Here is a 57437-nt window from a genome sequence, read left to right as displayed (position 1 = left end):
TTCAGCCCATAGAGGAGTTGACCATCCCACACCTGAGCGAACAGATCCCCGCCGATGTCGTTGGACCCGGGCTGGACCACCGTCAGGGTGATCGCGGCGGCTAAGGCCGCGTCGACGGCGGAACCGCCTTCTCGCAGGATCGCCAGCCCGGCCTGGGCGGCTAATGGCTGACTCGTCGCGACTACCCCATGGCGGGCGTAAACGGGAGGACGCACGCTCTTCACCCTAAGCCAGTTCGCCCGAGCGCGGGTGCCCCGCTTTGCTTCACCGGGCGAGCGGTGGGATTCGGGCGCTAGTGTCGGTATATGGCACTCGTTGACTGGGACCTGGCCACCTCGACCGCCGCCCATCTGGGCCCGACCGGCCCGTCAGTCTCGCTGTCCGAGGCCACCTCCGTGGTGCGGCAGCTGCGCCAGCTCGCTGACGAGGCCACCGATCACGTCACCGCCTTCACCGGGCTCTCGCCGCAGATCACGGACAGTCCGGTCCGGGTCGTCGACCGCAAGACGTGGGCTGCCGTCAATGTCACGGGTTTGCGTGACATCGTCTCGCCACTGTCTGAGAAAGCGGGAGTCCTCAACAACCCCGTGACCGCCAAGGTCGCCGGAGTTCAAGCTGGTGCCTTGCTCGCTTACCTGTCTGGCAAAGTGCTCGGACAATACGACGTGTTTGTCCCACCAGGACAGTTGCTTCTAGTCGCCCCCAACATCGTCGCGTTCGAGCGGAAGCTAAGGGCTGATCCGCACGACTTCCGGCTGTGGGTGTGCATTCACGAAGCCACGCACCGCGCCCAGTTCACCGGCGTTCCTTGGCTACGGGACCACTTCATCAAAGAGGTTAAGTCCTATGTGGCCGCATCGGAGACGCCTCGTGCGCTCGGCCAGCAGATCGGCAAGCTCTTGCGGGCGGCACAGGGCAAAGATGACGTCAGCCTGCTCGAAGCGATGCAGACTCCAGAGCAGCGCAAGATCCTCGACCGGCTGACCGCCTTGCTGACCTTGCTCGAAGGTCACGCCGAAGTGGTCATGGACGGGGTCGGTCCTCAGGTCATCCCGACCGTCAGCGATATCCGTGCCGCTTTCGACCGCCGCCGCACCGGTGGCAGCCCGATCGAGCAGTACCTTCGGCGGCTTCTCGGTATGGACGTCAAACTCAAGCAGTACCTCGAAGGCCGCAAGTTCGTCGCCGCGGTCATCGCCCGCGTTGGCATGCAGGACTTCAATCGCGTGTTCACGTCACCGGAAACGCTGCCACGGCTGCCGGAGCTGACCGACCCGGACGCTTGGGTCTCCCGTGTCGTCACTGTCTGAGCCTCACGCCGCCTCGGTGGCGTCTTGGCGAGCAGGGTCACAGGGAGGGCTGAGTCCGGCGGTCGCCGATACACGTAACGCTGTGCGTGCGGTTTCGCCCACGGGACTGGTCTTCGTCGCGTGCTCGGGCGGGGCCGACTCGATGGCGCTGGCCGCCGCGGCGCGCTTTGTCGCCTCGCGCGACGGGTGGCGAGCCGGTCTGATCACGGTGGATCACCAGCTCCAGCACGACTCTGCCGCCGTGGCGGCCTCGGTCGCCGCGTTGCCTGGGTTTGACCCCGCGATCGTGGTCGCCGTTTCGGTTGGGACACAAGGCGGACCGGAAGCGGCGGCACGTGAGGCTCGCTATGAAGCCTTGGCACGGGTGGCGCTGGAGCACGGGGCGAGCAGTGTCCTGTTAGGACATACGGAGGACGATCAAGCCGAAACAGTCTTACTCGCGTTGACCCGCGGAGCCGGGCCCCGCGGGCTGTCCGGGATGCCACAAACCCAAGTGCGGCACGGGATGACGTTTGTCCGTCCGTTCCTTGGCCTGTCCCGGGCCACGTTGCGCGAGGCCTGTTACGCACAAGGACTGTCCATTTGGGACGATCCGCATAACAGCGATCCGGCTTTCACCAGGTCCCGGTTGCGGCTGTCGAAACTGACCGAAACGTTGGGCGATGACGTGGTGCCCAACCTCGCGCGGTCGGCCGCCCTGATCGCGGCCGACTCCTCCTACCTGGATGAGCTGGCCGTTACCGAGCTGGAAAAGCTCGGCGACGGACCGCTCGACGTCACTGTGCTGAGCACTTTGCCCACCCCGATCCGCACCCGGGTGCTGCACCTGTGGGCGGCGGCGCTGGGCGCTCCCCGTGCCTCGCTATCGCACCGGCACGTCGCCGCCCTCGACGCGTTGGTCACGCGCTGGCACGGTCAGGGCGCGGTCGCCTTACCTGGCCGCGTTTTCGTCGAACGACGCGACGGCTACTTAACGCGCATCTGATTGTTGCGGGCCTCGTGGGTCACTTCCGCTAATCCGAGTGCTTCCAAAAGCGGCGGCAGGTAGACACCGAACCGCCCACGGTAGCCCTTCCTCAAGCCGTACCAACCTTTGACGGGATTGTCCTCGGAACGGCCCCAAGCCTCGACGCTCCCCTCAGGAGCTGGCTTCTGCTCATCGGCACCACCGAGCGGCATCCAGTCCCCGTGCTTCTTCAGCATCGCGTGCAAGTCTTCGATCGCCCGCAACCGATAGCGCAGTTGCGTGCTGCCAACCTGGCACACCAGCTCGGGCGGATTCGCCGACTCGTCCTTCCACATTTGGTACTCGCCTTTGCCCGGCGGCGTCACTAGCTGCCACGGGTCGTCAGGCGTTCCTTTGCCCTTCGCCATGCCTTCAACGTAGCCCCGCGCCGCCTCACGCGGGACTCAGACGTCTGTAAAGGTCGATGAGGGGTCGGGTGATTGTTGCTGACGAGGAACCGTTGCCTTGGCGGCCTTGCGGCGTGTGAGGTAGCGGCCCAGGGGTTCGGCCGCACGAGCGGACAGCGGGCCGATCACCGCGAGGATAAGGACATAGGCGGCGGCTAGTGGGCCGAGTTCGGGGGTGATGCCCGCGGCGACAGCCAGTCCGGCGATGACGATGTTGAACTCGCCTCGCGGAACCAGTGCCGCACCGGCGCGCAGCCGACCCGATGGGCCGATTCCAGCCCGGCGGGCGGCCCACCAACCGGTCGCCATTTTGGTGCCGACGCCAGCGAGTGCCATGAGGCCAGCGACCCACGCGACGGGAAGCAGCAAGGCGGGATCGGTGTGAAGTCCAAAGAAGACAAAGAACACCGCGGCGAACAGGTCGCGCAGTGGGCTGAGCAGTTGCCGTGCGGTGTGCGCGAGCGGGCCGGAAAGCGCGATGCCGACGAGGAAAGCGCCCACGGCCGCCGACACCTGAAGGTACTGCGCGACTCCAGCGACGAGAACGGTGAGTCCCAAAACCTTGAGCAGCAACACTTCTTCGCTAGGCGACGAGACCGCCTTCTCGACGAGATGCCCAAAGCGCAGCGCTATCACCAGAATCACGGTGATCGTGACCGCGGCGATGGCGAGCGTGATCGATCCGGCGAGCAGGCCAGCACCGGCTAGCAGCGCGGTCAGGATCGGCAGGTAGATCGCCATCGTGAGGTCTTCGAACACCAATAGCGACAACACGACTGGCACTTCACGGTTGCCCAGCCAGCCCAGGTCGGCCATCACCTTCGCGGTGATGCCCGAAGACGTGACGTAGGTGATGCCACCGAGCGCCACGGCGGCAACCGGTCCCCAGCCCAGAAACAGTGCGACCGCGACCCCGGGGGCAGCGTTGAGCACGAGGTCGAGAAGTCCGGCCGGGGCGTTATTGCGCAACGTGCCGACCAGTTCCGGTGCGGTGTATTCCAGGCCCAGCGTGAACAGCAGCAGGATCACGCCGATCTCGGCGCCCGTCGCGGTGAACTCCTCGCTCGTCGCCAGCGGCAGCACGCCACCGTGTCCAAAAGCCAAGCCAGCCAGCAGATAGAGCGGAATCGGAGAGATGCTCCAGCGAACGGATAGCGCGCCAAGCAATCCCAGGCCTAGGACGATGGCACCGATTTCAATGAGGACAACGGCACTGTGCATAGGCCGGCCCCTCGTCAGCCGTTGGTGAGCAGATCGGCGACGGCGGTAGTGCCGTCACTGGTCCCCACCACGACAACGATGTCGCCCGAATGAAACACGAAATCAGGCCGTGGTGACGCGATCACCTCGGGTCCACGCACGACAGCCACGATCGACGCACCGGTCCTGGTGCGTGCCTGGGTGTCGCCCAGGGTCTGGCCGTCGAATGGTGAACCGGAAGCGATGGGAATCTGTGAAGTGACCAGACCGGTCACCTGCTTTTGCAGCCGTGCCAGCCGCTCGACGATCCGCGCTGTGCCAAGCAACTCCGCGAGCCCGTTGGCCTCGTCGGGGGTCAGCGTCAGCGTCGCGATCGCCGTGTCGGGATCGTGCCGGTCATACACGACGAGATCGCGGCGGCCGGTGTGGTGCGAGATGACGGCTGCCTGCTGACCACGGCCCGTGCGAAAGTCATGTCGAAACCCGATCCCGGGAAGATCTGTAAGTTCAACATCCATCGCCGGATTCTAGTCAGCCGCAGCCGCAAGCAGCGATCCGGGCGACAATCCGATCAAGAGCTTCTTGCGCTGGGTACTGCCCGACGGGCACCTGATTAGCCAGCACAGAGAAGGCGTAAAGCCCGCCGTCCATCGTTTGCACGACCCCGGAAATCGCGTTGATGCCGTTCAGGGTTCCGCTCTTGGCACGCACCACGCCACGGCCGTTGAGCGCGTCGCTTTCGGCGAAACGGGTCGCCATCGAGCCGGACCACCCCGCGACCGGCAGCGCGTTGATGACGTCACCGATCTTCGGGTGCTTGCCATCGGCCGCGAGGCGCAACAGCCCCGTGAACACAGCCGGGCTCACCTGGTTTTGCCGGGAGTAGCCGGCGCCATCGACCAGATGTGCCTGGTCAGCGGGCAAACCCAACTCCACCAGCACCTCTTGGGTCGCGGCGGCTCCGCCTTCGAATGACGCGGGTTTGTTGCGGGCCAACGCGACCTGACGGGCTAGCGCCTCGGCCAGGGTGTTGTCGCTTTCGGCCAGCATTTGCTCCAGCTGACGCAACATGGGTGCGGACTGGACGGCGCCTAGCTCGGCGGCTCCTGTCACGACGGTGCCCTTGGTGACGGCTTCCTCTGGTACCCCTAAAAGGCGCGCCAGCGCACGGCCCGCGGCCAGATCGGGCTCGGCGTAGCGCGTGAACGGCATGATCTTCTGGCGCAAGTCACTGCGGCCGCCGTCGATCATGATTGGCAGGATCTTCGAGGTGTAGCCCTGCTCGTGCTCGTCTGGGTCCCAGCCCGGGCCGAGCAACTGTCCGGTGTAGAGGCTCGTGTCGAGGATGACCTTCGTCGGTGCGACGCCCCCGAGGTTCTTCTTGATCTGATCGGCGAGGTCGCTTAAACGGCCGGCCCCGGCGTAGTAGCCCTCGTTGCCGCCGGCCAGCGTCACATCTCCGGCCGCGACAAGCACGACCTCGCCAGGCGTCGCGCCGGCGTAAGCCTTGGTGGTGATGCGGTAACCCGCACCTCGGGTCGCGAGGACAGCGGCGGCCGTGATGATCTTCGCGTTGGAGGCCGGGGTGCGCACGGCGTTGCCCCGGTGGTCATAGACAACAGTGCCGGTCCGCAGATCGACCACGGAAGCGTTGACGTTCTGGCCCAGCTCCGAGCCGTTGATAAGAGGGTCGAGTGCCTCGCGCATCCGGGTCGCGGCCGCACTTCCGCCCAGGCCAATCGGGGCGAGCACGGGAACCGCGCTGCGCTCCGGGCTAGGCGACGCCTCGGGCGCGGCGAACTCCGGTTTGCCGATGGTCAGCCAATAGCCCGTCACGCCACCACCGGCTAGCAGCGCCACGATGATGATCACGATTAGCGGCCAGCGGCGCCGACGCTTTTCCACAGCGGGGGCCGGCTGGTTGTGCACAGCCTGTGGATAAACCCCACCCCACGGCGGTCCATCCTGTGGATAACTAGGTGGAAAAGCAGATATCCCCTGCTGGGAAGCCTGTGGATAACCACTACCTGACGAACCCGCCCCGCCGGCAGGGCCCGGCCCGTAGTGTGAAGCTGGCCTCCCCAATGGAGCCTCCTTCGAGATTTGCGGTCGAGCTAGGAGACACTGACGTCGTTGAACATACAGGCTTAGCGGAGAGTGAAATGGACTTCGACGTTACCGTGGAGATCCCTCGCGGGCAGCGCAACAAGTACGAGGTGGATCACGAGACTGGCCGCATCCGGCTAGACCGAACCCTTTTCACCTCTACGCAGTATCCAGCCGACTACGGCTTCATCGAGAACACGCTCGGTGAGGATGGTGACCCGCTCGACGCCCTCGTGCTCGTGCAGTCGCCGACCTTCCCCGGCTGCCTCATCAAGTGCCGCGCCATCGGCATGTTCCGCATGCGGGACGAAAAAGGCGGCGACGACAAGGTTCTTTGCGTTCCCGCATATGACCCGCGCCTAGAGCACCTGCGCGACATCTTCCACGTGCCGGAGTTCGACCGGCTCGAGATCCAGCACTTCTTCGAGGTCTATAAGGACCTTGAGCCCGGCAAGAGCGTCGAGGGCGCGACCTGGGTCGGCCGCGTCGAGGCCGAAGCCGAGATCGAGCGCTCCTTCCAGCGTCTTAAGGACGCCGGCGGTCTCCCCAAGCACTGACCGTCTGCAAGCCTGCAAAAGAGATCCACATCCCAGCCCGGGATGTGGATCTCTTGTTGTCTGTAGCGCGAGCGTCAGGCTGCGGGGAGATCGGCTAGTTGGATGAGGCGCTGGTCTCGGCGGGTGACGAGACGGCCGCGGCCAGCGGTCATCCGCTCGTAGCGCGGCGCTCCACTGAACGGGGTGGACTGGCTGCGATCTGCCGACATCAGCAGGTACGGCGCACCCGCCGACCTGATCTGCGAGATCGCCGCGTCGGAGCCGCCTCTGGTCCAGCTGGCGTTAGCCACCGTGATCAGGTGCAGACCAACGTCGCGTGCCTCGAACAGGTAGGGCACGAGCGCTGACATCTGACTGCCAGACGAATTGACGATGTCATAGTCGTCGATGATCAGGAAGAACTCACCGCGGCCTTCCAGCCACGGCCGCTCCCGCATTTGCTGCGGGGTGACGTCAGCTGGTGGCCGCCGCTCTTCCATCTTCTGTGCGATGCCAGCCATGTAGGTCGCGACCTGGCTCAGGCTCGTGATGTTGGCGACGACGTGCGGTGTGTTCACGGCACCGAGGAGACTGCGGCGCGGATCCACGATCAGGATCTTCGCTTCCTCCGGTGTGTACCGAGTCGTGATGGACCGCGCGATCTGGCGCAGCATCGTCGACTTGCCACACTCGCTCTCGCCAAACGCCACCAAGTGCACGTCGGACATGAAGTCGATCGTGGCCGGAGTGAGGTCGTCGGCGACACCGATCGGCAGGCTCCACTGCGGCAGCCCGTCGAAGGTCATGCGGTCGTAGGCGTAGACGGTGGGCAGCATGCGCACCCGTGGTGCCGGAGCACCCGTCCAGTGCTTCGTGATCTCACGGATGAGCTGCTCCGACGAACCGACCGCATCGACCTCGGGCCGAATAGCGAGCGTGAACAAGCCCTCGGGCGTGATGCCGAAGCCGGGCCGGGCCGGAACGTTGGGCGCCAGCTTGCGGTTGCGGCACAGCGAATCGCTCGGGTCACCGAGCTTGAGCTCGATCTTGCTGCCGAACTGGTCGGCGATAGCCGGACGGAAGTCCCGCCACCGCAGAGTCGACGCGACAATGTGGACACCGTAAGCCAAGCCTCGGGTGGCGATCTCGGTGAGCAGACCTTCGAGATCGTCGAACGTATCGCGGATGGTGTTCCACCCGTCCACGACCAAGAACACGTCCCCAAACGGATCGTCACTGAACCGGCCCGCGGCGCGCAGTTTGCGGTAAGCCGCCATCGATTCGATGCCGTGCTGGGCAAACCTGGCTTCGCGGTTGTTCAGGACCTCCAGCACTTCGCTGACGGTCCGGCGAACCTGGAGGCCTTCCAAACGCCCGGCGACTCCACCGACGTGTGGCAAATCCCTAAGCGCACCAAGCGAACCGCCACCGAAGTCCAGACAGTAGACCTGAACCTCTTGCGGCGTATGGGTTAGCGCCAGCCCCAGGATCATCGTGCGCAGCAGTTGCGACTTTCCGCTCTGCCCACCACCCGCGATCGCGACGTGACCGGCGGCGCCTTCGGCCAGGCGCAGCCAGTGGGCGTCACGCGCCTGCTGGGCTGGCTTGTCGATGATCAGCACCGGAACCCTCAGCGCCCCACGCAATTCGGGGTTAGCGACCGTCAAGCCACGGCCCTCGACCAAGCCAACCTGGCCGAACGGAAGGTCCAGCGGATCGGAGATGTCCAGCGGCGGCAGCCACACCTGGTGCGCTGGCGGACCCTGGCCGATCATGCGCTCGATCATGACGTCCATCAGGCTCTCGCCGGGCTTGACGTCCCAGTTGACTTCTGGCTCAGCGTTTTTCGGCTTCGCTGGCACGGGCACGAAACGCGTCGAGAAGTCGTAAATCAGATCGATATCCGGGTTTCGGCGGCGTTCCTGAGTACCAGATGATTTCTTGAAGGATCCTGAAACGTAAGCGGCCTTGAAGCGTTGCAGCGGCTCGGAACCGAACTTGAGATAGCCGTGTCCCGGGGCCTTGGGAAGGTCGTAAGCGTCGCCAACCCCAAGCACCGCACGCGATTCCATGGCGGAGAAGGTGCGCAGACCGATGCGGTAGGACAGGTGCGTGTCCAGACCACGCAACCGGCCTTCCTCTAGCCGCTGGCTCGCCAGCAGCAGGTGGATGCCGATCGACCGGCCGACGCGTCCAATTTGGACGAAGATCTCGATGAACTCCGGGTTAGCGGTAAGCATTTCGGAGAACTCGTCACAGACGATGAACAGTGATGGCAACGGAGCCAGCGCCGCACCACCGGCACGCGCCTTCTCATAGTCCTTGAGGTTGGCGAAGTTTCCGGCCTTGGCCAGCAACTCCTGGCGCCGCATGACTTCACCGACGATGGCGTCACCCATGCGGTCGACCATGCCAGCCTGACCCTCAAGGTTGGTGATAACCGCGCTGGTGTGTGGCAAGCGATCCAGCGAGGCGAAGGTCGCGCCACCCTTGAAGTCGACGAGCACGAAGTTGAGCAACTCCGAGGAGTGCGTGGCCGCGAGCCCGAGCACGAGTGTGCGCAGGAACTCCGACTTACCGGAACCGGTGGCACCGATCAGCAGACCGTGTGGGCCCATGCCGTCTTGAGCCGATTCCTTGATGTCCATCTCGACCGCGGTGCCATCTGGGCCGACACCAATGGGGGTACGGAGGCGGTTGCGGTTGGATCGCGGCGCCCAGCCGTAGGCGACGTCGAAGCGTTCCGGGTCAGGGATGCCAAGCAGATCGGCGAGACCCTTCTCCGTTGTCATCGCGCTGTCAGAGGCGACGGCGGCCGCGCTCAGCCGCATCGGGGACAGACGGCGGGCGACCGCTTCAGCTTCAGCGACCGTCAGCGAGTCGGCGACGCCAACCTCGTTGGCAGACATGGCTGTTGTCGTGTGCAGCGCCCGGGTCCGGCCAACGACTTCCAGCGTCAGCATGCTCCGGTCGAGCATGCGGGGCGGCGTGCCGTCCATGTCGATGATGGTGACCCCGGCGATCCCTTCGGGGACGCTCAGGTGACCAGCATTGTTCATGTCAGCGCCGTCAAGCACGACCACCACGTGCGGATGGCCTTCGCCGTTGCCGAAGCGCGGGCGGCTCGCGAGCACATCACCGAGCATCTTTTCCAGCTCGGCAGCCGAAGTCGCGTAGAGCCGGGCCGGTCCCAGAGCGTCCACAAGCGACGGATGCTGGTTGTGCGGCAACCACTTCACCCAGTCCCAGGCTTCGCGCCGGTACGGCGAGGAGCAGACCGCGACGAGGAGGTCATCGGGCGCGTGGAACGTCGCGAGCTGGGTGATCATCGCGCGGGCGAGGCCCTGAGCGTCGGTGCCTTCGTCGTCATTGGACATATAGCCGCCACGGTACGTTCCGCTGGCGGCCTCGTTGCGCAAGAAGATCCGGCCGAAGCCCTTGATCGACAAAGCGACGGGCAGATCGTCGACCACCGAATAGGCGTCCAGGAACCGCCTTAGGGCACCCGCCGTCATGGGCTCAAGCTCTTCGAGCGGACGGGTCTCCGGTGGCACAAGCGGTGTGGCCAGCGACTGCGGGCCGATGCCCACGCGCACGATGCCAAAGTCGGGGTCGTGCAGACGCCGCTCCCACAAGCGGAAACTGTCCACAGTGGACCAAAGACGCTGCGGGTCAGGGTGCCGGTAGTAGAGGCCGTGCCGCTGCTGCTGAACGGTCCGCCTGGCGTTACGCCGCAGGCCTGCCAAGTGCCGCAGGTATTCGCGGCGGGCGGCCATCATCTCGTGCTTCTTGGGGCCACCAGAGTTGGAGAAACTGGCTGCAATCATGCCAAGACTGGACAAGCCCATCAAACCGCCGGCCACGTAAGTCATGGGCCCACGGGTGCCGCTGCCCATGCCGTACATCATGCCCATCGACACAACGCCGCCAAGGGTCGGCAAAATCATCATGGCCTGCTGCCACTTTTGCCCCGATGCCTGTGGAATCTCTGGTGGAGCGTCGATAACCAGCTCACCACTAGGGATTTCGGGCGCGGGCCTCCTCGGCAACCGCTTCATGATGACTGTTCCCACGTCGCCCTCCTCCCCATTTCGCACGGACTGCGTGCCGCGAACGGCACTATGTTATGGCAGTCTTAGCGTCGTGACCCACCCCGCTACCCTCACCTCTGGCACCGGGCTGACCCGAGTTACGTTGCATACGCCGCAACGCCGGGTAGATGTGGCTTTGCCGGCCTCGGTGGTCCTCGCTGAACTCCTGCCTGAATTGTTGCGCCATGCCGGAATTGGCCTCGCCGACGATGGTGAGAATCACGGCGGCTGGATCGCCCGGCGTGCCGACGGCACCCCGCTGGACGAAGCGAAGTCCTTGGCACAGCTCAACATCCGCGACGGCGAAGTTCTGCACTTGGTGCCCGCCCGGGAACAGTGGCCCGAGCTGGAGTACGACGACGTAGTTGAGGCGATCGCGGCCGGTGCCCGCAAACGCGGTGCGGCCTGGACTCCTGCGGCCACTCGAGTGTCCACATTGGCCGGTGCCGGGATTCTCCTGCTCGCCGGAGTCATGGCGATGCTCGCTGGCGGACCGGCCTGGGCACCAGGCGGCTACCTGGCCCTGACCGTCGCCGTACTTTTGCTGGTCGGTGGAGTGCTCGCGTCACGCGCCTATGGCGATGGCATCGCGGGCAGCGCCCTGGCCGGATTCGCCCTGCCTTACGCCTTCGCCGGTGGCGCGCTGCTCATCGGCGACACCGCGGTTTTGAACGGCGTCGTGCCGACCATGCTGTGGCTGGGCTCGCCTCAGCTGCTCGTCGGCTGCGTCGCCATCCTGCTGTTCGCCGCCCTTGGGGCTGCCGGTGTGGGACACGGCATGCGCATCTTCATGGCTGGCGGCATGGTTGGCCTGCTTGGCGCGGCGACCTCACTGCTGGCTTTCTTTGGTGCTCCCGGTGCGGCCGCGATTCTGATGGCCACACTGGTTTGTGGCATCGGCCTGCTGCCCGTGCTCGCGATCAGGTTCGGCAAAGTGCCCGTGCCGTCGGTGGCGCTGCCGCGCGATTCGGAGTCGTTCTCCGTGTCGGCTCCCGGCCGCGACCGGTCCACGCTTGACCTGCCCGACCGCAGCCGGGTCTTCGCCGCTGTGAGCCGGTCTGAGGAACTACTGACAGGCATGCTGCTCGGCTACACCGCATTGGTTGCCTTCGCCAGCCTCGTGCTCGCGATCGCCGGTGGCGTCGCTGGCCGGGTTCTTATAGCGGTGGCTGCTACGGCGTTGCTGCTGCGGTCACGGCTCTTCGTGACCATCCGCCAGCGCGGGCCTTTGATCGCGGCGGGACTGCTGGGTCACATGCTGCTCCTGGGCGGCATCGTGTTCTCGGCTAGCTCGACAAGCCGGGCTTTCTTCGCTGTGGGCGCGGTTTTGCTGGCGCTGATCGTCGTGCTCGCTGGGCAGACCTGGAGCCGTCAGGCACCATCGCCCTACGTGGGACGGGCCGCCGACTTGTTCGACCTCCTGGTCGTCATCAGCGTCGTGCCGGTCGCGGCCTGGGTGCTCGACATCTACGGCATCATCCAGGGCCTGACTTCCTGACCCTGCCTCGCTTTAACTGCCCGGCCGTTCCCGAATGGCCGGGCTTTCTTTCTGCGCGGTTTCTGTTCGGACGCCGCATACGGTTGCGGCCTCCCCCGCGACGACGCTCGGGTCCGCGCTTCCCGGGCTCGCGGTGCTGTCGCTAGTCACGCCTTTACCACGGCTCGAACTTGCGCCGCTTCACCGTAAGGAAGCTTCCGGCAGGCCGAGTTCCACCAGGCGAGGAAACACCAGCTACCGTCTACTTAGTCGTGATCCACAGCCCAATCTGAGATCCACAGCCCTTCAGGCGTGATCAACAGGCCGTTCGATCACGTCCCACCGGATGTGGATCTCGACCCGCAAAGGAAGGATGCGCGCAATCGGGGGTGCGCCCAGAGAAGCGGTCAGAGCTTGCGCAGGAGGGTGAGGCCGCTGCCGACGAGGACGGCGAAGCCGGCGAGTGCGGCTGCCAGGCCACCGACGCGGCTGCTGGTGCTCTCCTGCACGGTGGCGGCGACGGCGTTGACGGCCGGGGTGACGGTTTCCACAAGGGACGAACCAAAGCCGGCCTTGCCGGGAGGCGGTGCCGTGTCGAGCGGGTTGGCGACGACGGAAGGCACGTCAGCGGTCAGCGCGGCACGGGGGTCGACGGCACCAAACCCGTACTGGTCGTCCCGCCCCGGAACACCTTCGTCACGAGCCGTCATGATCAGACGCTGCACCACGTTGGCGGCGCTCATCTCCGGCCACTTGCTCCGGATCAGCGCGGCGGTGGCGGCGACCAGTGGCGCGGCGAAGCTCGTGCCCTGAACCCGCTGATAGCCACCAGGTTTCGCCCCAACGAGGTCCGAGCCCGGTGCCGCGAGCACCGTGGACGGTCCGCTCAGGGAACCCTTCCACAGATCACCGCGCGGGTTGAGTGCGGTTACCGCGACGACCCCCGGCTCGCGAGCGGGATACCAAGTCGTGCCCGGACCGTCAGCCAGCACATTGCCAACACAGGCCACGACAACGACATCGTGGGCGAAGGCGTAATCGATCGCGTCGGCGAGCAGGGAGTTGACGGCGCCACCGCCCAGCGACAGGTTGATCACCTTGGCGCCGTGATCGACGGCCCAGATGATGGCGTCGGCCACGACACTCGCGTCGTCGTATTCGTTCTTCGCGTCCAGTACCCGAATAGGAAGGATCTTGGAATCTGGGGCTAAGCCAGCCGCTCCGTGCCCATCGGAACTGCGCCCGGCGATCAGGGCCGCGACTGTCGTGCCATGCCCGACCTCGTCAGCCGTGCCATCTCCACCCGGCGCAACAAGATCGAGGCCAGGCAAAACCTGCCCGGCCAAGTCTGGATGGTCGCCCGCGACACCGGAATCAATGACCGCGACGGTCACCCCGGCGCCCCTGGACTGACGCCACACCTTGTCGGCTTGCAGCAGGTTGAGCTGCCACTGGTCGTCTCGGACGTGGTCACGGGAAACGGCTGAGACGGCGAGATCGCGATCGTGGACAAGGTCAGCGGGACCGCCGCGGTCCAGTGGTGCGGCCGCGATGAGCAGGCCCACCAACGTCATCACTGCGAGCACACGAAGGAGCGCGACCGCATAACGCGCGCGCGATGTCGGGGGTATCGGCGGGGGAACGATGCCGCCATTCTGCCCGAATCACCTAGCAGCTGCCACCGCGGACTTCAGGCACATGATCCCGTCGAAACCGCGGACGTAGCCGACCTGCCCTGCGCGGCGATGTTCTCCGCCGCTTCTGCTGTCACCGCGTACCCGACCTGCTGGTTGTCTGCCGCGGCGGCGAAGATGATCCCGAGAACTTCACCTTTGGGGGTGATCAGCGGGCCGCCCGAGTTTCCACTTCGGACTAATCCTTTGATCGTGTAAACCTCGCGGGTAACCGTGCCGTTCTCGTAGATATCCGGCCCCGTGATGTTGCCCACTTCGCGAATTCTGGCTTCCTGTGCGTTGTAGGGGCCATCGAGCGGGAAGCCGAGAACGATCGCGTCGTCGCCTGAGCCGGCTTCCTTTGGCGCGAAAGGCATGACGGGAGCGTCCAGACCCGGCACATGCAACACGGCGATGTCCAGCTTGGCGTCGTAGGCGACGACCTTGGCGGACAGCGTGTTCTTCTTGACGACGACCTTGACGGTCTTCGTGCCCGCGACCACGTGCGCGTTGGTCATCACGTGGTCGTCGGCGTAGACGAAACCTGAGCCTTCGATGCGGCGGCTGCAGCTGGGCGCCGTCCCCAGCACCTTGACGACGGACTCTTCGGCTTTGACCACCACGGGAAGCTTCGCCAAGCGGCCGTCTGGCGGCGGAACTTCCTTGACCTGGGTCGGCACCAGGCTGCCGAAGACTTCGGGGAAGCCATTGGTGTCAACCGTTTGCTGCAGCGCTTCGGTCAGCTCGGTGGCCTGCGCGGGCATGATCCCGTTGATCGCCCTGATCATGAAGCTATTGCGGACCGCACTAGACAGCCACGGTTCTGACGCGTTGCTCAGTGGCACGGCCACCAGCCAGGCCACGATCGACACCGCCATCAGCGAGACGAAAGCACCGCCGATGTCGTCGATGACCTGCCCGCTGCGTCCCGTGATGCCTCGGCGCAGCTTGCTGCCCAGCCAGCCGGCGAGCGCCTGCCCGAGCACGGCGAGGCCAAACACGACGGTCAACGACACGATCAGCTTGATGCCGGGCGACTCGGTCAACCCGGCCAGCAACGGGCCAAGCTGCAGCCCAATCAGCGCCCCGCCGAAGAAACCGGCGAACGACAGCACCCCGATGACAAACCCCTGGCGGTAGCCACTGATCGCGAAGAGGACCAGGAGCAAGATCAGTATTACGTCGATTGCCGACATCGGCTCAGCCTACGGACTCAGAGCGAAAACTGGGAACGGGGCAGCATCTCCACCCGGCTCGTGTCCCACGGTTGGGTCCATCCACCGAGATCAAGCAACGCGGAAATAACACCTGCGGTAAATCCCCAAACCAGCATTCCCTTAACCTGAAAAGCCGGGCCAATAAAACCGCTGGGATGCTTGACGCGTAAGCGATTTGCCGGATCTGCTAGCTCTTGGACTGGTAACCGGGCCACGTGCGCCACCTCGTCCGGCGAGGTCGTGTCGACCGGATGCGGCTTGTGCCACCAGGCCAGCACCGGGGTCACGAGGAAGTCGCTGACCGGGATCCATAGCTGCGGCAACGCCGTTAGGACCGTCACACTCGACGGGTCCAGCCCGACTTCTTCTTCGGCTTCCCGTAACGCGGTCGCGGTCGCATCGGCGTCTTCCGGATCGGCCGCTCCTCCAGGGAACGCGACTTGCCCGGCGTGCGTACGCATCCGCGCGTCCCGTTGCAGCACCAGCAGATCCGGGCCTTGCTCTGGCTCCTCACCAAACAAGACGAGCACCGCGGCCGGACGCCCTTGGCTGGGCGTCTCCAGGCGAGTGAAGTCCTGGCGCTCACTGTCCCGGGCCCGGGACAGAAGCGGCTCAAACCACACTGGAAGTCCTTCGGTCACGCGGTCATCTCAGCGATCTCGGCGACGCGAGGCCCTTTCAGCAGTTTGATGGCCTGCTCACGATCGGTGGGGCCGATGCCGTAGGACGGGCACTGACTCGCTAGTGGACACGCCCCGCACGCCGGTTTCTTCGCGTGGCAGACGCGCCGCCCGTGGAAGATCACCCGGTGCGACAGCATCGTCCAGTCCTTCTTCTCGACCAGTGCCCCGATCGCGAACTCGATCTTCACGGGGTCGGTCTCGGTGGTCCACTCCCATCGCTGCACTAGCCGGGAGAAGTGGGTGTCGACCGTGATGCCGGGGACGTCGAAGGCGTTGCCCAGGATGACGTTGGCGGTCTTGCGGCCCATGCCGGGCAGGGTTACCAGCTCATCGAGTGTGCGGGGCAGATCTCCCCCCCGCTCTACGAGAGCGGCACCGAGGTTGATCAGTGAGTTGGTCTTGTTACGGAAGAATCCGGTCGGCCGGATCATCTCTTCCATCTCCGCCCGGTCGGCGGCGGCATAGTCGGCGGCGGTCTGGTACTTGACGAACAGCTTCGGGGTGACCTCGTTGACCTTCGCGTCGGTGCATTGTGCCGACAGGATCGTGGCGACCGCGAGTTGCAGCGGCGTTTCGTGGTCGAGCTCGCAGTGTGCGTCTGGGTGGATCTCGGCGAGCTCGCGTGCCATCTTGCGCACGCGGCGCTTGAGCGCCAGTTCGGTCTCGTTCTTCGGCACGTTCTACAGCGTACTTATCGAGCCGTCAGCGCCGAAACGAGCGCCACTCGAGGGAAAGTCTTGCTGCGTCATATCGCGCAGGCGTTTGAGCGCGTTCTGCTGTGGGTCGGGCCTTGGCACACCGGGGGTGCTATCGAAGATCGTCGAAGCGAAGGTTCCCGAGACGAACGCGCCATCCGCTGTGAGCGTGGCCTTGAGCACGCCGCCCCAGCCAACGACCTCGCCGCCCTTCAGGCCCGTACCCCCGGAGAAGTTGCCAAGGCTGTGAACGATGAGCCGGCCCCTATATAGCTCTGCCCCGCGCATGGTGTGCGGCCCGTGGCCGAAGATGATGTCAGCGCCCGCGTCGATGACCGCGCGTGAGAAGGCGATGGGGTCGCCCCGGTTCTCCCCGAGGAAGTATTCGGTGCCTGGCTTCACATGGCTCTTGTCAGCGCCTTCGGCACCCCAGTGCACTTGGATCGCCACGATGTCAGCCATCCCGGAGGCCTTCTGGACGATCTCTTTCGCGGTGGCAAGGTTGGTGAGGCTGTTGTCCCGTGCGTACGAGGAAAAGCCGAGCACGGCGACCTTGAGGCCCTTGACGTCCATGACGGTGATCCGTCCCTTGGCGCCGGTGTGGTGCAGGCCGGCCGCCTCAAGCGCCTTTTGCGTATTCAGGTAGCCCTGTGAGCCGAAGTCGGCGCCGTGATTGTTGGCCTGGTTCAGCAAGTGGAACCCGGCGTCGCGCAGACGTTCGGCATATCGCGGCGGGGTGCGAAACGTCCGGCAGTTCTCCGAAGGCGTTGGGCCGCATTTGTTGGATCCGGTGTCGTCGGTGAGCACCTGCTCAAGGTTGCCCATGACGAGGTCAGCGGGGAACAAGTGCTTTACCTGATCGAAAAAATTCCTGCCGTCGTTGGCTGGCAAACGGTCGGGGGCGACGCCCATGACGATGTCGCCAACCGACGACATCGTGATCGTTTTTGACGACTCCAGCGAGGGCGCCGGTGACGGAGTGGAATTGGCCACAGGATCGGGGAATCCCGTCGCGTCACGCCACAGCGGCTGACTGCTGGCACTTGATCGCACCGCAGCCCAGCCCAGTCCGACGGCCAACACAAGAATGACCACCGTCGATATGATGGCGGGCATCCGGTAGCGCAGCAAGATTTCCTTCATGACGCGTGCAGGTTACCCTGCCGTCAAACCTTTGCGTGGCCCACAGGTCTGTGCGGCCACTGCGTCAGGCATGGCTCGCTATGCGGCCATGGCTGACAAGGTGGTCTGATTCTGGGGGTTGGCGTCCGGTTGTGGCCTGCCTGTGCCTAGACTGGCCTCGCGGGGCTTATGCGCTGCATTAGTGGAGGTAGCAATGGACGAGGTGCTTGCCCGCAGCGGTATCTTCCAGGGCGTCGACCCGGAAGCCGCCGAGGCGCTGGCTCGTGAAATGGAGACGATCGAGATTCGCAAAGGCGAAGTCGTCTTCAACGAAGGCGAGCCGGGCGACAGCCTCTATATCGTACTTTCCGGCAAGATTAAGCTCGGACGGCGCGCCGCCGACGGCCGGCAGAATCTAGTGTCCGTCATGGGCCCGTCCGACATGCTCGGTGAGCTGTCGCTCTTCGACCCGGGACCACGCACGGCCACCGCGACCGCGGTCACTGACTGCCGTCTTGCCCGCCTGCGCAAGCAAGCCCTGCGGCCCTGGCTCAACAACCGCCCGGAGATCGCCGAGCAGCTGCTGCGGGTGCTCGCCCGCCGTCTGCGCCGCACCAATGACGCGCTCGCCGACCTCATCTTCACCGACGTGCCTGGCCGTGTCGCGAAGAACCTCCTACAGATGGCAGGCCGGTTCGGCACGCGTGATGGTGGCGTTTTGCGGGTGACCCACGACCTCACCCAGGAAGAGCTCGCTCAGCTCGTTGGCGCCTCGCGAGAGACCGTCAACAAGGCGCTGGCCGACTTCGCTTCGCGCGGCTGGCTTCGCCTCGACGGCAAGAGCGTGATCATCCTGGACCCCGAGCGTCTGGCTCGCCGCGCCCGCGTCTAAGCCGTGTCCAGTGCCGCCATATCATGCCATAAACGGACATATCGCCTAACATCACTGTCGCGAACCTGACTTCCGCACGTCAGCAGTTCGCAAGACCTCGTTGACCCGATCGTACGTGTCCACAGTGACCGATCACTCGCGAACAGTTGCGTCCCCTCGCGATCGGTTGCGTCGGTACTCATCCGACGATCGAAAGAGGTCCCTTCCACTATGAACGCGTGGGTTCGACGCTCACTTCAGGCAGGCGCCCTGACCGCTGGTGCGGTCATGTCCGCCGGCACAGCTGCGTACGCCGCCGACACCACCTTGATCAGCGCGGATAACACCGGCCTGCTTAACGGCACGCAGGTCTTCGCACCGATCCAGGCTCCGATCAACCTGTGTGGCATCGCCGCTGCTGTCGGTGGCGGCGCGTCCGCCGGCTGCGAGGGCGGCAGCACCGCCATCCAGGGTTTGCATGACGTCAAGATGATCAGCGCCGGCAACACGGGCATCCTCAACGGAACCCAGGTCTACGCGCCGATCCAGGCCCCGATCAACCTGTGCGGCGTGGCCGTGTCAGTGCTCGGGGAAGCCACCGCCGGTTGCGAAGGCGGCTCCAAGGCTGTCATCGGGAAAGACAAGCACCACAAGAAGCAGCACCGCGCCGAGTCCGCGCCGAAGGCCGAAGTTCTCGGCACCGTCACGGGTCTCACCCAGAACCTTCCCTTGGTGGGCGGCCTTACCCAGAACTTGCCGCTGGTCGGTGGCCTCACCCAGGGCGGCGGCCTGCCGGTCGTCGGCCCACTGCTGAGCGGACTGCTCGGCGGCGGTGGCGTCGCCAATGTCGTTGATGGCGTTGACATCGACGCGCTCGACTCGGTGGGCACCATGCGCCACACCGAGAGCAACCGCACCGAGAGCGAGGGCGGACAGCACAGCGACGGTGGCCAAGGTGGTGGCTGCGGCTCGACGTGCCCGCCCGTCACGCCGCCGACGACGCCTCCCACCACGCCCAAGCCGCCGCACCACGAGCCGTGCGAGCACGGCCACGGCAAGGACGTGAAGCTGATCAGCAGCGGCAACGTCGGCATCCTCAACGGAACTCAGGTCTACGCGCCGATCCAGATCCCGATCGACGTCAGCGGCATCGCCGTTGGCGTGCTGGGTGAGGCTACGGCGTGGAGCCACGGCGGTGCGACCGCCCGCTAAACGCTTAACCCTTTCGCTGAAACAGCCTCTGTCCACTATGGACAGAGGCTGTTTCTATTGGATGATCGCGAGCAAGGCGCCCGTGTCCACGAGAGCGCCGGGGCGCACTTTGACCACAGACACCACACCATCGGCGGGTGCGTGCACGGGATGTTCCAGCTTCATGGCTTCGAGCGTAAGGAGCAGCTCTCCCGCTCCGACGCGCTGGCCTGGCGCGACGAGCACGCGACCAACGGCGCCAGGCAACGGTGCGGTCAGCGAGCCCTCTTCCAACTCCGCTGAGGGCAACGGAAAGCGCGGGAGTTCGTGCAGAGCGACCGATCCTTCGACACTGTCCAAATAGGACACGTCGCCGACTCTATGTACATCAACCGTCAGGCGTACGCCTGCTACGTCTAGTACCACCTCGTGTGGGGCGGCGGACACGACCGCGACCGGCGGGTGATCGTCGATGACGCCGACTTGCCCCAGCCCAGCCAGGTCAAGCTCTTCGGGATCGACGGCACGGACCCACCACTGGGCCAGCGCGCCAGACGCGTCGAGCCGGTAGCCGACCTCGACCGGGCCGGCCGGACCGTCGTAAACGATGGTTTGCGCCGTCGAAGCAACGTTGCGCCAGCCCGACGGGAGACTCGTGCCAGCGTTCGCGTGCCGGGCCGCGGCGCCTGCTAGTGCGGCAGCCAGACAGCTCAGCCGGACCGCCTCCACAGAGGACAGCAAGGGCGCGAACACTTCCGGCTGCCGGTCGAGCAGGCCGGCATCGATCTGCCCGGACAGGAACGCGGGATGCCGCAACACCCGCACGAGAAGGTCGCGGTTCGTCAGCAGGCCATGGACTTTCGTGCGGGCGAGCGTGGCCGCGAGCATGCGAGCGGCCTCGTAGCGGGTCGGCGCCCACGCCACCACCTTGGCCAGCATCGAGTCGTAGTGCACGCCCACAACGGATCCGGCTTCCACGCCAGAGTCGAGGCGTACCCCCGGTTGCATGAGCGGGCGGAAATTGCCTGCCACATTGGGCACTTCAAACCGGCTGAGCTTTCCCGTCGCGGGAAGCCAGTTCGAGGCCGGGTCCTCGGCGCACAGCCGTGCTTCGATCGCGTGGCCACGCATCGGTGGCGCGGAGACGAAAGGCAGCCGTCCGCCCTCGGCGAGAAACAGCTGCAGCCGCACGAGATCGATCCCGGTCACGCACTCGGTCACGGTGTGCTCGGCCTGCAGGCGGGTGTTCATTTCGAGGAAGAAGAACTCGCCCTCGGGAGTGAGCAGGAATTCCACCGTGCCGATCCCGGAATAGCCGACCGCCTGCGCCACGGCCACCGCCGCTGAGCACAGGTTTTCCCGCAGCTCTGGCGTCACCGCTGGCGACGGCGTCTCCTCGATGAACTTCTGATGCCGACGCTGAATCGAGCACTCGCGCTCGCCGAACGTGACCGTGTTGCCGTGCTGGTCGGCGATGATCTGCACCTCGATGTGGCGCGCCTTGTCGACGTAACGCTCACAGAACACGGTGTTGTCGCCGTAGGCCGAGAACGCTTCGCGGCGTGCGGACGAGACGGCTTCGCCCAGTGATTCCGCGTTGTGCACGATGCGCATGCCGCGACCGCCACCGCCGACGGCCGCCTTCACCAGCACGGGGAATTCGTCCACCGTGGACACATCCGTCCACGAGGGAAGGACCGGCACATCCGCCTCGGCGAGCAAAGTTTTCGCATCGATCTTGGAGGCCATCACCGAGATGACGTTGGCGGGCGGGCCGACCCAGGTGAGGCCGGCTTCCGTTACGGCAGCGGCGAATTCAGCGTTCTCGGCGAGGAACCCGTACCCGGGATGGATAGCGTCGGCACCGGTTTTGCGTGCCGCCGCGATGATCAGGTCGCCGCGCAGATAGGTCGCGCTCGGCGCGTTTCCCGGCAGCTGAACGGCGTAGTCGGCTTCGCGGGCGAACGGCGCATCCGTGTCCGCGGTGGAATGCACGGCGACCGTCTCGATGCCAACCGCGCGGCAGGTAGCGAAGATCCGGCGGGCCACCTCGCCCCGGTTCGCGACCAGGAGTCTTCTGATCATGGCGAGGCCTCCAGCACCGCAAGGCAAATGCCCAGCACCGTCCGGGTATCCCGGGGATCGATCACGCCGTCAAAGCAACTGACGCCAAGGCTGGGCCAGGTGAAGCGGAACCCGTTGTGCGCCAACGCGAAATCGGGTGGTTCTGGCCCGAGCAAAATGGTCACCTGCGGTTTCCCTAAAAGTGCGCGGGAAAGCGCCGGCTGCGCGGCAGCACCAGGCCCACCAAAAACCAGTGAGGGTACGCCGGCGAGCGTCGCCTGGCGGATAAGTTCGAGTCCTTTCTGTACAGCCGCACCGTCAAGGTGTGCCGAGGTGTTGCCGAGCACCGCGACGCGATGACCGTGCACCGTGCCGAATCCCGTGATCAAAGCGGGTGACTTGTGGGCACGGAACTCGTCGAAGACGGAGTCATCGAGCACCCGCGCCAGCACTTCGTGGATCTCGTCGCGGCCAACCGCGAGCATGTCCTCTAGCTCGTGGCGCGGTGGCGGGCCAAAGCGGTGCAGCCGCGGCCCACCGGCGGGCACGAGACGCCGCACGGCTTGGCGCATCAAGCGCAGGGCGTCGCGCTCGTCATCGGCGACGGCGTCGGCATCAAGCGGATCGCCGTGCCCACGCACCATGATCGTGTGATCGGCGACGGGTGGTTCCGTGAACGCTCCGAAGACGACACAGAACCCGGGCGCGGAAACTTGCCGCGCCTCGGCGGAGGTTTCCCACAGGAAGATCAGCGGCAGGCCGAACTGCCGGGCGAGTTCGGCGGCCCGCAGGGCTTTGGGCAGCCCGTCGACGGTCAGGCCGACCTCCTGAACGGTCGGGTCATTCCCGACAATCATGCAAAGCGCCTGTTCAACAACACCAATCGCGGTCACGACCCCGGCTCCGGCGGGCTGGCCGTGCGTCGCGGACAGTTCCAGCAGCGCGCTGTCGCGGTCGATCAGCAGCTCAATGCGTTCCCGGGGCAGCAGTTTGCCCCGCGCGTGATGCCTCGTGACCTCCCGTTCGCCGCCGCCTTCGCGAGCCTGTGTGTGGGCAGCATCCAGCGCCGACAGCGCGGCAAGCGCCGTGCTGCGATTGTCCAGAAAGGACGGCGCGCGGGGGTCGAGCGCGGTGTCAAGAAACGTCATCCGAACCTGATCTGAAGTCATGCACCGCCGCGACGGTGATTCCTCACCGTCGTATGACATCTGTGGCAACGAGTGGTTCAGGCCCGGCGACACGCCGCCATCGGCGCGTCGTCTTAAAGTCCTTCTACCGCCGCTTGAACAAGTGATCCAGGAAGGTCAACACCGGGCCTCGCTGCTTGATGTGCTGCGTGGGTGGACCGTCGTCGGGCACCGGTCCGTGGACCGGGCGGCCACCGCCGTTGAGGTCGACGTTGACGAGCAGTTCCTCGAGGGCACGAGCGGTAGGACGTTTTGCCGGATCGTTGGTCATACCGAGCCGCAGGACCGCGATCAGTTCCTCGGGGCACCCGTCAACTTCAGGGATCGGCTCGGTGAATAACTCGATCAAGGCCAGCAGTCCGGGCGGCTGATTCTTCTGCCAGCGCGGTGGCGCGCCCGTGAGCAGGGCATAGAGCGTCGCGCACAGACCGTAGACGTCACCGGGCGGCGCTGGCTCGGCCCGGCGGAACGCCTCTGGTGGCGCGTAGGCCGGGGTCATCACGTCGAGGGTGATGTGCGGGTCGCGTTGTTCGGCCAGGATCGCCAGACCGAAGTCGGCCAGGGCTGGTTCACCGAAAAGGCTGACCAGGATGTTGGCCGGCTTCACGTCCCGGTGCACGATGCCGCGCTCGTGAGCGTCAGCCAGTGCGTCAGCGATCTTCACCCCAATGTCGCGGACTACTTGCGGGCGTAGCGGCATCAAGTCCTGATAGGACCCCGCGCACAACTCCATGACCAAATACGGGTGGTTGTCCGCGGTCACCCCGGCGTCGAAGAGATCCACGACGTGCGGGTGAGACGACATCTTGCCGGTGGCGTGAGCTTCCCGGACGAACCGGGCACGATCCCGCTCGCTTTCCAGCTTGAAGTTCTCCACCTTGATCGCGACCTCACGCCCCACGGCCGCCTGGCGTGCCCGGAAAATCGTGGCATATCCGCCGACAGCGAGCAGGGAAAATTCGGTCAGCCCAGGGATTTCGGGCAGCGATGAAGGACGTTTAGGGGTGGGGCTCACGCGCTAGACGGTAGCAGCGCGGCCCGCTCGCTGACTTGCTGAGTTGCGTGCGCCAGCGTGGACGCGCGAGCCAGGGCTTCAGCAGCCTCTTCGGCGCGCCCTGCCGCCGCGAGACACTCCGCCAGAACCCTCGCTGAGCGCACCTGGCTGCGAATATCAACCGCTGGCACCGTCTCGGCCAGCAACGCGGCATCCAGGGCGGCCTCGGTCTGATCCAGCGCCAGCAACGCTTTGGCATAGATAGAGATCGACTGCCGCCGGGAGAACAGCATCGATGGCGCGTGCGGGTTTTCCGCGATCGGGGTCAGCAACCGGGCCGCCATCGCCGCGTCACCGGCGGCTAGCCGGGCCGCCGCCAGCAACGATCGTGGTCCAATGCGAGCTGGATCTAGTACTCCGTATGGACTCACCATGGTCAGCACGGACCGTGCGTCGAGTTCGGCGGCCTCATGGTCGCCACGGTCCAGCGCGACAAAGCCGCGGACCGTGCCCGCCATGCCGACGAGCAGCGGATGCGAAATCTTCTCGCCCTCGGTCAGGGCCTCGGTGAGCAAGTCCTCCGCGTGGCCGTATTCGCCTAGCCCTCGCGCCACGACACCGCGAGCCACCAAGGCGAACCCGCAGCCCCAGACGTCGCGCACAGCGGCGAAGTCACGGTAGGCCCGGCGGGCTTCACGGTCTGCTTCGGAGAGTTCACCGAGCTCGCCAGCGGCGAACGCGGCCACCGCCCGCAGCGTTCCGACCGCCCACGCTTCGCCCACCCGTTCCCCGAATGGCAAGAACACCCTCGCTAGCCGCAGGGCCTCGGTCAGGCGGCCTGCCAGCAGGCGCGCATAAGCGGTCGTGCCACGCAGCCAAGCCCTGCCCACGGGATCTTTGGACTGGGCGAACAGTCTGGCCGCGTGACCGAGCGCGGCATCGGCACCGGCGAAATCGCCCCGGGTCGTGGTGACCCACGCGAGGTCCTGCAGCGACCAGGCCTGCGACTTGCGATCACCGGCCGCGACGGCGATCTGGTAGGCCCCGGCGAATCGGCTCGACGCGTCGGCCAGGCGGCCCTTCACGAAGTCGGCCATGCCCAGGCGGCGCAACGCTTCCGCGCGTTCGCCGGGCAGGTCAGCCTCCGTCGCCACGGTCAGCGCCTCGGCCCACAGGCGATAGGCCCCCTCGCCGTCACCGGACGTCAACTGGGCCCGGCCGGCCACGAGCAGTGCCCCGGCACGCGTGCGGGCGTCCTCGGCCGCGTCGGCCACGAGCTTCTCCGCGTCGTGCTGTGCCTCGGTTACCCGTCCGGATTGCAGGAGCGCGCGGGCGTAGACCAGCCTGTCCCGCAGTGGCAGCCCACCGTTGGCGAGCCGTTGCGCCCGCTCCCCGTAGGACACCGCTTCGGCGGGCTCGCCGGCTGCCGCCGCTCGCCTCGCCGCGCGGCCCAGAGCATCGATCGCCAGCGGCACCACTTGGCGGGCTGGCACGTCAGGCCGCAACCGCACCGCATCGGCCAGTTTGGCGGCTTGTTCCGCGTGCTCGGCGATGAACGAGTCCCAACTGTCCATATCGGACTCAGCCGTGGCATAGGCCCCACCTGCTGGGGTCACGGCCTTGGTCGCCGCCCACCGGGCCAGGAAGGCGTGCCGTTCGGCCAGGTCGGTCTTGCCGACCCCGGCATAGGCCGCTTGCCGCAGCAACGGTGTCGCGAAGGCGAACCCGCCGCGCACACGCCGCAGCATGCGGCGCTGCAACAGCTCGTCAACGGCGCGTTCCAGCTCGACGGCGACGACCGCGGCCGGGCGCGGGTCACGGCCAGCGCGCCTTTCCCTAAGCGCCTCAAGGGTTCCCGTCGGGACCGTGTCACCCACAACGGCGGCGTCACGCAACACGGCCCGCGCTTCGGCCGGCAGGGCATCGATACGAGCCGCGAGCACGGCCGCCAGGTCACGGGTCAGCAAGGTGGCGTCCATCGACCCGGGCACAAGTCGCCATTGAGCACCGGTCTTGGTCATGGCCCCGCGTTCCATCAGCAAGGTCACGAGCTCAGCCAGGTAGAACGGGTTGCCCTGAGCGGTGGTCAGCAGACGGTCCTCATCGGACTGTGGGAGCCTGCCGCCCTTCAGATAGGCGGTCAGCAAACGAGCCGCGTCAGCGCCGCGCAGCGGCGAGAGGGTCAGCGCCTCCGCGTCGGCGACCCGTGTCATACGCCCCGCCTTGCGCACCAACTCCGGCCGCCCCAGGAGCAGCACGAGCACCGGGCCGGTCAGCTCTTCGAGCGCAGTGCCAAGGGCGTCAATGGTTTCCGGCGTCGCGTCATGCAAGTCGTCCACGATCACGACGAGCGGCGACTCCAGCGCTAGACCGCTCAGCAAACCAGCCAGAGCCAGCGACAGCTTCTTGCTGTCACGGCTGGATTCCGGGTCTGTTCCCGGCACACCGTGCAAGGCCAGCTCATGTGGCGCGCCAAAGCCGAGCAGGAGCAACAGCGCCTCGATGTCAATCTTCACCGGGGCGCCTGGGCTGCTGCGATGCGACAGTCTGTCCGCTAGGCGCCGCAATCGCTCTTCGACCGCCGACCGGGTGGCCGCCGTGGCACTATCAACGGACAGTCCTATCGCGAGCTTCACCAGATCGGCGAGCGGAGCGAGCCTGCGGCGTTCGCCAAAAGCCGCACAGCGCACCGACAAGACCCGGGCACCGGTTCTGGCCGCGAATCGTCCGGCGACGCTTACCTCGTACCCGTTGGCGAATCGCTCCACTTCGGACGCCAGCCGGCTCTTGCCGATCCCCGCCTCAGCGGTGAAGACGAGAACCCTCGGCTCATCACGGTCGACGACTTCGGCCAGACGTCCCGCGACGCGGCCCAGCTCAGCTTCGCGGCCGACGAACGGTCCTTCTTCACCGAGCCCCGCTCGCGTGCCCCGGGCGTCGTGCAGGCCGAGCAGTTCAAACGTCTCGACCGGTTCCCGCTTTCCCTTGAGCCGCAACGGCCGCAGCGTTCGCCAGCTGGCCACGGCGCCGGTCGCGGCTACCGTGCGCGCCCCGGCATAGATCGCCCCAACGGCAGCGGCATCCGCCAGCCGGGCAGCCGTGTTCACGGTGTCGCCGATGACCGTGTATTCCAGTCCAGCTTGGACACCCGCGAGCACCGGCCCCGTGTTCAGGCCAACGCGCAGGCCCAGCGGCGCACCACCACCGCGCTCGTCATCAAGGACCCGGCGGACCGCCCGCTGCATCGACAACGCCGCCCTGACAGCCCGTTCCGCGTCGTCCTCGTGCGCGACCGGCGCCCCAAACACGGCCATGATCCCGTCGCCGGTCAGCTTGTCCACGTGCCCGCCGAACGTCTTCACCGCTCCCGCGAGCGCCGACATCACGCGGTCGGTAACAGCACCAACGCGTTCCGGGTCAAGCTCTTCCGACCAGCTCGTGAAGTCTGACAAGTCTCCAAACAGGACAGTCACGATTCTGCGTTCACTGGCGGGAAGTGTTGCGGCAGCAGGCAAAGCGGCGCCACAGTTATGGCAAAAGCGGGCCGCCGGCACCGGGACAGTCCCACACACCGGGCAGGTCATTTTAAGTATTCCAACTGGGCGCGCACGCTCCACTCGGCTGCCCACTTCAACTGCGGGTCGACATCGGCGTAAACGACGTCCAGCACTTCCTGTGTCGTGCGCGCTCCTTGCTCTAGCGCGGCTTTGACTTGCTCCAGCCGCTCCACGCGGTGGTTATAGAGCCACTCGGCTGCCACAGCGCAGTCGGGCAACACGGGACCATGGCCGGGCAAGGCTGGTACGCCCTGGAAGGTCTTTAGTTTTTCCAGGCTCTTGAGATAGTCGCCAACGTTGCCATCGGGCCAGGCGACGACGCTGCTGCCCCGGCCGAGGATCGTGTCCCCCGTGAAGACCGCGCCAGAGTGCAGATAGCAGACCGAATCGGCCGTGTGGCCCGGTGTCTCCAGCAGCTGAAGGCTGGGCGGCAGCTCGCCCACGGCAGCTCCGGTCAGGCGCACCAGGCGCTCCACTCCGGCGATGTGATCGGGATGCCCGTGCGTCACGAGGATCCGCCGCACGGTGACCGCATCGGTGATCGCTTTGAGGTGGGCGTCGTCGTCTGGGCCTGGATCGATCACGGTGCCGTCGTCGAACACCCACGTGTTGGTGCCTTCCAGCGTCATATAACCGGGGTTATCCGCCCGGATAAGAGTGACTCCTGAAGGCACCAGACTCATGCGACAGATGCTACTGACCCGGTTAACCCGCGACGACCTCTGCGATGAGCTCAACTTCCACCGGGACTCCCAGTGGAAGCTCTCCCACGCCAACGGCGCTGCGTGCGTGCCGTCCCTTTTCCCCAAACACCGCGCCAAAAAGCTCCGACGCGCCATTAATAACGCCTGGCTGACCGGTAAAACCTTCCGCGCTCGCGACGAAGCCGACGACCTTGACGATCCGTTCGACCTTGTCGAGGCTGCCTAACACCGATTCCAGCGCTGCCAGCCCGTTGAGCGCACAGCGTGCGGCAAGCTCCTTGGCCTGCTCGGGAGTGATGTCGGCGCCCACCTTTCCGGTTGCCAGCACCTTCCCATCAGCTATCGGGATCTGACCAGAAACGTAGACATAATTGCCCGACCGGACCGCTGGAACATAAGCGGCCACCGGCGCGGCGACGTCCGGCAGCTTGAGGCCAAGTTCGGCCAGCTTCGCGTAGGGATCAGTCATCAGGACTCCTTCGGCCGCTTCAAGTAGGCAACCAGCTGCTCCGGATTCGGGCCTGGCACAACCTGCACCAGTTCCCAGCCATCGGCACCCCAATTGTCCAGGATCTGCTTAGTCGCGTGGATCAATAGCGGCACAGTGGCGTACTCCCACTTAGTCATGCTGCTAAACCTATAGAGGCTTTGCCTCGCTGGCTGGGGTGGGGCTAAGCTGAGCCGCTGACCGACCAGGGGGAGATCACCGTGACTCAGCCAGAAAACCAGAACGAGCCGAAGCCCGCGGCTGAGGAAACCCCTGCTTTCGAAACACCGGCCTTCCCGCCGCCTCCGCTGGTCCCGGAGGCCGAGTCAACTCCGTCTGAGACACCATCTTGGTCGTCTCCGGAACCCGCTTCTCCCGCCTGGTCTTCCCCAGAGCCGCCAGCGCCCGCGTGGTCTTCCCCAGAACCCGCCGCGCCGTCCTGGTCTTCACCGGAACCAACGGCGCCGGCCGCTCAGGAGCCAGCGCCTGCCGCGCCGGCGTGGTCTTCACCGGAACCAGCCGCTCCCGCGTGGTCGTCCCCAGAGCCGACCGCGCCCACGGCCCAGGAACCAGCTGCTGCCACACCCGCTTGGTCTTCACCGGAACCAGCCGCACCGGCATGGTCATCGCCCGAGCCGGCCGCTCAAGAGCCCGCCGCGCCAGCCACTCCAGCTTGGCCCGTGGCATCTGAGCCGCAGTCGCCGGCCGCCCCCGCACCGCAGCCGCCCTCATTCCCGCCTGCCGCACCGACTTTCGAGCAGGGCACACCGCCAACTTCGGCCGCGCCGGCATCGCCTGCCGCACCGCAATACCCTGCGGCGCCTGGCTACCCCGCTGCCCCTCAGCAACCCGGTTACCCGGCGGCGCCTGGCTACCCAGCCGCGCAGCAGCCCGTGGATCCGTTCCAGCAGACCACTAATACGCCTGCCTCCGCGCAGTTGCCTGACCCGACGCAGCCGCTGCCGGTGGGCCAGCCCGGAATGCCGGTCAGCGCACAGCCTTACTCCGGCCAGCCGTATTCAGGTCAGCCCTATCCCGGCCAGCCGGGTCAGCCCTACGCCTACCCGGGCCAGCCTTACCCCGGTGCCCCGATGCCAGCGCCCAAGAAGAAGAGCAAGGCGCTGCTGATCACCGGCATCGTTCTTGGCGTTCTCGCGCTGCTGTGCGCGGCCGGTGGCGTCGGTGCCTTCTTCCTGCTCCAGGGCGGCGAAGGCAAGGGCGCGGACACGCCAAAAGCCGCCGCTCAGAACTTCCTCACCGCGGTCTACAAGGACGGCGACGTCGAGGACGCGGAGAAGCTCGTCTGCAAAGAGGCTCGGGACAAGGACGCGATCACCAAGAAGGTGAACGAGGTCAAGGACCAGAAGAGCAAGCTCAGCTCGCCGACGATCACCTGGAGCGGTCCGGACATCAAGGACGAGACCGAAGAGGCCGCCACCACCACCGTCACGCTCAAGCTGGCTACCAGCGACGAGAAGATCTCCGAGCAGACGCTCAAGCTGCAGCTCGTGAAGCGTGATGGCTGGTTCGTGTGCGAGGTGCAGGAGCAGACCAAGTAGCGTCTGGCACCATCGAAGGGTGACTTGGCCAGCCCGTCTGCATGTGGTGACCGGCAAGGGCGGCGTTGGTAAAACCACCGTCGCCGCAGCGCTGGCACTGGCTTTGACCGCCGGAGGCGAACGTGTCTTGCTGGTCGAGGTGGAAGGCAGGCAAGGGCTGGCTCAGCTATTTGAGCTGGAGCCCTTGCCTTACGCGGAGCGTCGCCTCGGTGAGGTAGACGCGGATTTGCGCCTCCTCGCGGTCGATGCCGAAGAAGCGCTCCTGGAATACCTTGAGCTGTTTTACAAGATGGGCCGGGCGGGGCGGGCGCTGCGCAAACTCGGGGCGATCGACTTCGCGACCACCGTCGCTCCCGGACTCCGCGACATTCTGCTCACCGGCAAGGTCAAGGAAGCGACGACCCGCAAGGACGACAACGGCAACCGGATGTACCGGGCTGTGGTCCTCGACGCGCCACCAACCGGCCGGATCGGACGGTTCCTCAACGTCACCGCCGAGGCGGCCCGCCTAGCCAAACTGGGGCCGATCAAGTCGCAGAGCGAAGGTGTCGCGGCGCTGTTGCGCTCGCCGATGACCTCGGTTCACCTCGTGACGTTGCTGGAAGAAATGCCGGTGCAGGAAACCACTGACGCGTTGCAAGAGCTTGCGGCCCTTGGCATTCCGGCCGGAAAGATCATCATTAACGGGTCGCGGCCGCCCTTGCTGTCCGGTCACCCAAAGGTCACGCAAGCGGCCCTCAAGCGCGGCCTCGCTGACGCGGGGCTTCCGGCGGATCAGGCTACGATCGCTGGCCTGCGAGCCGAGGCTAACGCACACCTGGCCCGTACGGCGCTCGAAGAGCAACTGCGCACGGAACTGAGCCATCTGGGGCGCCCGATCGTGGAGCTTCCGCTACTGCCAGACGGCGTCGACCTCGACGGCGTACAGCGTCTCGCGAACATCCTGGGTAGTTAGGCTGAAGATGATGCTGCGCATGGACGCTCTGCTCGCCGACCCAGAGGTGAAGATCATCGTGTGCTGTGGGTCCGGTGGCGTGGGCAAGACGACCACCGCGGCAGCGCTTGGCCTGCGGGCAGCCGAAGTCCACGGCAGGCGGACCGTTGTGCTGACGATTGATCCCGCTCGGCGGCTCGCCCAGTCGCTCGGCTTAACCGAGCTCGATAACACTCCGCGTCAGGTCAAAGACACGCAACTGCACGCGATGATGCTCGACATGAAGCGCACCTTCGACGAGGTCGTGCTGACACACACGGCTCCTGAGCGGGCCAAGGAGATCTTCTCCAACCCGTTCTACCAAGCCATGAGTTCGACGTTTTCCGGCACACAGGAATACATGGCGATGGAGAAGCTGAGTCAGCTGCGCTCGGCGGATTCGTGGGACTTGATCGTCGTGGACACGCCCCCGTCACGGTCCGCATTGGACTTTCTCGACGCGCCGGCGCGGCTCGGCCGGTTCCTGGACGGGCGCATGCTGCGCATCCTGCTCGGTCCCGCCCGCGCGGGCAGCCGCAGCGTCTTCAACCTCGTCAGCGCTTCGTTTGGCGCGTTTTCCAAAGTGGTCCAAAAGATTCTGGGCGCACAGCTGCTCACTGACCTGTCCGGCTTTGTGTCTGCTTTGGACTCGATGTTCGGCGGTTTCCGTGACCGTGCCGAAGAGACGTACCGCATCCTGCAAGATCCGCAGACAGCCTTCGTCCTCGTCGCCGCCCCGGAACCCGATGCGATCCGTGAAGCGGCCTATTTCGCCGAGCGGCTGAACGCTGAACAGATGCCGCTGGCTGGACTGGTGCTGAACCGCATGCACGAGACCGCGGTGCCGGAGCTTGACGCGGCTACCAGTGCGGCAGCCGCGTCAGCTATCCGTGCTTCGCATCCCCTCGCCGCTGAGGTTCTAGAGGTGCATTCGCTGTTGATGAGGCAGATTGTGCGGGAGTCCGGAATGGCCGCTCACTTCACGGATCAGTTTCCCGGTGTTCCCGTTGCCAAGGTCCCCGCTCAGGCGACCGATGTACACGACCTGTCCGGTCTGCGCATCATCGGCGCGGCGCTGGCGGATGCGGTGGGTTAGGCCTCAACCAGCTGTCTGCGGTTCTGATTCTGCATCGCGGTTTCGAAGGTGCGTTTCCAGCTAGACACGTGCGGGTGGCGGCGCAACAGTGCGCGGCGCTCCCGTTCGGTCATGCCTCCCCATACACCAAATTCGATTCGATTGTCCAGCGCGTCCGCCAAGCATTCGTAGCGCACCGGGCAGCCCCGGCAGATGCGCTTCGCGACGTTTTGCTCGGCCCCCTGGACGAATAGCGCGTCCGGATCCCCGTTTCGACACGCTGCGAGACTGGGCCAGTCAGTGATCATGCCAATGCCCATGTTGTTACGTCCCCCCAGACGTTTCCCCCGAAACGTTTGCGGTCGGATCCCCCGAACCAACTACGCAAACGGTGCGTTGCTCGCCGGACCATCATGCTCCGTAGTTGGGTGGTTACGCAACGTTATAGGGCGAAATGCCCGAAATTGTTTTTTCGCGCCGCAGTCCGGCACCACAAATCGGGACCGGTTGCGCCCCTTTGATCGGGGGATCAGGCGCAACCGCACGTCTGGGTCATGCGTCTTGAACAACGACGGTATTCGCGAGGGGTTGCGGGTACTGCGAGCCCGAATCCTGTTCACGTAACCTGTGGCGGTGACCCTCATGCGCAAAAGCGAAAACGGCCTCCTCGCCAATGCGGCTTCCTTGCTGATTTGTGGTGTCCTAGCTGGAGTTGTAGTGGCTGCGGCGGCCTTCCCCCTGGCCGCTTTCACCGGCCTAGCCGCCAAGGCCGGCGGCGAGGCGTTCGGCCAGCTGCCCGATGAGCTCACGGTTAAGCGGACGCCTCAGATCAGCTACGTCTACGCGTCGGACAACAAGACGCTCCTCGCGACGATGTACGACGAGAACCGCCGCAACCTCGACTTGTCGCAGATTCCCCTGGTGATTCAGCGGGCCATGCTCGCCGCCGAGGACCAGAAGTTCTACGACCACAACGGCGTTGACGCCGTTGGTTTCGCGCGTGCCTTCATCGCGAACAAGACCTCCGGGCAGGTCGAGCAGGGTGCCTCAACCATCACCATGCAGCTCGTCCGCATGTCTTTGACGTTCACCTCGTCGCCGCAAGACGTCATCCGGGCGACCGAAGACACCAACGCGCGCAAGCTCCGCGAGATCCGCTACGCCATCGCGCTCGAGCAGCGCATGACCAAAGAGCAGATCCTCGAGAGTTACCTGAACACGGCTTATTTCGGTAAGCGTGCTTACGGCATCTACGCCGCGGCGCAGGTCTACTTCAAGAAGGAACTCAACGACCTGACGCTCAGCCAGGTCGGATTCCTCGTCAGCCTCGTCAAGGCGCCCAGTGACATCGACAAGCACGGCGGTTTCGAGAAGGCCGTCGCGCGTCGTGACTACGTCATCGACGAGATGGTGGCGCTTAAGGACATCCCCAAGGAGCTTGGTGACCAGGCGAAGGCCGAGAAGCTGGAGGTCGTCGGTTACGACACCCCAAACGGCTGTGTCGACGCCAACACCAACCACTGGGGCTTCTTCTGTGACTACTTCCAGAGCTGGTGGCTGCGCCAGGAAGTCTTTGGCGCCACGCGCTTTGACCGTGAGCGTCAGCTGCGCTCCGGTGGTTTCCGCATCGTCAGCTCGATGGACCTCACGGTGCAAGAGTCGGCTTACCAGAACGCGATTCAGCAGCAGCCTCTCGGCGTACCAGAGGCGCTAATGCTGGCGGCGATCGAGCCCGGCACCGGAAAGGTTCGCGCTCTTGCGGTTAACCGCAACTTCAAGCTCGACGACAAGGGTGAGAACGGCCCGCACTCCAACCCGAAGTCTCGTGAGCTGGGCATCAAGGGGTCCTACCCGAACACCACGAACCCTCTCATGTCGACAGACCCGGAGTTCCAGGGTTACCGGCCGGGCTCGGTGATGAAGATTTACACGGCGGTGGCCGCGCTGGAGAACGGCTATCCGCTGGACACGATCATCAACACCCAAGCGCGCGCGGTCTCGAAGTACCGGCACAAGCTCCCGCCGAACTGCAACGGCTATTGGTGCCCGCCTAACGACGGCAACAAGGTCTTCGGCCCGGTCAACATGTGGCAGGCGTTCGGTTCCTCGGTGAACACCTATTTCGTTCCGCTGTTCGACATGGTCGGCGGCGACAAAGTGATGGATGTCGCGCACCGCATGGGCCTGACGTTCTACAACGTGCCCGACAACCCGGCCGACCCGCCGGGTGGCGGCACGAAGGACGACGACTACTACAGCTCAACGACCAATGCCAAGATCTGGTCGCCGTTCACGCTCGGCATCTCGACTCACCCGCCGCTGCAGATCGCGAACACGTTCGCGACGCTGGCCGCTGACGGTCTTTACTGCGAGCCGACGCCAGTTGAGCAGATCCACAACTTCAAGAAGGAGAAGCTCGACGTCGGCAGCTCGAAGTGTGAGCAGCGCTTCGACCCCGAGGTCGCCCGGGCCGCGATCGACATGGCTCGCTGCCCCGTTGGGGACAAGTCCCAGGTCGGCACGTGTGAAGGCTCCACCGCTCGCGACTCACGCGGGATCATCGGGCACCCGATCGCTGGCAAGACTGGTACAGCTGACAACAAGGCGTCCTCCACGCTGACGATCACCACGAAGTCGCTGGCGGTCTCGGGCTTCCTCACCGACCCTGACTGGCCGGACACTGACGTTGACATGCCGCACCCGGGCCCGCGCGGCGTCAACCCAGCCGTGCAGCGGACCCTGAGGGACGCCATGGCGGGCAAAGCGGCGGTTCAGTTCACGCCACCGACGAATCCCAAGCTGATCAGGGGTACGCAGTCCGGCATCAGTGACGTGACCTGTAAGTCCGTCGAGGAAGCCACGGCGATTCTGAAGGGCGAGGGCTTCAAGGTCGAGGTCGACCGCCGGGCCAAGGTGGACTCGACCTGTCCACTAGACACGGTCGCGTACACGAACCCCTCGGTGCGTACGCTGCGCGGCGGCATTGTCACCCTGGTGCTGAGCAACGGTGTGGGCGCTCCGCCTGGTAACGGCGGAGGCGGGGGTGGCGGTGGTGGCGGCAACCCGAAGCCGAGTAAACCACCGATCATCTGGCCCCCACCAAGAAACGACTAGCTAGCAAGCGGCCCCGCCACTCACCAGAGTCGCGGGGCCGCTGCTACTTCGGGAGCTATGCGCCGAGCTGCCGCTTTACCTCAGCCGCGACCATCCCGCCGTCGGCTCGTCCGGCGACCTCGGCCTGGACGGCTTTCATCGCCTGGCCCATCGCGCTCATCCCGCTGAACCCACCGTCAGCGATGACCTTGGAAACGATCGCCTTAACATCGTCATCGGACAGTTGTGCCGGCAGATAACGGGCGAGCACTTCCTCTTCGGCCCGCTCCTTGGCCGCCTGCTCGGTCCGGCCCGCGTCAGCGAACGCGGTCGCGGCTTCGACCCGCTTCTTGGCTTCCTTCTTCAGCACCGCGAGCACTTCTTCGTCGGACAGCTCGCGTTTGGACTTCCCAGCGACCTCCGCCACCCCTACCGCGGCCAGCGCCATCCGCAGCGTAGACGTCGTGATCTCGTCCCGCGCTTTGAGCGCCGTGCGCATATCGGTGGTGAGCCGGTCTTTCAGCGTCGTCATGACTGCACAAACTACCCTGGGGCGTATGGGTCTGTTCAAGAAAATCGCCATCGGCACGGTTGTCGCCGGAGCGGGCACTCTCGCCTACGCCTCGCTGATCGAACGCAACATGTTCACGTTGCGGCGATTTGACGTTCCGGTCCTCGCGCCCGAAGCCGAGCCACTGCGGGTGCTGCACCTATCTGACCTGCACCTGACGCCCGGCCAAGATCGTAAACAGCGCTGGGTGAGCGCCTTGGCCGGTCTCGATCCCGACTTCATCGTCGTGACCGGCGACAACATGGCCCACATTGGTGCGGTCCCAGGGGTGCTTGCTGCCTTTGAAACCCTTTTCGGGGTACCAGGTGGGTTCGTCTTTGGCTCAAACGATTACACCGGCCCGGTCTGGAAAAGCCCGTTCAGCTATTTCAATAAGAACCGTGAGTACGAGCACGGAGTAGACCTTCCTTACGAGGAGCTGCGCTCAGCGTTCACCAATGCCGGGTGGATAGATCTCAACAACTCCCGTGCGCAGGTCAAGGCGGGCGGCCGCATGATCGATCTCGTGGGCGTGGACGACCCGCACATCGGCCTGGACGCCTACCCGGCTGGCCCCGCCGACAAGACCGCTGACGTGCGCATCGCGCTGACTCACGCACCTGAACCACGCGTGCTCGACGCGTTCACCGCCGATGGCTTCGACCTTCTCCTGGCGGGCCACACGCACGGCGGGCAGGTGCGTGTCCCAGGCGTCGGCGCTCTGGTCACGAATTGTGGCCTGGATCGCCGCATGGCCCGCGGCCTGCACCGTTGGCCCGGGGGCTCCTGGCTGCACGTGTCAGCCGGCATCGGCACGCATCCCACCGCGCCAGTCCGCTTCGCCTGCCGCCCGGAGGCCAGCCTGCTCACCTTGATCCCCCGCTGACCCCGATACCCGTTTTGGACTCGGCAGGCGCGTAGGGTAATCTTTCGTCGCGCACACCTCGGGGTATGGCGCAGCTTGGTAGCGCGCTTCGTTCGGGACGAAGAGGCCGTCGGTTCAAATCCGGCTACCCCGACCAGCAAAAGGCCAGGTCAGCGAATCACTGACCTGGCCTTCGTCTATTTAATGGTCTATTTGGTGCCGGGTTCGTCCGTTTCAGTCAGCGAAAAGTCAGTGAAGGTCTTCCGGACCCTGTCTTCACCGTCGTTGATCACGTGCGTGTAGCGGTCGAGTGTGGTCGAGATGTTCTCATGGCCCATCACGCGGGCCACATGGTTCAGCGGTACTCCATCGGACACGAGCCAGGTCGCGTACGAGTGGCGTAGGTCATGGAACCTCAGGCCTCCCTGGGCGTACTTGGCTACCGCTCCCCTGGCCACTCTCCTGTTTGGAAACTTCCTGGTGATCTCGTTGCCCTGAGCGTCCTTCCAGCTGCCCTGCCAGGCTCGCTTGTCCAGCTGGACCACCTTGCCAAGCAGGCCTGCCCTAACGAGCGCTGGCCGCCAGATGGACGCCCGGAACGTCGTGCGTCGCATCGGGCCACCGGCCTCGTTGGCGAAGATCGAGCTATCCGGCCCTGGCTCTACCTGCTCCTTGTGTTGTTTCAGCAGCTCCACCACGAATGGCGGTAGCGGCACTGTCCGCCGTCCTGCCTTGCTTTTCGGGTATGGCTTCATGGTCACATTGCCTGCAACCTCGACCGCCACGCGCCCGACGTTGACTAGCGCTCGGTCCAGATCGATTGCGTCCCAAGACAATCCGATGCACTCGCCCCATCGGAGCCCAGTACCCGCAGCGAGCCCAACAAGAGCCCGGTATCTGTCTGGCAGCTCGGGTAGCAGCTGGGTCATCAGTTCGGATCGGGTGATCGTCTGGTCGTGGGCGTCGGTCTTGCGGCGCTTGGGCAATTTGATCCCTTCCGCTGGGTTGTGGGCCAGCACGCGATCTCGCACGGCGAGCGCGAGGATTCCGGTTAGCAGCCTGCCGCACTCACGGACGCTGGCCGGTGAGAGCTGCTGGCCAACCTTGCTGATCCAGGCCTGAACGTCGGAGTGGTCGATCTTTCCCAGTGGCACGTCTCCCCAGGTAGGAGTGATGTGCGATCTGATGATGGCCCGGTCTCTGGCTACGGTCGTCTTCTCGTCGTTTCGGCCGGCTAGCCAGCGGGTGACGTAGACGGAGAGCTTTGTTTTGCCAGCTCGCGGGCTTACGTACGTGCCCTTGTTCTTTGCTGACTCCATTTCGGCGAGGTATGCCTTGGCTTCCCGTTCTGTGCCAAAGGTTTTCGCCTCCTGCTTGCCTGCGAGGTTGCGCCAGTTGGCGCGGAAATTGCCTGCTGGCGTCTTGTTGACGTGGCCCATCAGATAGCGCTCGCTTTCAGCTCGTTGGTGGTGTGCTCCTGGTCCTCTTCTTCGAGCCAGGCGTGAAATCGCTGCTTCGGGATGACCCACCGGCTACCTAGCTGCCGCGCTGGGATCTCGCCCTGACGGACAAGGACATAAGTGGATCCGAGCGAGAGCCCGAGCAGCTTGGCGACCTCAGAGACCGTGTAGACGGCCCTATCGGGCTTTGCTTTGCCTTGGTGCTGACGGAGCGGGAAAACGTTGTGGCGTTCCATTTGTCGTGCCTCCTCGGCGCATATGTGTTGTGGCGCAATGTGTTTTCTGGTGATGCTGGGGCGGTAGCGGCATTGCCTTGTTGGCGCGGCAGCTGAATTGGGCACTGGTGCTGCCTGTTTTTGGGTAGGCGCTACCGCTACCGCGTCGGCATTTCGGCTGGTGGTAATGGCTTTTGCTGGTAGCTGCGCGGGTAGCGGTGCCGCTACCGGCCTGTTGGCCGCTACCCGTAGCGCTACTTCGTGGTGAGATGCCCCCCGCTGCGCGGAGGATGGTGGGTTACTCTGAGTGACCGTCTCACGCGTCTCATCCGTCTCGTCTCACGGGCCTTCGCGCCCGCGTATGGGCGCCTTTTGGGCTGGCTCGTGAGACGCGTGAGACGGTGAGACGCTTACTCCTGGTTACGCGTGGAGGGGTATCTCGTTGGCGCGGCAGGCCGCGCACTGGCCGTAGGCGTAGAGGATTGGGCCGATGATGGTTAGGTGCGTGTCTACGTCCTCGGTGACGTTGCCGCATTGGTCGCAGGTCTTTTCTTCCAGCGGGTTGAGCGTCTTGAGCTGGATGATGCAGCTGTTGCAGACCAGGTGACCGGGTTTCCACGCGGCTCCGAACAGGACTTGCGGTGCTCCGGTTACGTGCTGGCAGGTGGTGGCGGTGTCTGCTTCCCAGCAGGCGATCACTCCGGCACGCTGGTCGCGTAGCCATGAGCCGACAGGCGTTGCCACGGTTGAGATTTCGGCGTCTGGTTCGATTGCTGCCATTGCGGTCATTTGGGCGGCAGCTTCCGAGCAGGCCGCGTGCATCTGGTCGTTGTAGGCGGTGGTGTTCATCGGGTGGCCTCCGTCCATAGCTGGGCGGGTGCCTCAGCCTCTTGAAGATCGAAACTGTGGTTACTGTCCGTGTACCAAAGGTCTTCAGTCGCGCCAGTCGCGCCAGTGGCGCCAAGGTTTTGTGTTGGCGGAACTGTGGCGCGACTGGGCTCCGCTCCGGTTTCTGGTGACTCTGGGTTACTGGTGATGAGCCTCCAGATCGTGGTGCGGGGGAATCCTTCGGTCACGATCTCGACGCGCGCAGGGATGTAGACGCGCTGCAACGTGCGCTCTGCGATGCCTTCCCGTTTTGCGGCCGCCAGGAGGTCGCCGCGGGCTGCCTCGCCGCCCTGCGACATCAGGTAGGACACCAGCCACTCTTTGGCAAGTGTGGTGCTCTTGCGTACGCCTGGCTCGCTGTTGGCCTCGCCAAGGATGTCGTTTACGGAGCGGTCGGTTTCGCCTGTGAAGACAAGCTTTCCGATGGTGGTCATGCTGCCGTCGCTGGTGGCGACTGCGGCCTGTTCCACGATGTAGCGCAGGCTTGGCAGGTTGAGCGGGCCAAGGTTGGACTTGACCTGCGACATGATGCAGGAGCCGTCTTCGGCTTCGGTGTCGCGGGCTACGGCCATGACCGCGCGGGCCACGGCGCTAAACGCGCGTGATCCGGTAATGAGGGTCAGTGAGTCGGTCGTGGTGGATTTGTTGAAGTGGGCCAGGCCGACCACGGCGCAGCCGGTCTTGTCGGCCAGTTTGGCTAGCGGCTCCAGGGCCGAGCGGAGGTCGCGGTCGCGGTGCGTGTCGATTCCGGAGGCGATCAGGGACAGCAGCGGGTCTGCTGCCAGTAGGCCAACGCCGAGTTCGGTGACGGCCTGGGCGAGCTGCCCGGTGTCCTTGGGCAGGGTCAGGAAGTCAAGGCCGCCACCGGTTTCCACGTCCACCCGGTAAACCAGATCGAGGTCTGCGCCAGCGGCCACGAGACGTGGCGCGATGGTGTAGGACCAGGAGTCTTCTGTCGCGGCGTAGATGACGGCTTTCGGTGTGCCGTAGTGCAGGCCGTGCAGTGTGCCGCGTGTGATCTGTGCGGTCAGCCACACCAGGTAGAGCGACTTGCCGATGCCCTCACGTCCCGGCACGAGGGTCAGGGCACCAGCGGGGATGCGGTCTTGCCATAGCCAGCGAACGGGTTTGATGGTCACGGCTGACGCTGGTGTCAGCCGTAGTGTCCGGGCCGCTGACGGGTCGGATGATGTCGTCAAAGCACTGTCCAATCACGGGTGTCGTGTCAGGAGTTCTGTCGTCATCGCTTGGCATCCGCGCCGCCAGATGGCCTACGGCCGTGGCGGCGCGATGCCGTCAGCGGTCACCAGGGGGTGACGTCACCGGCCATTTCAGCCAGCGTCTTGTCGCCTCGCTCGGGGATGAATCCGGCGCCGCAGCATTCGCGGCATTCCATGCCGTCGCTGTCGATGCGCAGGCCGCAGCAGATGTCACATGGCCACCAGCCGCTGTGATTCATCGCGCCATAGCAGGCCAGGTGAGGCGTGGCCGTCCGGTGGCCGCAGCCGAGGCAGCGCGGCAGCGCGACCGTCAGCATCGCGGGCGGGACAGATACCGGCACTGCTTCGGCCACGGTCGGCACGGCGTGGCGTGCGTCGAGCTGGGTGATACCGAGGGTGCAGCAGCGGGTGTCATCGTCGAGCCACATCTTGCCGTCGCACTCCTGGCAGACGGCCCACACCGACGTGGCGTGAAGCTCGATGCAGCGGGCCGACGCGCATTCACGCCTCTCGCACCAGATACAGATGCCTGCCACCGTGAAACGTGGCGGACTGACCAGGACCGGGGCCTTAACCGTGGCCGTAGACTGAGGGAGCATTGTGGTTCCTTTCCTAGAGGGTCCGGTGCTCCGGCCTCGTCGAGCTGCGAACTCGGCGGGGCCGCTTGTGTTCTAGACAGTACTAGGCTGTTCTAGTGCTGTCTAGTACGGTCTGTTGTTATCTGTTTTTCCGCAGGTGACTACGGGTATCTACCTTGCTAACCTTGGCGAATGGCTCGAATTCGAGAGAACGATCCTCGTCCTCCATATGTCCAAATTGCAGATGAATTGCGGGGTCAGATCACTTCCGGGAAGCTGGCTCCAGGTGATCGCCTCGCATCCGTCCGCGTGATGGCTGAGGAATACGGCGTGGCTCAGATGACCATCTGGCAGGCCATTAAGCTGCTGAAAGCTGAGAACCTGCTCGTTTCGTGGCGCGGCAGAGGTGTGTTCGTATCGGACGGCACACAGACGACCGAGGCAGACGAGCCGACCGACGAAAGCCTTGAGGCGGTTATAGAACGGCTCGTCGAGCTTGAGGCCCGTGTCGCTGTGTTGGAAGGAAAAGCCAAGCGCAGCAAGGCTCGGTAGCGGGGACTTAGGCGAATCTGTTTGCGACAGTTGACAATCACTGGCCTTCGTTGGGGCGTTCGCTTCATGAACACTAGGAAACCGCGTCGCGCGAGCTTCTGCACCATGTGACGGCCCATGTGAAGTGATGGACGCCCATGTGGGGGTGCTCAAGAGCAGTTGAACCACGTATCGTTCAAGCTGGCACTTGGGGGAACGACGTGGGAGAACCGAACGAGGGTCTTGCGCGACTGATTCGCGAGGCAGACGAGCGAACAGGCTGCTCATGGGCAGGACTGGCTAGACGGATTAACGAACTTGGTGCAGCGCAAGGCATCCACCTTCGCTACGACTACACAGCGGTGAATCGCTGGGTCAAACGTGGCGAGCGGCCACGGAGCCCTGTGCCGGGTCTGATAGCAAGGGCTCTATCTGAGAAACTCAGCCGACGTATCGAGCCAGGCGACTTCGGCATGCATGACGAGGACTCGCTGGCGCAGCGATCACTGATCTACCCAGAGCGCGAATCCACGACAATCGAAACGATGGCGGAACTAGGGAGGGCAGACGTGCACCGCAGAAGCATCATTCAGGCGCCGTTCGCACTGGCCGCACTTTCCACATCAAGCCGCGATTGGCTCATCGCCAGCCTCGAAGCAACCGTTACAGAGCGCGGAATGCGCCGGGTCGGTCTAGCCGAGGTCGCGAATATCCGCAGCATGTTCGGCATCTTCCAGGAGATGGACGTTATGCGCGGCGGAGGGCACGCCCGTACGACGCTCGTCGAATTCATGAACACCCACGTAATGCCGCTGCTTCGCGGCCAGCACGATCGCCAGGTGCAGCTGGCGCTCTACGAGGCGGCATCCGAGCAGGCTTACCTCATTGGCTGGATGGCCTATGACGATGGCCAGCATGGACTTGCGCAGCGGTACCTCATTCAGGCGCTCAAGCTTGCCGAGGCAGCAGGCAGTAGCGCGCTCGGTGCTCACATCCTGGCAGGACTATCTGATCAGTCGAACCTGCTAGGACATTCCAAAGAAGCCGTTGCCCTCGCACGCGCTGGTCAGCGCGGGATGAAGCCAGGCGAATCACCCGCATGCCTAGCTGACCTGCTGATTCTCGAAGCACGAGCCTTGTCAGCCCTTGGGGAGCGAGAGCAAGCATCGCGGAAGGTGGCTCAAGCCGAGCAGGTCTTCGGCCAGGTCGTCACCGAGAACGAGCCGGAGTGGGCACGCTTCATTGACCCTGCCTACTTCTTTGGCGAGGCTGCACACTGCTTCCGGGACCTAGGACAACCTGAGCTAATTGAAAGATTCGCGGGGGAATCGCTTGAGGCGGCACAACAACAGCGCCGAGCGAGGCGTGGAGCCCTAAGCCAGGCTGCACTAGTGACGAGTCAGCTCACCCGTGGCGAGGTTGAAGCCGCAGCGAATCGCGCTGCACAGGTCGTCGAACTGGCTGCGATGGTGAACTCATCTCGATGCCTTGAGGCTGTCACGGACCTAAAAGGACGTTTCAGCAGGTACGCCGAGGTTCCTGAGGTGAAACTCTTCAACCAGCGAGCTAGCGCATTGCTGGGCCTTTAGATCCGGCCCTGCCTTCACTGAACGTAACCGCATCACCAGTCGCGCCACAGTTCCGCCAACACAAAACCTTGGCGCGACTGGCGCGACTGGCGCGACTGAAGGCATTTTGATTACGGGGAGTTATCATCGTTGATCTCTGTCTAGGCCGTGATGAACATCTGCCGGACGGCGAAAGCGATAGCTGGTCGCTGGTGATCAGGAACGGCTAATGCCTTGTGGCGCTTGGCAAGCCGGTCTTTTGATAGGGCTTTCACCTGGTCACACATGGCATAGCCGTCGCGTCCGTCCAATGTGATCGGTGGCTGCCAAGGGAGATTCCTGTTTGTGCTGGTGCACGGAATGAGCAGGGCCAGGCCATTAGGCAGCGAGCAGGCCAGCGCGCTTCCGACGATGATGCCGGGTCTGCGGCCCGCCTGCTCTCTTCCTACCTGTGGGTCGAACTCGACCCACCACACTTGCCAAGGTGCGAGCTGGGCGGCTGGGCTCACTCGCTAACCTGCGTGTCCAGCTCCGCCCACTCACGGGCTTCCGCACGGTATTCCGCCAGCGCGGCTGGGTCGGCTTCCAGGGCGGCGATCGCGGCTAGCGAGGCGTGCTCGAACAGCAGCACCTTGAGCGCGTCATCCATGCTCACGCCTCCCATCTCGTCGTTGGCAATCTTGGCGAGGGCGTCTCGGCTGGTCTGGTCTACCCGAATCGACGTCTGCATACATGAAGTATGCAGGATTGCTCGGGTTAGCGCTAGAAGACGGGGGGCATCTCGTGACCGGCGGGGACTCATCCTTGCCGCGGCTGCCCAAGTGGTGCTAGCTGCTAACTGGCTGGTGGCAGGTCGATTTGGCCCGCTAGCGGTGGTGCTAGCGCTAGCACCCGTTGCCGCTACCCACAGTTCACAAACGACTCAGCATGTTCGATTGCGTTGTGTGCCAAGGGTTTTGTAACCTCACACGGGTCCGTGCTGGGGTCATCCTGGCCTTCTGCCATCACCGGCACGGACACCCAAAGAGCAAGAATGGCCGCCTTCGGCGGCTCACTCCTGAGCGGCCTACGGCCGCGAAAACGCCGGGAGTCGCAGCTTTCACTGCTCGATGCGAAGATTCCAGTGGACGCCCTCTGTGGCCACCACGCGCACGCTGACTTGCTTTGAGACCGAGTAGGCGACCTTACTTCCGGTCGGCGTGACGGAATCGGTGGCGCACTGGAGTGGCAATTCCACACCCGGGTCGACATATATCGTCATGGCTCCGCCGTAGCAGTCGCTGATGAGCCATAGATCCCCTGGCTCCACCATGAATACTCCGGCATTGCCCGAGCCTGTTTTCGCCTCGACGACGCCAAGCGTCTTACGCCTTGGGTCGGCCTCTGGCAACGGGGCGATCGATGGGGCCGGCTTTGTGTACGGCTTTGACGTGGTGGGCTGCATCGTCGGTGTTGGCATTGCATCGTTTTTCGGTGTGGGCGTGCATGCCGCAACACCCACCAGCGCCAAGGAAAGCAGCGCCGTCAGGACAGGCGATACTGCGGCGGATCTCTTAATGTCCATCAGGTGTTCCTCCACTTAGGGCTGTATGGCGATTATGGACGTGCTGCCCGCCAGATTGGACGGGCAGCACGTTTCGAGCAAGTTGGGGTTATCCGCCCCAGGTGTTCCAGCCCACGCGTGCCGGAGCCCACGAAGTGATCCATGCGGAGTTCGAGTTGCACGATTGGTAGAAGATCGAATAGAGACCGGTCGTCTTCTTGCGCCAGACGCCGTAGTCGCCATAGACCGACGTGTGCGGACGGGCGATTAGCTGGATTGAGTTAGTAACGCTGGCCGTTAGGGACGCGTGCACGGTCATGCTTGTTTGGACATTGATCTCCGCGACGATGACGCTGACCTTTGCGGAGATACTTCCGGTGTACGAAACTCCAGCGGTTCCACCAACTGTCGCGGTTAGCGTGATGGTGGCGTTGTTTGACGTGCCGTTGTAGTCCTGGTAGCCAGGCCCAATCCGGTAATGGACATCGGACACGTAGCTGATGTTGTCGTAGGACTCCTCCGGCGGGCAAGCCATAGGCTTCACCGGGTCTGCGCTCGCCGGATTGGCAACGACCACGACTGCCGTTAGCGCGATCGCGAGGCTGACCATTGCTCGGCCGAGCTTCCGGGTCACCCCAAGGGGTATCATTCTGCTGTTTTCCACGAACCGTCCTTCCGAGATCGTTGCGTGGTAACACAAGGCTGCGGCTTCGCGAGAGCCGCAGCCACTTCCATGAACGTTCAGGAAGCCAGACGATATCGGTGAACCTGGAGTTGCGCAGACCCTTTGCGGTTCTTGAGATGCCGCGTATCGCGCGTTATCTCGGAGAGTCACCAAGCCAAATATTTGAACGTGCTGGTAGGACACATACGAACACGGGCAATATGGCGGAAAGTAATCGGTAACGAAAAGATAACGGGTGCAACCGATTGGCTTTTAAGACCCTCGCGCCCGATTCTTAGGCTCGGGTCCGAGAGAGTTGTGCCTGCCAGCTCAGCACGGAACCCAGGAGCATGATTGGCCGCCTTTGGCGGCTCGCTGCTGAGCGACCTTCGGTCGCAGAAACTCCGGCCCGCTGAGAGCCACGCTGAGCCAAGATCTGCCCTATCCGTGCGTCCGAGTTAGGGTCTCTCGCGTGGATCATCCCCGTTCGTTCTGATATGGCCCCCCGCTTAGCGGGGCTGTGGCCCGGCTAGCCACAGACGGCCGCAGCCCGCCGGTAGGCGATCGAGAAGCGATCTACCGGCGCGGGGGCCATCTCCCCTACCGCCACGAGGACCAGCCTGCACTGGGCCAAAATGCTGGCCACGACAGTTTTGGCCCTTGTACGACCAACCGGGGGGAGAGTCACAGATCAAAAGCGCTGAAACATTAGCTAATGGTTCAGCCGCTCTTCTGGGCGGCCATTTGTCCCCGCTGTCTTCGCGTCCCGGGGACAAATGCTGGTAGAGGCCGATCAAGGGTGAGCGCGAGGCCCGGGACACACGCCGAGCACGTAGACATCCGGGGGCGGGGCATCTCATCCCTTAGCCCGGACCGCCCGCAGCCGAGGAAAGTCTCCATACCCAGCGGGGGTATGCGTTCGAGTCCACGAAGTCAGCAGGAAGTCAGCAAAGGTGTTGATCCCATCGGGCAGCGATTAGCAACCGTTGACAACACCCGAACAGCAGGATCTTGGCTAACGTGAGTGACCTTCATGTTTAGCAGCCTTCGGGACGAAGAGGCCGTCGGTTCAAATCCGGCTACCCCGACCAGCCGAAGGGCCACAACCTGCTTAGGTTGTGGCCCTTCGCCATTTCCGCACAGCGGCCGATGCTGGCACGATCTGCGCCATGACGATCTCCAGCCCCAAGGCAGATCTGCTCGACTACCTGCAAGGGGCGCGCCGTGCGATGGTGTGGAAGCTCGACGGGTTGTCTGAGTACGACGTCCGCCGTCCCCTGACCCCGACCGGCACGAACCTGCTGGGGCTGATCAAACACTTGGCGCGCGGCGAGTTTGGTTACTTTGGCGAGACGTTTGGCCGTCCCAGTGCTGTCACCCCGCAGTGGCCAGAAGACGGTCAGTCGTGGGAGGCGTGGGTGCTGCCAACAGAGTCACGTGAGTCCATCGTCGGGCTGTATCGCCAGGCTTGGGCGCACGCTGACGCGACGATTGAAGCGCTGCCGCTGGACGCGGTCGGTCAGGTGCCGTGGTGGGGTGAGGGCGGTGAGGTGACGCTGCACCAGATTCTGGTCCACATGACCGCGGAGACCCAGCGTCACGCCGGTCACGCCGACATCATCCGCGAGCTGATCGACGGCTCGGTCGGCCTTCTGCCTGGCACCAGCAATGTCCCGGCGTCGAATCCGGCGGTATGGGCAGCTCACCGAGATCTGGTGGAGCGCTACGCACAGGAGGCTAGTGCCGCGTCAGTCGCATGACAGGACCGTGACAGGCGGTCAGCCGATTCTTGGCGACATGGACAAGACGCTGACCCCCACCGCCGCAACGAAACTGGCCCGGCCGAACCGCATCGTCGAGTTGCTGCTGGCCGAGCGCCACTCACTTCCGCTGACAATCGCGCTGCACTTGGTGCCTGGCGCTCTGATCGTCGCCGCCTACCTGTTCCTCGCCGAGCCGTTCGTCAAGGCGATCAACTATCCGATCTTCCTTGCCTGGGCGATCGCTCTGGTGATCGTGCTCGCGCCACTCATGTTCGGTCTGCTGTGGCTTGGCCGCCAGCGCACGGGCCGCTACACGCTGCGCTCAGTAGCGGACTACCGCGACAAACCCATCTCACGCGGGAAGATGATCGCCCTCATCGCTGGGCTCATCGTGTGGATGACGGTGGTGTCGCTCGCGCTCGTCCCCTTGGACAACTTCATCTTCGACAACTTCTTTACCTGGATTCCGTTTGAGGGCGCGGGTGGCAGCGCCACCACCTACATCGACGGGTACTCGTACAAGCAACTCGTCATCACCATGCTGATCTGCTTGCCGCTGACCGGATTCAGCCTTCCCCTCATCGAAGAGTATTACTTCCGCGGATTCCTGCTTCCCCGCATCTCGCACCTGCGCTGGGGCGCACCCGTGCTCAACACGGTGCTGTTCTCGGTGTACCACTTCTGGGCCCCGTGGACGGTGCTGTCAAAGATTGTCTTCTTGTTCCCGGCGGTCTGGCTGGTGTGGCGCAAGCACGACATCCGGATCTCGATCGGCATGCACCCCGGAACGGCTCTGCTCATGGCCACGATCGGCACCATCGCCATCATCCTGGGCGTGACGCCGTAACGCTTAAGTGGGGTAGGGGGCATCTTCCACCAAGGAAGGTGCCCCCTACCTGGCCACAAGGTCCCTATTGGAGCATGACGGCTCTCGATACCCTCATCCACGTGAGTGGTCATGTGTTCATTAGCTACAGCCATGCCGAAGCCAGCGCCTACGTCGAGCGGCTCGGCTCTTTCCTTGCCGAGGCGGGCGTTCCGGTCTGGTACGACAAGGAGATTATCTCTGGACACCGCTGGGCTCACGTCATTCGCGATCAGATCAACGCCTGTGCCGCGTTCATCGTCATCATGACGCCCGACGCCGAGCGGTCCGACTGGGTCAACCGTGAGATCGATCAGGCTCAGCATCGAAACCGGCCGATCCTGCCGCTTCTGCTTAAGGGCGAACGGTTTTTCACGCTAGCCAATCTCCAGTACGACAACGTCGCTACCGACGCCATGCCAAGCCAAGCTTTTGTCAGCCGCCTGCTGGAGCTTCTCCAATCCCCGAGCCCCATGCCGGCTCAGGCGCCGACTACTCAAGAGATCCTCGATCGATTCGAGCGGGCAAAGCGAACCAGGGAAGCGGGAAAGTACGCCGAAGCGCTACGCCTGCAACAGGAAGTCTTGGCAGAACGACTCCGCATGCTGGGGCCCGATCATCCTGATACGTTGACAAGCCGTGCGGAATTGGCGTGCAGCACCGCTGGATTGGGTAATCACAGCCAAGCACTGAACCTGCACCAGGACATCCTTGCCGACCGGCTTCGCCTGCTGGGGCCGGATCACCGGGACACTCTGGCGAGCCGCCAGGAGATCGGCTTCGCCCATGCGGAGTTGGGTGAACACACCGAAGCACTGCGCCTGCAGCGAGAGCTTCTGGCCGATCGTTTCCGGGTCCTCGGAGCCGACCACCCGGATACTTTGGACTGCCGTCAGTACATCGCCTACTGCTTCGGTGTGATGGGCGCCAACACCGAAGCCCTGCGTTTGTACCGCGAGATTCTGCCTGATTGCAATCGCGTCCTGGGACCCGATCATCCGGACACTTTGATGTGCCGTCACCAAATCGCTCACTACGTCGGGGAGACACAAAGCAAACGCGAAGGCCTCCGGCTGGCCAACGGTTTACTGGCTGATCGCCACAGGGTTCTAGGGCCTGACCACATCGCCACCATCATGTCCAGGCAGCAGATCGCGGCCAACATGGCGACAGATGGGAGGAAATCCGAGGCCCTGCGGCTGTTTCGCGAGATCCTGGCGGACGCCACGAGGGTGCTCGGGCCCGATCATCCAACGACGACGTTGTCAGCGGCGTGGGTTGCCTCACTCTAGATTTTCGTGAGTGCCCAGCGGCTCACTTTCATGTCACAAGACGAGCATATATTCACGGTAATCACTTGGATACATTCCGATGTATCAACTCCATTGAGGAGGATAACGTGATTGCCATACCGTCCCTTAAGCTCGCTTTAGTCGCCGTCATCGCCACCGTCGCGGGTGGACTGACCGGCGTGTCAACGGCGGTCTCCGCTCCGCCGGAACCGGTCGCCGGTGCTCCTGGTGTCATTAAGTACGCAGGCACCGCGGCGGCCGTGCCCAACAGCTACATCGTTGTCCTGCATGACAACACGCCGCCGGGCGAGACGCCCCGCATCGCCGATGAGCTGGCCGCCAAGACAAACAGCAAGAAGACGTGGGTTTACACCAGTGCACTGCAAGGGTTCGCGATCGAAGCGTCAGCCGACCAGGCGCTGGAGATCTCCCGCGATGGCCGCGTGGCCTACGTCGCGCAGGACCAGGTTTACACCACGCAAGCCCTGGGCGTGCAGTTGAACCCGCCGTCTTGGGGGCTGGACCGCATCGATGAGCGGTCGCTGCCGCTGGACGCTAAGTATCACTACCCGAACCTGGGCAACTCTGTCGCGGCCTACGTTATCGACACCGGAATTCTGTTGACCCATAACGAGTTTGGCGGACGTGCCTTCTGCGGCTTCGACCCGTGGGGCATGGGTTGCGCACCATGTGGCCAGGGCCATGGCACGCACGTGGCCGGAACCATTGGCGGGGCGACCGTTGGCGTCGCCAAAGGCGTGCGCATTATCAGTGTTCGCGTGTTCCAGTGCTCTGGCTCGACCACGGCCGCGATCGTTATCGCTGGCGTGAACTACGTGACGTTCGCTCAGTCCATCAACCCCGCGCAGCGCAGTGTCGCGAACATGAGTCTTGGTGGCGGCGCCTTCGCCCCGATGGACACCGCGGTCACCAACTCGATCGCTGGCAACGTGCACTATTCCGTGGCCGCTGGCAATTCCAACGCGGACGCTTGCCTGTTCTCACCGGCCCGCGTGCCAAGGGCGACAACGGTTGGCTCGACCCGCATCAACGACAACCGGTCGCCGTTCTCCAACTATGGCGCGTGCGTTGACGTGTTCGCCCCGGGTGAGCCGATCTACTCCGCTTGGCACACCGCGAACAACGCCTATGCCTCCATTAGCGGCACGTCCATGGCCTCACCACACGCGGCTGGCACGGCGGCGATGTGGCGGCACAAGTTCCCGGCGGACAACGCCGATCAGGTGGCGACGGCTATCGCCGCCAACGCGACCCCGAACGTGGTCATCAATCCTGGGCCACTGTCGCCGAACCTGCTGCTCTTCATGGGCATGATCCCCGTGTAGTGACGGCACGTTAAGGGCCGCATCCTCACTAAGGGTGCGGCCCTTATTCACGCTGGCTCACGAAAGCGGCGAGGCTAGGAACGATGCCCGCAGCGCGATCCGCGTGCCCAGTCGGAATGTCGTGATAGGACTCGAACTCACGGCCTCCTTGTAGCGGATAGCCCACTTGCCCCGCAGGCACCAGCGACGCGGGGTGTCATCGGGATGCGTGAACTGGATGACCGCGTCCCGCCGCCCCAGGCTCACCGGCTGGTGCATGTAGCCGAAACGGAACGGGCGCAAGGCTTTTCCGGCAAGGTCGCGGGCGACTGTCGCGCCCGCGTGGGCTCCCATCGGAATCCCGCCCTGGCACGTGCCGTGCATGACGCCGTAGCGCTGCTTCACCGCCGCGGCATCGCCCACCGCGTATATCGATGGATGCGACGCCGAGCGCAGAAACGCGTCGGTGATGATCCGGCCCGCGCGATCGACGTCCAGGCCGGCCTCGGCCGCCAGCGGCGGAACCTTCACCCCTGCGGTCCACAGAACCCCGTCGCACGCGATGGCACTTCCGTCCGCGAGTTCGACCGCGTCTGCGGTAACCCTTGCGATCCGGCCGAGGCGAACGTCCACGCCCAGCCGGTCCAGCGCCGCGTTCATGTGCGCCCGTGCCTTGGGGCCCATCATGTTGCCCGGCTCCTGGCTGCCAACGAGGACCACATGCAGGGCGGGGTAAGCCTCAGCGATCTCGGTCGCGGCCTCCAGCCCGGTCAGCCCAGAGCCGCAGACAACGAACGTTCCGCTCGCGGTCTTCAGGTGCTCGGTCAGCCGCGGATCGCCCAAGGTGTAAGCGTTCTCGGTCGCGCCGGGCACCAGCGACGTGTCAGCCACACTGCCGATCGCGAAGATCAGCCGGTCATAAGCCATAACCTGGCCATCGACGGTCACGGTCCGCGCTGCGGCGTCGATCCGCGATGCCTTGCCCTGCACAAATCCAATGTTGGTACCAGACACCAGCGCGCGAATCTCATGCCGCTGAAGTTCTTGCCCCGCAGCGACTTGGTGCAGCCGCAGCCGCTCGGTGAAGTATGCGGACGGATTGACGATGGTGACCTTGACGTCCTGGTGCCGGGTGCGGCGAGCCGCACCCAGTGCCGCGATCATGCCGGTGTATCCGGCGCCTAGCACGATGATGTGTGTCATGCCCCCAGGACGAGACGCCGCAACGGAACGTGAGCTGCTGTGACTGGCGTCACAAAGCGAGCCCGGCCAGCTTCTCCGGGTTGCTGATGAGGTGGATCGTCTCGATCGCGCCGTCGACCAGATGGAACGTGACGCCGACGACGGGTGTCTCGCCGGAGTAGACGACCAGTCCTGGCCCGCCATTGATATCCACAACCGCGGTCCGCGGGTCTTCTGGCATCCGCCCGGCGAACGTGATGAACGCCTTGGCCACGAGTTCCATGCCCTGGATCTCTTTGCGGGGCGCTGGCGCGAGCCCACCGCCGTCCGACACCAGCGTGACCCCGGGAGCCAGGATGTCCATGAGTCCCTTGACGTCTCCCCCGGCACAGGCGGCCATGAAGGCTTGCGCCGCAGCGCGCCGCGTCGCCAGGTCGGTGTCGTAACGCCTGCGCTGCGCGCTCACATGTTCGCGCGCCCGCATGGCGGTCTGCCGCACGGACTCCTCACTGCGCTCGACGATCGTCGCGATTTCGGCGTGGGAGTAGCCGAATGCTTCCCTAAGCACGAAGACGGCCCGTTCCAACGGCGATAGCGACTCCAGCACGAGCAGCATGGCCGTCGAAACAGAATCCGATAACGCGACGCTCTCGGCGACGTCAGGCGACGTGAGCACAGGTTCTGGAAGCCACGGCCCGACGTAGGTCTCGCGTCGCGATTGAGCACTGCGCAGCCGGTCGATGGCGAGCCGTGTCGTGATCCGCACCAGGTAGGCCTCAGGGTCGCTGACCTGCTCCTGATCGGTGCCGTTCCACCGCAGCCAGGCGTCTTGCACCACGTCTTCGGCGTCGTTGTAGCGCCCGAGCACGCGGTAGGCCACCGCCTTGAGCAAGCCCCGGTGGTCTTCGAACACCATGGAAGCGGTCACCAGCCGAAGCCTACCGGGGCTAAGATCCACTGTCATGCCGTCATTCGTGCCTGGCCAAACAGTTCTTGTCCGTGATGTGTTCGAAGGACGCCTTTCCACCGCTTTTCCACAGCAGGTCATCGCTGACTATGGCGACGAGATTCGAGTACTGCTCACTCCGGGAGCTCAGGGACACGCCCCCAGCCTCTGGATAAAGGCGATCACCGACAACGACGCCGAGGCCCGGTCCGAGCTGCACTACGCGTTCCAGCGTCGTGATTGGACCGTGGACGAGTGGACCTGGCAGTGGACGACCCGCGTGGCGATCCTCTACGCGGACCGCTATTTCGCCATCGATCCCATGTGGACGGACAGCGGCGAGTTCATCCACTGGTACGTGAACTTCCAGCTCCCGTTCGTGCGCACGGAACACGGCATCGACACCTGCGATCTGCACCTCGATCTCGTCGTCAAACCCGACTTCAGCTATGTCTGGAAGGATGAGGACGAGTATGCCGAGGCCATCCACTTAGGACTTGTGCCGCAGGAGTGGCAAGACAACATCGCGCTCAGCCGTGAGCAGGTGCTGGAGATGGTGCACCACCGGCTCGGGCCGTTCGCCGAGGACTGGACGCAGATGCCGCGGCTAGCGAGCACGGGGCCGGTCCCACCCGGCCGGTAGCTCACCCGGGATCTCCCACGACGGGTCCGGGCGAAAGTCTGTCCACGTGCCGTCGAACGGGAACGCGCCTGACTCAACGACTTTCGTCATGTGCTCGCCTTCGGCGCGCACGGCGGCCGCATCGCGTACCCAATAATGGTCGGGAAATTGAAGTCTTTCCTCGAATTCATCTTCGTCTTTCCACTCCCAGGTGCGGTCGGGATGGACCCACAAATCGAGGTCCTGATCCGTCGTGTCGACCCCCACCAGGGCACCGTTTTCCCAGAGCACCGACGGTTCTTCGAGGTTGATGTACCAGCCGACGAATTCACCGTCAGGTCCCCAGAACCACCACACTGAATGGGCTCTGTCGGGCGGAATGAACATGAAAATGTTGGGCCCGCGCCACTTCTTGGTCACGAGCACTTGACGGCGCTGTGTCCACTCCTTGAAGGGCATGTCGCGAATGCCCTCTCCGTCCTCGGACAGCGAGACCGCCAGTGGCGTCCCGTGGGCGAACCACAGGCGAATGCCGCGCTCATCGTGCCCAACTACTCGTCCGAGGCGTGCGAAGACCAGGCGCTCATCCACAAAGCCCCGGTGCACGAGGAAGCGACCTGGTTCGACCACGTCCCAAAGTGTAAGTGGCTCAACCGCCGGATAGCTGAGCGAAGCGGGCCACTGCGAATTCAAAGGCGTCTGGTTCCACGTTGAGCTGGCGGCTGAACGGGTATTCGAGCTGGAAAACGGACCACAGGATCAACGTGGTCATGACGGTCAGTCCCACGGTCAAAACGAGCTGGGTGACGATTCCACCGACTTTGAAGACGAAAGCCTGGCCGACCGACAGGATCAACCCTCCAATGAGGACGAACCACACCACGGAGGGGATGCCTTCGCGGGCCGCGGCGATCCGCACGTCACGTGCCTGCGCCAGCACGTCCCCTTGGCTGACCGCATAGCTCCAGGCACTTGGCCCAGCTTCTTCCGTGACCACGTTGTCCTGCGGACCACTCGCTTCGGGACGGCTGTTTTGCACCGCCGCCCGCAGTTCGTCGAGAATCCCGTATCCCTCCAGGCCAACGCCTTCGCGACGGTCCATCCGCTGCCACTCCACGCCGATCACGTGCGTCGCGTAGTCGCGCGCCAAACGCTGAATCTGGAAGCGCTGTGCGTCCGGCAGCGTCTCGGCGTAGCGGTATTCCTCGATGAGCGCGGTCGCTTCAGCGGACGCCGCGTCGCCCGCCGCGGTGAACTTCGTCCACACATCGATGAGCACGAACGCCAGCACAATGGCGTAGAGGACGCCCACGACACAGAAAATGAAGCCAATCGCCTCGGTGTCATCGGCCCTGTTCTCGTCCGGAAAGATCTTGTTGACGACCAGGCTCAAGCCAGCCGCCACCGCCCCAACGACGACGCAAATGACTATGCCCCAGAAGACCACACACTATGAACGGATACCGTCACGCTAGGTGACGAAACTCCGTTGGGTACCAGGTGAAGCGTGCCCGCCTGGTAGTCGCCCTGGTGCTGACCGCCATGGCCGTGGCCACGGGACTGGGCGGAGGCACGAACGCGGACCCGGGTTGTGCCCCTGGCGCCTTCATTGTTCAGGACACGACGGCCGGGCTGCGGCTCCTGCGGTTCGACCAGACGACGCTCGATATGACACAGATCACGTTCCTGCCTGGCACGAGCGTCAACGCGCTCGCGGCCGCCGGAAGCAGTCTCTACGCGATCGCCCGCTCCCCTGCCCGGGCAATCCGGATCGGTCACGACGGCGCTTTTGCCGATCTCGGGCCGATAGCCGGGGCGCCAGCTGACAATTTCGCGGCCGCCTATAGCGGTGCGATCTCCGGCGATCACTGGTACCTCTTGCAGGATCAGGTGGTTTACACCGTCTCGCTGACGGCCCGCGCTGTCGTGCGCACCGCCGCGTTAGCGTCACCTATCGATATCGGCGACTGGGCTTATTGGCGCGGTTCGCTGCTAGGCCTGTCCACCGTTGGGCGCGCGGAGCTCGTGAGCGTCAACCCGGTGTCCGGTGCCGTGAGCGTGTTAGCCGAACCAGGCGGCCTGCCGGAAGGTTCGTCCTACGGCGCGGCCTGGCTCCTGAACGGACAGCTCCACGCGCTGCACAACGCCACGGGACAGATCTTCCGGCTCGATCCCGGAAACCCTTCCACACCAGCGGTTCCCGTCGCCTTGCTCGGCTCGGACACGGCCAGCTCCGATGGCGCCTCATGCCCCGCTTACACGCCGCCATCCCCGTCCCCCTCTCCGTCTCCATCGACGCCACCTTCACCCGCACCGTCTCCGTCCACTTCGGAGCCACCCGCCTCCCCCGCGCCGCCTTCCAACCCCGCTCCTCCCTGGCCTTCCTGCCCTCCCGCCTCAACTGCCCCGCCCTCCGCTTCCGCCGTCTCGCCCGGACCACCTGCCGCATCGGCCCCCGCCGCGTTCGCTACACCACCTACCGCGCGCCGACCAGGCGCCGCTGCCGGGACCGCCGCTTTCGCAGCACCGCCTGCCGCGCGCCGGCCGGGGCGGGACCTGTGTGCGCCGGCGGTGGAACCTGTCGTGACTCAAGCGGCTAATCCCGCCCCAGTGCCCCCTCTCGCGCAGGTGCCCGTGGTGCGGCCTCAGGCGGTCGCTCCGGCCGCTGTGGTGCCGCCAGCCCGGCAGACTCCAGCACGGCAGCCGGCGACTGGGGCGCCTTTCGTACCGCGTACGGCACACCGCGTCCTTGAGCCCGCGGCCTTGCCGGACCGGTCCAAGACTCGGCGCTGGGTGGCTGTGGGCGCTATCGTTCTTGGCCTTGGCGGCCTGCTCGGATTTATCGGAGCGAACCGGAACAGCAGGTAAGGCGAGTAAGCTGGCCGCTGACCACCCCGTCGAAAGATCTACACCCCGTGCCCCTAAGTCACATCGCCGCCGATGTAGCGCGAACGCTGCGGCAAAGCCACAGCGCTATTGAGGCGTGCCAGGCGACGGTGGCGGCACTAACCCGAGGCGACGACGGCAGCGCGATGATCGCGGCTTTGCTGCACGTTCAGGATCACCTTCGCTGTGTCGCGGCTAGTGGGTCCTGGCAGGTGTTTTCCTCGGTTCCGCTCGGGCGCGGCATCGTGGGCCGGGTTTACGCGACCGGCCAGCCCGTGGTGCTTTCCGACGTCACGGAAGATCCAGACTTCATCAGGCTGGGCGCCGATGTGGTGACCGAGATCTGCGTTCCGATCTTGGACAACACCGCTCAGCCGATCGGCACGCTCAACGTGGAGTGGACCAAGCAGGTCGATACCGACGCGTGGCGGGCGGTTCTCGCCAATGTTGGCGCGCAACTCGGAGCCCGGGTCATGGAACTCGGCGGCCCGCCTGCGGAAACCCGCGGCGAGCAATTGCTGCGGCACTCTCTCGCCCTCACCGAAGCAGAGACCGACGCTGATGTCCTGGTGCGGGTATGCCGCGCGGCTCGCGAAGTGACTGGCCTTGCCGCCGCGGTGTTGTTGCGGCCCTTGGAACCCGGCACAGGCATCGAGTTAGCGGCCAGTTCGCCGGAGGAGCGCGACCGCCCCCTGATCGCCCGGCTCGCGTCAGCACCACTCGATCAGCTGGCTAGCCTCGTCGACCGCGCTGGCCGTTATGGCGCGTCTTACTCACTCGGCGACCCGGCCCGGCTTAACGCCCAGGGTTTCGAGGCACTCACCGAAGCAGGCGTGCGCACGATGATCGCCGTCCCGCTGGGACAGGGCGCCCTGGTCGCGCTCGACGAAGGCACAACCGTGCCGGACCTCGGCACCGTCAACTTGCTCGAACTCCTTGCCGCACAAGCGACGACGTGCCTGGAGAAGCTGGCGACGTTGCGTTTGCTGCATCACCAAGCCACCTCTGACCCGCTCACGGGACTGCGCCACAGCGGACCCTTCAACACCCGCCTCGCCCGCTCCGAGCCCGGCCGGACAGCGCTGCTCGCGATCGACATCGACGAGTTCAAGCTCATCAACGACACCCTCGGCCATGCTGAAGGTGACCGGGTGCTCGTTCAGGTCGCTCAGGCACTGCAAAAGGCGCTGCGCCAA

General features: G+C 64.7%; 54 protein-coding genes and 1 tRNA gene (2 of these 55 cut by a window edge). 22 read left to right on the top strand and 33 right to left on the bottom strand.

The window, feature by feature from the left end; genetic code table 11:
• Positions 1–215, bottom strand: partial view of a gamma-glutamyltransferase family protein gene (locus tag A3E1_RS0122075; protein ID WP_245571299.1) — the start only. 1288 nt of this gene lie to the left of the window's left edge; the window shows 215 of its 1503 coding nt (coding positions 1–215); its start codon is at positions 213–215; its stop codon lies off the left edge, out of view.
• 90 nt (positions 216–305) lie between these two features.
• On the opposite strand from A3E1_RS0122075, the gene A3E1_RS0122070 reads away from it, so the two are divergent.
• Both A3E1_RS0122070 and tilS read left to right on the top strand, forming a co-directional pair.
• The gene (locus A3E1_RS0122070) at positions 306–1310 is read left to right on the top strand and encodes a zinc-dependent metalloprotease (protein ID WP_020522970.1); all 1005 of its coding nucleotides are present in this window, start codon (positions 306–308) and stop codon (positions 1308–1310) included.
• 82 nt (positions 1311–1392) lie between these two features.
• A complete protein-coding gene (gene tilS / locus A3E1_RS0122065; protein ID WP_020522969.1) occupies positions 1393–2295 on the top strand; it encodes a tRNA lysidine(34) synthetase TilS in 903 nt (300 codons plus the stop codon).
• Here tilS and A3E1_RS0122060 read toward each other — a convergent pair.
• From A3E1_RS0122060 to dacB, 4 genes are read right to left on the bottom strand one after another with little or no spacing between them, the layout of a single operon-like run.
• Positions 2277–2684 (bottom strand): DUF6855 family protein, encoded by a 408-nt coding sequence (locus tag A3E1_RS0122060; RefSeq protein ID WP_020522968.1) that lies wholly within the window; start codon positions 2682–2684, stop codon positions 2277–2279. The genes tilS and A3E1_RS0122060 overlap by 19 nt on opposite strands.
• Positions 2685–2720: 36 nt before the next feature.
• Positions 2721–3944, bottom strand: coding sequence for a cation:proton antiporter (locus A3E1_RS0122055; RefSeq protein ID WP_020522967.1), 1224 nt, complete (start codon positions 3942–3944; stop codon positions 2721–2723).
• A gap of 14 nt (positions 3945–3958) precedes the next feature.
• Positions 3959–4441 carry a cation:proton antiporter regulatory subunit gene (locus A3E1_RS0122050; RefSeq protein ID WP_020522966.1) on the bottom strand — a complete coding sequence of 161 codons (483 nt, stop codon included), beginning with the start codon at positions 4439–4441 and terminating at the stop codon, positions 3959–3961.
• Positions 4442–4454: 13 nt separating this feature from the next.
• Positions 4455–5852 carry a D-alanyl-D-alanine carboxypeptidase/D-alanyl-D-alanine endopeptidase gene (gene dacB / locus A3E1_RS0122045; protein ID WP_020522965.1) on the bottom strand — a complete coding sequence of 466 codons (1398 nt, stop codon included), beginning with the start codon at positions 5850–5852 and terminating at the stop codon, positions 4455–4457.
• A gap of 233 nt (positions 5853–6085) precedes the next feature.
• Between dacB and A3E1_RS0122040 the strand changes: the two genes are divergently transcribed.
• Entirely contained in the window at positions 6086–6586 is a 501-nt protein-coding gene (locus A3E1_RS0122040) for an inorganic diphosphatase (RefSeq protein ID WP_020522964.1), read from the top strand.
• Positions 6587–6660: 74 nt separating this feature from the next.
• Here the strand turns inward: A3E1_RS0122040 and A3E1_RS0122035 are convergent, their stop codons facing one another.
• The gene (locus A3E1_RS0122035) at positions 6661–10638 is read right to left on the bottom strand and encodes a type VII secretion protein EccC (protein WP_020522963.1); all 3978 of its coding nucleotides are present in this window, start codon (positions 10636–10638) and stop codon (positions 6661–6663) included.
• 70 nt (positions 10639–10708) lie between these two features.
• Between A3E1_RS0122035 and eccD the strand changes: the two genes are divergently transcribed.
• A complete protein-coding gene (gene eccD / locus A3E1_RS0122030; RefSeq protein ID WP_040391302.1) occupies positions 10709–12154 on the top strand; it encodes a type VII secretion integral membrane protein EccD in 1446 nt (481 codons plus the stop codon).
• A 386-nt stretch (positions 12155–12540) separates the two neighbouring features.
• On the opposite strand, the gene mycP is transcribed toward eccD, so the two are convergent.
• The 5 genes from mycP to A3E1_RS0122005 all read right to left on the bottom strand — a co-directional run bounded on the left by mycP (position 12541) and on the right by A3E1_RS0122005 (position 17544).
• Positions 12541–13707: a type VII secretion-associated serine protease mycosin gene (mycP, locus tag A3E1_RS41445; RefSeq protein WP_051105104.1), complete on the bottom strand. Its 1167-nt coding sequence runs from the start codon at positions 13705–13707 to the stop codon at positions 12541–12543.
• 116 nt (positions 13708–13823) lie between these two features.
• Complete coding sequence (locus tag A3E1_RS0122020; RefSeq protein WP_020522960.1) at positions 13824–15002, bottom strand: MarP family serine protease; 1179 nt, start codon at positions 15000–15002, stop codon at positions 13824–13826.
• A 17-nt stretch (positions 15003–15019) separates the two neighbouring features.
• Complete coding sequence (locus A3E1_RS41440) at positions 15020–15664, bottom strand: NUDIX hydrolase (RefSeq protein WP_051105103.1); 645 nt, start codon at positions 15662–15664, stop codon at positions 15020–15022.
• A complete protein-coding gene (nth, locus tag A3E1_RS0122010) occupies positions 15661–16383 on the bottom strand; it encodes an endonuclease III (protein ID WP_020522958.1) in 723 nt (240 codons plus the stop codon). The genes A3E1_RS41440 and nth overlap by 4 nt, the downstream gene beginning before the upstream one ends.
• A gap of 3 nt (positions 16384–16386) precedes the next feature.
• Entirely contained in the window at positions 16387–17544 is a 1158-nt protein-coding gene (locus tag A3E1_RS0122005) for a CapA family protein (RefSeq protein ID WP_020522957.1), read from the bottom strand.
• A 193-nt stretch (positions 17545–17737) separates the two neighbouring features.
• On the opposite strand from A3E1_RS0122005, the gene A3E1_RS0122000 reads away from it, so the two are divergent.
• Positions 17738–18415 (top strand): Crp/Fnr family transcriptional regulator, encoded by a 678-nt coding sequence (locus A3E1_RS0122000; RefSeq protein WP_020522956.1) that lies wholly within the window; start codon positions 17738–17740, stop codon positions 18413–18415.
• A 210-nt stretch (positions 18416–18625) separates the two neighbouring features.
• A complete protein-coding gene (locus A3E1_RS0121995) occupies positions 18626–19606 on the top strand; it encodes a chaplin family protein (RefSeq protein ID WP_020522955.1) in 981 nt (326 codons plus the stop codon).
• Between the two features lie 54 nt (positions 19607–19660).
• Here the strand turns inward: A3E1_RS0121995 and A3E1_RS0121990 are convergent, their stop codons facing one another.
• From A3E1_RS0121990 to A3E1_RS46665, 7 genes are all read right to left on the bottom strand, one after another.
• Positions 19661–21670, bottom strand: a complete 2010-nt coding sequence (locus A3E1_RS0121990) for an acetyl/propionyl/methylcrotonyl-CoA carboxylase subunit alpha (RefSeq protein WP_020522954.1) — start codon at positions 21668–21670, stop codon at positions 19661–19663.
• A complete protein-coding gene (locus A3E1_RS41435) occupies positions 21667–22797 on the bottom strand; it encodes a carboxyl transferase domain-containing protein (RefSeq protein WP_051105124.1) in 1131 nt (376 codons plus the stop codon). The genes A3E1_RS0121990 and A3E1_RS41435 overlap by 4 nt, the downstream gene beginning before the upstream one ends.
• 124 nt (positions 22798–22921) lie before the next feature.
• Entirely contained in the window at positions 22922–23851 is a 930-nt protein-coding gene (locus A3E1_RS41430; RefSeq protein ID WP_051105102.1) for a serine/threonine-protein kinase, read from the bottom strand.
• Positions 23848–27414 carry an adenylate/guanylate cyclase domain-containing protein gene (locus tag A3E1_RS0121975; protein ID WP_026208710.1) on the bottom strand — a complete coding sequence of 1189 codons (3567 nt, stop codon included), beginning with the start codon at positions 27412–27414 and terminating at the stop codon, positions 23848–23850. The genes A3E1_RS41430 and A3E1_RS0121975 overlap by 4 nt, the downstream gene beginning before the upstream one ends.
• A complete protein-coding gene (locus tag A3E1_RS0121970; RefSeq protein WP_051105101.1) occupies positions 27411–28070 on the bottom strand; it encodes an MBL fold metallo-hydrolase in 660 nt (219 codons plus the stop codon). The genes A3E1_RS0121975 and A3E1_RS0121970 overlap by 4 nt, the downstream gene beginning before the upstream one ends.
• A gap of 22 nt (positions 28071–28092) precedes the next feature.
• Positions 28093–28560, bottom strand: coding sequence for a RidA family protein (locus A3E1_RS0121965; protein ID WP_020522950.1), 468 nt, complete (start codon positions 28558–28560; stop codon positions 28093–28095).
• Positions 28560–28718, bottom strand: a complete 159-nt coding sequence (locus A3E1_RS46665; RefSeq protein ID WP_020522949.1) for a DUF4177 domain-containing protein — start codon at positions 28716–28718, stop codon at positions 28560–28562. The genes A3E1_RS0121965 and A3E1_RS46665 overlap by 1 nt, the downstream gene beginning before the upstream one ends.
• Positions 28719–28927: 209 nt before the next feature.
• On the opposite strand from A3E1_RS46665, the gene A3E1_RS47755 reads away from it, so the two are divergent.
• The 4 genes from A3E1_RS47755 to A3E1_RS0121940 are packed head-to-tail and all read left to right on the top strand — an operon-like array spanning position 28928 to position 32206.
• Positions 28928–29269: a hypothetical protein gene (locus A3E1_RS47755; protein WP_169454436.1), complete on the top strand. Its 342-nt coding sequence runs from the start codon at positions 28928–28930 to the stop codon at positions 29267–29269.
• Positions 29259–30137 carry an Rv0361 family membrane protein gene (locus A3E1_RS47305; RefSeq protein WP_169454434.1) on the top strand — a complete coding sequence of 293 codons (879 nt, stop codon included), beginning with the start codon at positions 29259–29261 and terminating at the stop codon, positions 30135–30137. Before A3E1_RS47755 ends, A3E1_RS47305 begins: the two co-directional genes overlap by 11 nt.
• 19 nt (positions 30138–30156) lie before the next feature.
• Positions 30157–31092, top strand: coding sequence for an ArsA-related P-loop ATPase (locus A3E1_RS0121945; protein ID WP_020522946.1), 936 nt, complete (start codon positions 30157–30159; stop codon positions 31090–31092).
• Between the two features lie 7 nt (positions 31093–31099).
• Positions 31100–32206 carry an ArsA family ATPase gene (locus A3E1_RS0121940; protein WP_020522945.1) on the top strand — a complete coding sequence of 369 codons (1107 nt, stop codon included), beginning with the start codon at positions 31100–31102 and terminating at the stop codon, positions 32204–32206.
• Here the strand turns inward: A3E1_RS0121940 and A3E1_RS0121935 are convergent.
• Positions 32203–32499 carry a WhiB family transcriptional regulator gene (locus A3E1_RS0121935; RefSeq protein WP_026208707.1) on the bottom strand — a complete coding sequence of 99 codons (297 nt, stop codon included), beginning with the start codon at positions 32497–32499 and terminating at the stop codon, positions 32203–32205. The genes A3E1_RS0121940 and A3E1_RS0121935 overlap by 4 nt on opposite strands.
• 328 nt (positions 32500–32827) lie before the next feature.
• Between A3E1_RS0121935 and A3E1_RS0121930 the strand changes: the two genes are divergently transcribed.
• Entirely contained in the window at positions 32828–35299 is a 2472-nt protein-coding gene (locus A3E1_RS0121930; protein WP_020522943.1) for a penicillin-binding protein, read from the top strand.
• A 55-nt stretch (positions 35300–35354) separates the two neighbouring features.
• Here the strand turns inward: A3E1_RS0121930 and A3E1_RS0121925 are convergent, their stop codons facing one another.
• Positions 35355–35810 (bottom strand): GatB/YqeY domain-containing protein, encoded by a 456-nt coding sequence (locus A3E1_RS0121925; RefSeq protein WP_020522942.1) that lies wholly within the window; start codon positions 35808–35810, stop codon positions 35355–35357.
• 25 nt (positions 35811–35835) lie between these two features.
• Between A3E1_RS0121925 and A3E1_RS0121920 the strand changes: the two genes are divergently transcribed.
• Together A3E1_RS0121920 and A3E1_RS0121915 are read left to right on the top strand one after the other, a co-directional pair.
• On the top strand, positions 35836–36714 hold the full coding sequence (locus A3E1_RS0121920; protein WP_020522941.1) for a metallophosphoesterase: 879 nt from the start codon (positions 35836–35838) through the stop codon (positions 36712–36714).
• Between the two features lie 59 nt (positions 36715–36773).
• Positions 36774–36850: transfer RNA gene (locus A3E1_RS0121915), tRNA-Pro, on the top strand.
• 52 nt (positions 36851–36902) lie between these two features.
• Here A3E1_RS0121915 and A3E1_RS0121910 read toward each other — a convergent pair.
• From A3E1_RS0121910 to A3E1_RS0121890, 5 genes are all read right to left on the bottom strand, one after another.
• Positions 36903–38132 carry a tyrosine-type recombinase/integrase gene (locus A3E1_RS0121910; protein ID WP_020522940.1) on the bottom strand — a complete coding sequence of 410 codons (1230 nt, stop codon included), beginning with the start codon at positions 38130–38132 and terminating at the stop codon, positions 36903–36905.
• Positions 38132–38389 (bottom strand): helix-turn-helix domain-containing protein, encoded by a 258-nt coding sequence (locus A3E1_RS41425; protein ID WP_020522939.1) that lies wholly within the window; start codon positions 38387–38389, stop codon positions 38132–38134. Before A3E1_RS41425 ends, A3E1_RS0121910 begins: the two co-directional genes overlap by 1 nt.
• 399 nt (positions 38390–38788) lie before the next feature.
• On the bottom strand, positions 38789–39217 hold the full coding sequence (locus A3E1_RS0121900; RefSeq protein WP_020522938.1) for a hypothetical protein: 429 nt from the start codon (positions 39215–39217) through the stop codon (positions 38789–38791).
• Complete coding sequence (locus tag A3E1_RS41420) at positions 39214–40455, bottom strand: AAA family ATPase (protein WP_245571295.1); 1242 nt, start codon at positions 40453–40455, stop codon at positions 39214–39216. Before A3E1_RS41420 ends, A3E1_RS0121900 begins: the two co-directional genes overlap by 4 nt.
• A 104-nt stretch (positions 40456–40559) precedes the next feature.
• Positions 40560–41075, bottom strand: a complete 516-nt coding sequence (locus A3E1_RS0121890; RefSeq protein WP_020522936.1) for a hypothetical protein — start codon at positions 41073–41075, stop codon at positions 40560–40562.
• A 171-nt stretch (positions 41076–41246) separates the two neighbouring features.
• On the opposite strand from A3E1_RS0121890, the gene A3E1_RS0121885 reads away from it, so the two are divergent.
• Together A3E1_RS0121885 and A3E1_RS0121880 are read left to right on the top strand one after the other, a co-directional pair.
• The gene (locus A3E1_RS0121885; RefSeq protein ID WP_083929571.1) at positions 41247–41606 is read left to right on the top strand and encodes a GntR family transcriptional regulator; all 360 of its coding nucleotides are present in this window, start codon (positions 41247–41249) and stop codon (positions 41604–41606) included.
• Between the two features lie 452 nt (positions 41607–42058).
• On the top strand, positions 42059–43174 hold the full coding sequence (locus A3E1_RS0121880) for a hypothetical protein (RefSeq protein ID WP_020522934.1): 1116 nt from the start codon (positions 42059–42061) through the stop codon (positions 43172–43174).
• Between the two features lie 140 nt (positions 43175–43314).
• Here A3E1_RS0121880 and A3E1_RS41415 read toward each other — a convergent pair whose 3' ends face one another.
• From A3E1_RS41415 to A3E1_RS0121860, 4 genes are all read right to left on the bottom strand, one after another.
• Positions 43315–43662, bottom strand: coding sequence for a type II toxin-antitoxin system PemK/MazF family toxin (locus A3E1_RS41415; RefSeq protein WP_020522933.1), 348 nt, complete (start codon positions 43660–43662; stop codon positions 43315–43317).
• Positions 43659–43883, bottom strand: coding sequence for a hypothetical protein (locus tag A3E1_RS0121870; protein ID WP_020522932.1), 225 nt, complete (start codon positions 43881–43883; stop codon positions 43659–43661). The genes A3E1_RS41415 and A3E1_RS0121870 overlap by 4 nt, the downstream gene beginning before the upstream one ends.
• 369 nt (positions 43884–44252) lie before the next feature.
• On the bottom strand, positions 44253–44717 hold the full coding sequence (locus tag A3E1_RS0121865) for a hypothetical protein (protein ID WP_020522931.1): 465 nt from the start codon (positions 44715–44717) through the stop codon (positions 44253–44255).
• An 88-nt stretch (positions 44718–44805) separates the two neighbouring features.
• Complete coding sequence (locus A3E1_RS0121860) at positions 44806–45360, bottom strand: hypothetical protein (RefSeq protein ID WP_157631658.1); 555 nt, start codon at positions 45358–45360, stop codon at positions 44806–44808.
• A gap of 1169 nt (positions 45361–46529) precedes the next feature.
• On the opposite strand from A3E1_RS0121860, the gene A3E1_RS0121855 reads away from it, so the two are divergent.
• The 4 genes from A3E1_RS0121855 (at position 46530) to A3E1_RS41405 (ending at position 50626) form a co-directional block, all read left to right on the top strand.
• The gene (locus A3E1_RS0121855) at positions 46530–47120 is read left to right on the top strand and encodes a DinB family protein (protein ID WP_026208703.1); all 591 of its coding nucleotides are present in this window, start codon (positions 46530–46532) and stop codon (positions 47118–47120) included.
• A gap of 37 nt (positions 47121–47157) precedes the next feature.
• A complete protein-coding gene (locus A3E1_RS0121850; protein ID WP_040391480.1) occupies positions 47158–47970 on the top strand; it encodes a CPBP family intramembrane glutamic endopeptidase in 813 nt (270 codons plus the stop codon).
• 101 nt (positions 47971–48071) lie between these two features.
• The gene (locus A3E1_RS44965) at positions 48072–49280 is read left to right on the top strand and encodes a tetratricopeptide repeat protein (protein ID WP_169454432.1); all 1209 of its coding nucleotides are present in this window, start codon (positions 48072–48074) and stop codon (positions 49278–49280) included.
• A 107-nt stretch (positions 49281–49387) separates the two neighbouring features.
• Positions 49388–50626 carry a S8 family peptidase gene (locus A3E1_RS41405; RefSeq protein ID WP_020522927.1) on the top strand — a complete coding sequence of 413 codons (1239 nt, stop codon included), beginning with the start codon at positions 49388–49390 and terminating at the stop codon, positions 50624–50626.
• Between the two features lie 57 nt (positions 50627–50683).
• Here the strand turns inward: A3E1_RS41405 and A3E1_RS0121835 are convergent, their stop codons facing one another.
• Both A3E1_RS0121835 and A3E1_RS0121830 read right to left on the bottom strand, forming a co-directional pair.
• Positions 50684–51808 carry an NAD(P)/FAD-dependent oxidoreductase gene (locus A3E1_RS0121835; protein WP_020522926.1) on the bottom strand — a complete coding sequence of 375 codons (1125 nt, stop codon included), beginning with the start codon at positions 51806–51808 and terminating at the stop codon, positions 50684–50686.
• Positions 51809–51857: 49 nt separating this feature from the next.
• A complete protein-coding gene (locus tag A3E1_RS0121830) occupies positions 51858–52703 on the bottom strand; it encodes an RNA polymerase sigma-70 factor (protein WP_051105098.1) in 846 nt (281 codons plus the stop codon).
• Positions 52704–52749: 46 nt separating this feature from the next.
• Between A3E1_RS0121830 and A3E1_RS44960 the strand changes: the two genes are divergently transcribed.
• Positions 52750–53376: a DUF402 domain-containing protein gene (locus tag A3E1_RS44960; RefSeq protein WP_020522924.1), complete on the top strand. Its 627-nt coding sequence runs from the start codon at positions 52750–52752 to the stop codon at positions 53374–53376.
• On the opposite strand, the gene A3E1_RS0121820 is transcribed toward A3E1_RS44960, so the two are convergent.
• Together A3E1_RS0121820 and A3E1_RS0121815 are read right to left on the bottom strand one after the other, a co-directional pair.
• On the bottom strand, positions 53341–53985 hold the full coding sequence (locus tag A3E1_RS0121820; RefSeq protein WP_020522923.1) for a DUF402 domain-containing protein: 645 nt from the start codon (positions 53983–53985) through the stop codon (positions 53341–53343). The two genes, A3E1_RS44960 and A3E1_RS0121820, sit on opposite strands and share 36 nt — an antisense overlap.
• A 19-nt stretch (positions 53986–54004) precedes the next feature.
• The gene (locus tag A3E1_RS0121815) at positions 54005–54802 is read right to left on the bottom strand and encodes a bestrophin-like domain (RefSeq protein ID WP_020522922.1); all 798 of its coding nucleotides are present in this window, start codon (positions 54800–54802) and stop codon (positions 54005–54007) included.
• A 53-nt stretch (positions 54803–54855) separates the two neighbouring features.
• Here A3E1_RS0121815 and A3E1_RS0121810 point away from each other — a divergent pair, with 53 nt between their 5' ends.
• Both A3E1_RS0121810 and A3E1_RS0121805 read left to right on the top strand, forming a co-directional pair.
• A complete protein-coding gene (locus A3E1_RS0121810; RefSeq protein WP_026208701.1) occupies positions 54856–56223 on the top strand; it encodes a DUF6923 family protein in 1368 nt (455 codons plus the stop codon).
• A 47-nt stretch (positions 56224–56270) separates the two neighbouring features.
• Positions 56271–57437: the 5' portion of a sensor domain-containing diguanylate cyclase gene (locus tag A3E1_RS0121805; RefSeq protein WP_051105096.1), read on the top strand. Its footprint extends 246 nt past the window's final position; 1167 of the gene's 1413 nt are visible here — the first part of the coding sequence; it begins with the start codon at positions 56271–56273; its stop codon lies off the right edge, out of view.

It is taken from the genome of Catelliglobosispora koreensis DSM 44566, assembly GCF_000379685.1.
Lineage (GTDB): Bacteria > Actinomycetota > Actinomycetes > Mycobacteriales > Micromonosporaceae > Catelliglobosispora > Catelliglobosispora koreensis.
Note: the sequence above shows the minus strand (reverse complement) of the source record. Positions and strands in the feature narration are given on the sequence as shown.

Coding starts and splice junctions, on each gene's coding strand:
- A3E1_RS0121890 (WP_020522936.1), bottom strand. CDS start 41,075: ATGCTCCCTCAGTCTACGGCCACGGTTAAGGCCCCGGTCCTGGTCAGT.
- A3E1_RS0121865 (WP_020522931.1), bottom strand. CDS start 44,717: ATGGACATTAAGAGATCCGCCGCAGTATCGCCTGTCCTGACGGCGCTG.
- A3E1_RS0122050 (WP_020522966.1), bottom strand. CDS start 4,441: ATGGATGTTGAACTTACAGATCTTCCCGGGATCGGGTTTCGACATGAC.
- A3E1_RS0121830 (WP_051105098.1), bottom strand. CDS start 52,703: ATGGTGTTCGAAGACCACCGGGGCTTGCTCAAGGCGGTGGCCTACCGC.
- A3E1_RS0121925 (WP_020522942.1), bottom strand. CDS start 35,810: ATGACGACGCTGAAAGACCGGCTCACCACCGATATGCGCACGGCGCTC.
- A3E1_RS0121910 (WP_020522940.1), bottom strand. CDS start 38,132: ATGGGCCACGTCAACAAGACGCCAGCAGGCAATTTCCGCGCCAACTGG.
- A3E1_RS0121930 (WP_020522943.1), top strand. CDS start 32,828: ATGCGCAAAAGCGAAAACGGCCTCCTCGCCAATGCGGCTTCCTTGCTG.
- A3E1_RS0121855 (WP_026208703.1), top strand. CDS start 46,530: ATGACGATCTCCAGCCCCAAGGCAGATCTGCTCGACTACCTGCAAGGG.
- A3E1_RS0121880 (WP_020522934.1), top strand. CDS start 42,059: ATGCATGACGAGGACTCGCTGGCGCAGCGATCACTGATCTACCCAGAG.
- A3E1_RS41425 (WP_020522939.1), bottom strand. CDS start 38,389: ATGGAACGCCACAACGTTTTCCCGCTCCGTCAGCACCAAGGCAAAGCA.
- A3E1_RS44960 (WP_020522924.1), top strand. CDS start 52,750: ATGCCGTCATTCGTGCCTGGCCAAACAGTTCTTGTCCGTGATGTGTTC.
- A3E1_RS0122000 (WP_020522956.1), top strand. CDS start 17,738: ATGGACGAGGTGCTTGCCCGCAGCGGTATCTTCCAGGGCGTCGACCCG.
- A3E1_RS0121995 (WP_020522955.1), top strand. CDS start 18,626: ATGAACGCGTGGGTTCGACGCTCACTTCAGGCAGGCGCCCTGACCGCT.
- A3E1_RS0122055 (WP_020522967.1), bottom strand. CDS start 3,944: ATGCACAGTGCCGTTGTCCTCATTGAAATCGGTGCCATCGTCCTAGGC.
- A3E1_RS0121920 (WP_020522941.1), top strand. CDS start 35,836: ATGGGTCTGTTCAAGAAAATCGCCATCGGCACGGTTGTCGCCGGAGCG.
- A3E1_RS0122070 (WP_020522970.1), top strand. CDS start 306: ATGGCACTCGTTGACTGGGACCTGGCCACCTCGACCGCCGCCCATCTG.
- A3E1_RS46665 (WP_020522949.1), bottom strand. CDS start 28,718: ATGACTAAGTGGGAGTACGCCACTGTGCCGCTATTGATCCACGCGACT.
- A3E1_RS41435 (WP_051105124.1), bottom strand. CDS start 22,797: ATGACGTTTCTTGACACCGCGCTCGACCCCCGCGCGCCGTCCTTTCTG.
- A3E1_RS0121850 (WP_040391480.1), top strand. CDS start 47,158: ATGGACAAGACGCTGACCCCCACCGCCGCAACGAAACTGGCCCGGCCG.
- A3E1_RS0121970 (WP_051105101.1), bottom strand. CDS start 28,070: ATGAGTCTGGTGCCTTCAGGAGTCACTCTTATCCGGGCGGATAACCCC.
- A3E1_RS0121975 (WP_026208710.1), bottom strand. CDS start 27,414: ATGACCTGCCCGGTGTGTGGGACTGTCCCGGTGCCGGCGGCCCGCTTT.
- A3E1_RS0121965 (WP_020522950.1), bottom strand. CDS start 28,560: ATGACTGATCCCTACGCGAAGCTGGCCGAACTTGGCCTCAAGCTGCCG.
- A3E1_RS0122020 (WP_020522960.1), bottom strand. CDS start 15,002: ATGTCGGCAATCGACGTAATACTGATCTTGCTCCTGGTCCTCTTCGCG.
- A3E1_RS0121940 (WP_020522945.1), top strand. CDS start 31,100: ATGATGCTGCGCATGGACGCTCTGCTCGCCGACCCAGAGGTGAAGATC.
- A3E1_RS0121870 (WP_020522932.1), bottom strand. CDS start 43,883: ATGCAGACGTCGATTCGGGTAGACCAGACCAGCCGAGACGCCCTCGCC.
- A3E1_RS0121885 (WP_083929571.1), top strand. CDS start 41,247: ATGGCTCGAATTCGAGAGAACGATCCTCGTCCTCCATATGTCCAAATT.
- mycP (WP_051105104.1), bottom strand. CDS start 13,707: ATGACGTTGGTGGGCCTGCTCATCGCGGCCGCACCACTGGACCGCGGC.
- A3E1_RS0122060 (WP_020522968.1), bottom strand. CDS start 2,684: ATGGCGAAGGGCAAAGGAACGCCTGACGACCCGTGGCAGCTAGTGACG.
- A3E1_RS0121900 (WP_020522938.1), bottom strand. CDS start 39,217: ATGAACACCACCGCCTACAACGACCAGATGCACGCGGCCTGCTCGGAA.
- A3E1_RS0122040 (WP_020522964.1), top strand. CDS start 6,086: ATGGACTTCGACGTTACCGTGGAGATCCCTCGCGGGCAGCGCAACAAG.
- A3E1_RS0122005 (WP_020522957.1), bottom strand. CDS start 17,544: ATGAAGGAAATCTTGCTGCGCTACCGGATGCCCGCCATCATATCGACG.
- A3E1_RS0121990 (WP_020522954.1), bottom strand. CDS start 21,670: ATGATCAGAAGACTCCTGGTCGCGAACCGGGGCGAGGTGGCCCGCCGG.
- A3E1_RS0121835 (WP_020522926.1), bottom strand. CDS start 51,808: ATGACACACATCATCGTGCTAGGCGCCGGATACACCGGCATGATCGCG.